The sequence below is a fragment of the Mesonia sediminis genome (genome assembly GCF_042684705.1).
GTDB classification, from domain to species: Bacteria; Bacteroidota; Bacteroidia; order Flavobacteriales; family Flavobacteriaceae; genus Mesonia; species Mesonia sediminis.
In genome coordinates, this window is the sequence record NZ_JBHULZ010000026.1 from 59380 (window position 1) to 117050 (window position 57671).

Below are 57671 nucleotides of genomic sequence, written 5' to 3' on the forward strand. Positions count from 1 at the left end.
AAAAAAACTAGGAAACCAAAAGGCTATATTTTTTGATTTGGGATGCCATTGATTGAGAATAGGGCGCACCTTACCGAATTTATTCACTTGAGTATAAAATTTAGACCAACTTATTCGTCTTTTATGGTAAACAAAAGCCTTCTCTATAAAGCCAATGCTAAAACCTTGTTTTTTTAATCGCAGTACCAAATCTGGGTCTTCTCCTGGGTGTATACGGCCAAAGCCTCCTGTACTTTCAAAAGCTGCTTGAGATAACCCCATATTAAAACTGCGCGGCTCATAAGCCTTTACGGATTTATTTTTACCCCGAATACCTCCAGTAGTTAACATAGAAGTCATAGTATAGTTTATGGCCTTTTGCAATGGAGTAAAAGTGGCTAGTGCGGCATCTGGCCCCCCAAAACAATCAAGTGGATGAGACGTCAATTGCTTATCAACCGTTTGCAAATAATGAGAAGGCAGTATCACATCACTGTCTAAGATAATGAAATAAGGCGATCTAGCTCGTGCCATGCCGTAATTCCTACTGTCTCCAGGCCCCGAGTTTTCTTTTTTAAAGTATTGTATGCTAAGTTGGTTTTTGTACTTTGAAACCACATCTTCACTACTTATGGTAGAGCCATCCTCTACGATAATAATCTCGTAGCCAACTGTTTTTTTCATTGCAAGGAAGGATTGCAAGAGTTCTTCTATTTCTTGGGGACGGTTATACACCGGTATAACAAATGAATACTTTATTTCCATAAAAATCAATTTCAAGTAAAAACCCTACCAATAAAAGTTTAAAGGTAGGGTTTTTAGCGCTTATTGCTAAGTATTATTTTGAGTTATCTTATCTAAAGCCTTATTGTATAACCAATTTTTTAATTTGGGCGGTTCCGTTTATCTCGATTTGAAACATATACACTCCCGCTTTTAAATGTCCTAAATTTACCTTTGCCTTTAAAGCTTGGATTGGCCTCTCCCAAATAAGTTGACCTCTTAAATTATATAACTTCACCTTATCTATGGTATAAGTAGATTTCATAAAAACTATATCTTTCACAGGATTAGGATATATTTCTAAATTGACTAGTGTTTCTTCTTTGGCACTTAAGACTTGTGTAGTAAAACTAGTAGGGCCAAATAAATCGCTCAAATCGTTGCTGCATACCGCAAAGACATATACATCATAAGTTGTATTGGGTTGCAAACCTTGAACACTTAAACCTTTTGCACCGTCGTTATCGAAGATTGAAATTCCATCTTGGGTTGGATCGAAGCCTTGAACACCATAAACAACTTGCCAAGCCGTGGCCGAACCGTTTTCTTGCCAATCTATGGCGGCAGAATTTTTAGTTACATTAGTTATTATAATATTTGAGGGAGCAGAACAAGAACTGTCGGTGGTTTGAAAGCTAACTGGACCAATCCATACGCTTTCATCGTTTGTTCCACAAAGGGCACGCACATATACATCATAACTAGTGTTAGCTGTTAAACCTGTTATCATTTCGTTAGGAGTAGCATCGTTATCTGTTAGTATAGACCCACTGCCCAATGTGAAGCCAGCTGGGCCGTATTGAATTTCCCAACTGGTAGCCGATCCATTTTCAACCCAATTAATTTGGCTAGCGTTGTCTGTAATAGCCGAAATGCTGAGATTAGAAGGTGCAGGGCAAGAAGGTTCTGAGGTAATGCTCAGGTCAAAAACTCCTTCTGGCAAATCATTGGTTCCTGAATTGCCTCCAATATTGATATAATAAGTTGTGCCAGCAACACTGCTGAATACGATTTGTTCTGTACTACCCACATCCGAAAAGTCGATACAGTTCAGATTTGTACAATTACCGGTATACAACCCAAGTGCACCTGACCAATTTCCCGATTCCTCAACATCGATTGTTATTTGATTTCCATCACCTACAAAGGTATACCACACCCCATCATTCATACCTGGTGCACAAGCCGAAATAAAACCATTGTTATTTGTTGCTTGTGAAGCATCTTGTGTTATGTTATAAGGAAAACTATTTACCACAAAAGCTCCCGAACAAGGGTCGTTTAATGGTGGACCATCAGTAGTAAACTGAAATTCATTACAGGTTTGCATGCCAATTTCATTAATTGGATTGATTCGAACGTAGTAGGTAGTACTCTGAGCTAGGGTGCCCAAATTATAGGTGTTTACTCCATTTGGTATAAGTGTTGGGGCTAGCACATCACTTGCGCCAGGTGCGGTACCTACGCTTAATTCATTAGAATGCGAACCTGTGGCATTATCCCATACTAAAATACCGTTATTTGATGCATTAACAGAACCATGGGCAGGCGATATCAAATTCACATCACAAGCTGGAAGACTGTTGTAATTTTGAACAGCCGAAATATTATCTAAATAAACGAAAAAGTCTCCTGATAACCAATTGGAAGTGAACCGCAGTTGAAAATCTGCTCCGTGTGGTAATTCGTTCGCAGGTATGGTTTGGTTAATTGTTGTGCAAGAAACGCTGGTCACGTGATTGGTATCGTCGATAGTAATAACGGGATTCCAAGTTTGTCCTTGATCGGTTGTGAATTCAACTTTTAAATTTCCCCAACCGGGAGGTGTAGCCGTATTGGGCGCTCCATTAGCTCTATAATTTACAATTTTGTAATCAAAACTAACTTGCATAGGCGTACCGCTGGAAATACCTATTACCACGGGAGAGTATAATTTACCTTGGACACTACCGGTTGAAGATGGCGTGTCGTACCATAAATTATCTCTGACGCTATTTCCTGAACAAGCCCCTGTACTGGATATAATGAAGGATCCATCATCATACCAACCGTTGGTATAATTAGAGCTTGAATCAAAATTTTGGCTCACATTAATCTGACTGAATAAGGGTGTGAGCAACCCGAAAAACAAGAAGGTTAAATAGAGGTTCTTCATATTAGTGGTGTTTCTTCAAAATATAATTCTATAAAAACAAAATAGAATTAAAAACAAAGCTACTTATAATTTTAGATCTAGTAGATATTTACCAAATTTTCAGTTTAAAAGTTTCTTTGTTCGTTAAATATACAAAAAAACCCCCTAAGGTTTTCACCTTAAGGGGTTTATATGATAAAAATCAGGTTCTTACTCTTTAATTATTCTAAAAGTTTTTAGACTTTCGTTAATTTTCACTTGCATTAAGTAGGCACCTGTTGGTAAATCACCTAAGTTAATTTCTGTACTCAGTTGATTCGGATTCACCTCAATTACACGCTGACCAATCAAATTAAAGATTGTAGCATTTTGAATAGAATTGGCTGCTTTTAAGTTCAACACAGATTGAGTTGGGTTTGGATAATACTCAAATGTCTGGAAAACATTATCATAAACACCCAAATTATCTGTTTTGAAGCTTACTGGCCCTACTTGGCTACTTGTATTTCCAGCGCATAACGCGGTAACATAAACATCATAATTCGTGTCTTTTGTTAATCCTGTTATGGTTTCACCTAAAGTGCCATCATTATCTAAGACAATTGTACCTGTACCTGGAGTGAAACCGCTAGTACCGTACTCAATCTCCCAAGTAGTCGCACTACCATTTTCTGTCCAAGTTACATCAGCTGTAGTATTAGTAATATTAGCTACGCTTATGTTTGAAGGATCTGAACAGGGAGGAGCTAAAGTAGTAAAGTTTACTGGTCCTACCCAAGCGCTCTCATTTCCTACGCTACAAATGGCACGTACATATACGTCATAAGCTGTACTTGCGGTTAATCCTGTTAAGGTTTCACCTAAAGTACCGTCGTTATCATTTACAATGGTTCCACTACCTTGAGTGAATCCGGCTGCACCGTACTCGATTTCCCATTCGGTTTCTGTACCACCTGCTGTCCAAGAAACATCAGCAGTAGTGTCGCTCAAGTTGCTTACCATTAGCGCAGAAGGATCTGCACACGGAGGTGCTGTTACATTTATAGCAATATCATCTATAGCGATATCACTTTCAAAATCAACACCGCGAATAGCTCTAAACCTTACTTTGATGGCTCCTGAATAAGCTGATAAATCTACAGTTTTAAGTGCCCACGGGTCGGTTTCCGCAGTTTGTTGCTGGCCGATTATTGAGTCTACCCCATTTACCCACGCAGTTCCATCAAAAACATCAATATAAAGATCTCCCATATCGGCACCATACATAAAGTAATAGAATTCTAAACTGGCTATGTTATTTCCAATGTCTACTAAAGGAGTAATCAGCTCAGTTACATCTCCCTGGCTACCACTTGTTGCCTCGGTATAGAAATAATTACTTCCACTAAAAGCCCCTGCAGGACCTGTGTCTGAAGATGGGGTACTATTTAATCCGTCAATGTTCCAATCCCAAGAACTCGTGCTAGTCGTTTGCCAGCATAAGTCACCATTAAAACTAGTGGTAGGGGTAAATGCTTCAACATCATCTAACCAAGGAGCGGTAACAGCAGTACAGTTAGTTGTAAAATTAAATGGACCTATCCAAACACTGGTACCATCTGTACCACAATCGGCCTGAACATAGATATCATAGGCAGTATCATCCATTAGGTTGGTTGCCGAGTAGTTAGTAGAAACACTCGTTCCGGTTGGCACACCCGTTGGTGCAGTGCCAGCCGTTACTACTTCTACATTATAACCACTAGCTGTTCCTGCTGGCTGTGACCAACTTAAATCAGCCACAGAATCGGTAACATAATTTAATACAATATCAACAGGTGCTATACAAGAAGGATTAACTTCAATTGTAATATCATCTAAATAGTAACTGTCAGAACTGCCATTTTGCCCATGTTTAAAGGCTAAATACGAATCGGTTCCTGCAGGTATATAAACAGTATAAACGTTATAATTACCATCAGGATCTGTAACCGTTTGTATTGGAGTAAAGGTGGTTGCATCAGATGCATCAGACATTGTTCCTACAATTAAATCTTGTCCTAATGATGAATCCATACCAAATACAACACGGTTGTTACCTGTACCTAAGCCCGTGATTTCTGGACTTACTAAAATATAATCTCCTGTTGTGTCGCTAGAATTAAATATACGGAATGAATGCGGTGCAGAATTGTCACTTACTGTACTCACATAACCATAACCTAATCCTGATGCAATAAAAGACCAGCAATCTGCATTAGTAGGGTTAGAAGATGAACCTGAAGAGGCCGCATCAAAATTCTCAACTACTGGAAGCGTAAAAGCATCACATGCTGTAGTGAAAGTAAATGGACCTACCCAACTACTATTTCCGTCTGTACCACAATTGGCTTGCACGTAATAATCATAAGTTGTATTTGATGTAAGGTTAGTAGCCGTATACGGATTTGAAACTGCAGTTGCCGTTGGTGTTCCTGTTGGTGTTGTACCAGTAGTAACTATTTCTACATTCCACGCTGTTTCGGTTCCTCCAGCAACCCAAGAAAGATCTGCCGTACTATTCGTTATGTTACTAGCATCTAAAGTTGAAGGATATAAACAAGCTGGCGCTTCTTCAACACTCACATCATCTAAGGCTAAATCACCATAGTAATCCAACGTTGAGCCTCCAGATTCTGCACGGAAACGTAAAGTAACCAAGTTACCTACTACCGCAGAACCTAATCCAATGATTTGCTCTTCCCAAGCAGCACTGCCGGTATTAATTAAACCGATTTGATTCCAATTGGTACCGTCAAATGCTTCTACATATAATTCATTTACGGGACTATAATCTGTAGTACATAAAAAAGTATAAAATTTTAATGCTGGAACCGTCAAACCACTTACATCTATCACAGGCATTTCTAATACCACTTCAGTATCTGTTGAAGAGAAGTCAATAGAAGCATAGCTACCACTAGCACCTGAATGATCTGTTGGAGTGGCTGAACATCCAGTAGTATTCCACGTAAAACTAGAATCAAAATACCATCCGTCTCCTGCAATTGCGCTTTGGCTCCAACAAGCTGGTATACTTGTCGATGCAAATGACTCTGTATAAGGAGCCATTAAAGCTGCGCATTGAGTGGTGAAATTTTGTGGTCCTACCCAAGTACTCAAAGCTCCTGAGCCGCAATCTGCTTGCACGTATACATGATAACCTGTATTTGGCGTCAAGTTGGTAGCGGTATAAGGGTTGGTAACACCTGTAGCGGTTGGCGTTCCTGTAGGCGCAGTACCTGCCGGTACAATTTCTATATTCCAAGCGGTTTCACTACCACCAGCAGTCCAAGAAAGCTCTGCTGAATTAGCTGTAATATTAGCAACACTTAAAGCATTAGGTGCAAAACAGTTAGGTGTTACAACCACTTCTACATTATCTATATGAAAATCATAATCGGCTGTATCATCGATCGTACCTTCACTTGCCCAGAAAGCAAATTGAACCACACCGGTATAGGCCGCCAAATCAATATATTCTTTTATTCCTGCGTTAGGTGCAGTATTGTTGGCATCGTAAGTCTTTAGGTTCGTCCAAGTAGCTCCATTATCTGTAGTTATTAGAACTTGAACCTCATCATCGGTAGTGGCCATTCCTCCATCTTCATTTAGCCCTGAGTTAGCATAGTCAGTTTCGGCAACATCATAAGTTAAAGAGTAACCGCCGGTTGGCCCTAAATCAATTAATGGAGAGATTAACCACTCTTCTTTATTATCTGAGAAAAGATTAATCTGAGCTGCGGTTGAAGCAGCGGTATCATTTCTGTATTCATCTGATTGCCAAGAGCTTGAACCCAAGCCACTAGGACCCGTTGTAGGGTCTCCAGAACCTGCTTCTGACCAACAGTCTGGAGCAAAGGAAGTTCCGTTAAAATCTTCTAAATAAGGCACACTAGCAGTCACACAAGATGTGCTAAATGCAAACGGACCTTCCCATGAACTTGTATCTGAACCACAAACCGCTTGAACATAATATTCATAATCGGTACCAGAATTTAAGTTGGTCGCCGTATACGGATTGCTTACTCCTGTTGCGGTAGGTGTACCAGTAGGTGTTGTACCTGCGGTAACCAGCTCAATATTCCAAGCTGTTTCGCTACCTACAGCTGTCCAAGTTAGATCTGCCGAAGTAGTTGTAATATTATTTGCTGCTAAAGCAGTTGGTGCTACACAAGATTGAACAGTAAAACTGGTAACATCAAAATCTAAATCATTAGGTGTTCCCCATTGCCCCACAGCAATATATACGGTAGAATTAGCGGCAACTGCTGCTGTTACCGTATTACTAACATTGCCTGAGCTAGTTGTAGCTTTATCCAATTCACCCGAAAGGGTTGTACCATTACAGGTATCATAAATGGTTATACCATTCCAAGCATTACGTGTAAATATCGTCATAGTGATTTGCTCTGCCGTGGCCCCTGTGGTATATTCAAATAGGTAGACATCATCATTTAAATAGTTATTAGAGGGCGTTGAGCCGGTAACCCAAGCTTCTGGGCCTCCCGTACCGGGAGTTGTAATGTTAGATGCGGTATAGCCAGCTGAAATGACCACACCAGATCCACATCCGAATTGTGCATAGCCATGCCAACTAAACAAGATAGTTAGTAAAGCTAATAAGGTAATTTTTTTCATAAAAGTTATAATTTTGATTAAACCAAGTCTAAATATACTTACAATTTAGTTAAAGAAACAAAGAAATTCCATTAATTCTTAGATGAACCGATTAAATGAAAAATTATAGGATAAAAAAAACCGCCTCAATGGGCGGTTCTTAATTTGAGACAATTAAATTTTTATTTTTCTAAGCCCTTTTCAAAAGCTTCCATCACTTCTTGGCTTACACCCATGTTAGAAAAACCTCCATCATGAAATAAATTCTGTAGTGTAACCTTTCGGGTAAGATCTGAAAATAAGGTTAAGGTATAATCTGCACACTCATCTGCAGTAGCATTACCCAGTGGCGACATTTTATCCGCGTAAGCGATAAAACCATCAAAACCTTTTACCCCTTGTCCCGCAGTAGTAGGTGTTGGTGATTGTGAAATGGTGTTAACACGTACCTTGGCATTTACCCCAAAGAAATAACCAAAACTTCTTGCGATAGATTCTAAATAGGCCTTATTGTCTGCCATATCGTTGTAATCTGGAAATACTCGCTGAGCCGCCATATAGGTAAGCGCCACAATACTTCCCCAATCGTTCATAGCCTCTTTTTTGTATAGTACCTGCATTGTTTTATGAAATGAAACTGCAGATACATCCCAGCCTTTGGTGGTAAAATCATAGTTCATATCTGTATAATGCTTTCCTTTTCTTACGTTTACAGACATCCCTATAGAGTGCAATACAAAATCTAGCTTACCTCCTAAAATCTCGGTGGCTTTTTCAACTAGGTTTTCTAAATCTTCAACCTTGGTGGCGTCGGCAGGAATAATTTCAGCACCTGTTTTTGCAGCTAAATCTTTAATTTTCCCCATACGCATTGCTATGGGTGCGTTGGTTAAGACAAATTTACCGCCTTCCTCAAAAACTCGTTCTGCAGTTTTCCAGGCTATAGAGTTTTCATCTAAAGCGCCAAAAATAATTCCTCTTTTTCCTTTAAGTAAGTTATAAGCCATGTTTGTTTATTTTATTGCTGTAAATATATTAAATCTTATGTCAAATTAGTTATTCGTTTTGCTTATTGTTGAGCAGAATCTACGAGTAAGGCTTCTGCGTGTGCCATAGCCGATTTAGACTCCCGATTTCCGCCAAGCATTTCGGCCAATTCCTCAATGCGTTCTGGATGTCCCAAATGCTTGATTAATGTTTGGGTTTTTCCTGCTTGTGTTTCTTTTTGCACTTTTAAATGGTTACTCCCTTTGGCGGCCACTTGAGGTAGATGGGTAATGGCCACAACTTGTAGCTTTTGACTCATCTGGCGCATGACCTCTCCCATTTTTTTAGCAATATCTCCTGATATTCCGGTATCTATTTCATCAAAAATAAGGGTGGGTAATTGTTTGTATTTTGCTAATATGCTTTTAACCGCCAAGGTAATCCGCGAAAGCTCACCCCCAGAAGCTGCCTTACTAATTTCATTTAAAGACATACCTGCGTTGGCACTAAACAACCATTGCATTTGGTCTTGACCCCAAGTATTAAAATCAGCGGTAGGCTTAAGTTGAATCTCAAGCCTTGTGTCTGGCATACCTAAATTGGCCAAGGTAATTTTTACTGCTTGAATAAATTTAGGTATTACCTTGAGTCGGTTTTTGTAGAGTTTTTGGGCTTTTTCTGCACATTTTTTTTGCTGTTGCTCAATCGCAAGTTTTAATTTTGCTACAGCTTCTTGTGCATTGGTGGTAAGTTGTACTTTATCCTCTAGTTCTCGCTGAATTTGCAATAGCTCATCTAAACTATCGGTTTGATGCTTGCGTTGCAGCGCATAAATTTTATCTAATTGATCGTTCACTAAAGCCAGCGCCTCTGGGTTATGCTCAATGCTCTCTTGCTGATCTTCAACTTCACTACTTAAATCTTCTAACTCGACCAAACAGCTTTTTAAGCGCTCGTTCAATTCTGCGTATTTAGATCCAAAATCATTGAGTGCCCCCAATTTTTGTTTTATTTGCCTTAAAAGCGCCAACACTCCCGTATCTTCTTGATTGAATTGATGACTAGCAAAGCCTAAATTTTCTTGCAGCATCTCTATATTGCTTAGTGCGTTCTGCTGTTCTTCTAGCTCAACTTGAATTTGGGGGGTTATTTTTGCTTCCTGTAGCTCTTCTAACAAGAATAAATTATACTCATAGGTTTTTTGAGCTTCGGCTTGTTTTTCTTTTAATTGTGCATATTCTATTTGCCGATTTTTTAGTTCAGCTACAGCTGATTTATAATCGTTTAGAGTAGAATAATTATCGGCTATCGCATCTAAAATAGCATATTGATAATTGGTGTTGCCAATGGCCAAGGTTTGGTGCTGCGAATGTATATCTATTAATTGTTCTCCTAAACCAGCTAATTGTTGCAAACGCACTGGAGTGTCATTGATAAAGGCTCTAGATTTACCCGATGGTAATATCTCTCTGCGTATAATGGTTTGCGGCTCATAGTCAAGCTCTTCTGATTCAAAAAAAGAATTTAAGTCATAGTTTTGGATATTGAATATACCTTCTATTACGCACTTCTTTGTTGCATCGCGCATAGAAGACAAATCGGCTCGTTTACCTATTAACAAAGCTAAAGCACCAAGAATAATAGATTTTCCTGCGCCCGTCTCTCCTGTTATAATATTAAAATGCTCGTCTAATGTTAATTGAACATCTTCAATTAATGCAAAATTCTTAATGGTAATACTGCTTAGCAAATTGAATTGGCTTTAAGATTTTATCGCAATGTAAAGATAAAAGAGTTTAATTAATGCTACCAATTTTAGGCAACAGAAATTACAATTTTAATTGCGCCCATTTTTTATTGTACAAAGGAGCAATTTTCTTGAGGTTATCGATTAAATTATTCATCGGAATACTTGGACCGCCACTATAAATAGAAGTAATCTCATCGGCTTTAGCATCAAAAAACATTCGTAAGGGTGCCGAGTTGGGCCTTGTTCCACTCACTTGACGCAAGAGCTGTATGGCTTCTGCCACTTTTGTTTTACCTTTTTCTGCATCTTGATACATACTATCTAAGCCTTCTATATGATAAACATAAAGCGCCTTACGATAGTCTTGAAAAGCATTAGAAAGCAAGTCATCGTTAAGTCTGTACTTAGACATAGCCCCATCTCCTGGAGACCAACCAGTAGTTCTTCCTTGTTGAGCTATGTTTACAACTTGCTTGGCTTGTTGATGGTATTCATCTCCTGCATTTAATTTAAATGTATCGGCATCTAATCCAATTATGGTAAAAGCAAAGAAATTGAGGTTTGCCGTTAAATTACCTGAATAATTGTTGGGCTCAAACCTTAACGGATCAAATTCTGTATATTGAAAATTAAAATCATCATCTTTATAATTCAACACTGGAGTAGTAAAAGTACTGCCATAAACTGGTCTTGAAGATTGCACTTGAATGGTCGCTCTAAATTGATCGGCTTCAAACTCTTTTACCGTAATAAATATAGCACAATTTATACGTTTATCTTTCTTAAGATTTAGATTAGTAAATTGCGTTTTATTCATATAATCTTCTATCGAAGATTGCAAGGTTTTAAAGATGCTTAATTGCGTCTTTCCTGTTTGCTCTGCGTTTAAAGTAACACTGCAATTTAATTCCTGAGCCTGTAAGCTCACGCTAAACCCTATGATGAGCAATAAAATAAAACGCTTTAAATAAGCCATAATATAAAAGTTAGATGCTAGTTATTTAAACGTGATTGAATATAATTAAGTATATCTTTAGCTACCAAATCTTTGGTCTTTAACTCATAATCTAAAACTTGTTGGGTATCGATAATCCTAATTTTATTGGTGGGTTGCTTAAACCCTGCCCCCTTGTCGTTTAATGAGTTTAATACAATTGCGTCTAAGTGCTTACGTTGTAATTTCCCACGGGCATTCATCAATTCATTTTCTGTCTCAAGTGCAAAACCCACTAGAAATTGTCGGGTTTTGGCTTCGCCCATCGCTTTTAAGATATCTTCTGTCTTTTCTAGCTGGATTTCTAGAAATTGATCGGCTTTTTTAATTTTTTGATCGGCTTTTTTTACAGGCCTATAGTCTGATACTGCCGCTGCAGCTATAGCCAAATCTACTTGCTCATAGTGCTTAAAAACAGCATCATACATTTCTTTGGTGCTTGTTACCGGGATAAGGCTAACATTAGGCAAGTCAATTTTTTGATTGGTAGGGCCGCTAACCAAAACCACTTGTGCGCCGAGCTTGGCCGCCTCTTTAGCAAGAGCGAAACCCATTTTTCCGCTTGAGTGATTCCCAATAAACCGAACCGGGTCAATTGCTTCATAAGTAGGCCCTGCGGTTATCAACACCTTTTTTCCTGTCCAAGGGTTTTGCTTTCGCTGATAGTCAAGAATATAATTAATAATATCCTCTGGTTCTGCCATTCTGCCTTCACCGCTTAAACCGCTTGCTAGTTCTCCACTGCCTACAGGAATAATTAAATTCCCGAAAGCGCTTAATTTATCTAAAGCATTTTGAGTACCCGGGTGTTTGTACATATCCAAATCCATTGCAGGAGCAATAAACACGGGACATTTTGCAGAGAGATAAGTAGCTAATAAAAAATTATCGGATTGAGCATGGGCCATTTTGGCCAAAGTATTAGCCGTAGCCGGTGCCACCAGCATAAAATCGGCCCAAAGGCCTAGATCAACATGGTTATTCCAAACCTCATCTTCCTCATCGGTAAAAGAGGTAATCACATCATGTTTTGAAAGCGTTGACAAGGTTAAGGGTGTAACAAATTCTTTTGCTTTTGGCGTCATAATCACCTTAACCGATGCGCCTTCTTTAATGAGCAAACGAACCAAAAAGGGTATTTTGTATGCGGCGATTCCTGCCGTAATACCTAATACCACTTTTTGGTTCTGTAAAAAGCCTGCCATATCTTATCGATTAGGCTTGTTGGTCTTCTTTTGTATTTCTGAAGTAGATCTTATCTTCTAACCACTCTTCCACTGCTAAAGCGTGTGGTTTAGGTAAACGCTCATAAAATTTAGAAACCTCTATTTGCTCTTTGTTCTCAAAGATTTCATCTAAACTATCGTTATAAGTGGCAAACTCATCTAACTTCTCAATCAATTCCTTTTTTATCTCAGAATTGATTTGTGTAGCACGCTTGGCCACAATTGAAATAGCCTCATAAATGTTATCTGTAGGAGCATCTACTAAGTTTTTATCAATAGTAGTAGTACTTACTGGCGCTTTAGAATTTTTAATATCCATAGGTTTATCCTAAATTATTTTCTGAATTGTTATTTAATCTCTCTTTTATCTCTTTTGCAATAGTATTTGCTTGCTCTACATATCCCCCCTGAGGGAAGTATTTCAAGTAATCTTCATAATAAGTTTGTGCCGCGATTAAACGCTCTTCTACCAACTGGGCGTAACTGTTGATTGCTAATATGTAGGCAGCATCTAATTTATAAAAATAAGCTTCATCCCTAAATTTAGAACCTGGATTATTTTCTATAAAATTATCAAAGGCTTCAATAGCCGCTTTATAGTCCTCGCGGTGATGATAAGATTTAGCGATTTCGTAAGCTTTTTTCTCTAACTTTTCACGTAGAGCTGCGTATTTCTCATTAGCATCTCCAATATGCTCTCCATCGGGAAATTTACTAATGTATTCTTGAAATTTATTCATCGCCTTTAAGGTTTCGGTCTGATCAAGCGAATACCTTGGCGATTCGTTATAATAACTCAATGCACTTTTGTAAAAAGCCTCCTCGTATTTTTGACTATTGGGATAAGACTTAGTAAAACGCTCAAATTGATATGCCGAGTCAAAGTAAGCACCTAAAATATAATAGCTATTGGCGTGCACAAAAGATATATGTTCTCCCTGGGGTTTCCCTCTATATTGAGGCAATACCTGTTCAATAAGTCGTAAGGCTTTTTTATGTTTTGATTTTTTATTTTCAGCAAGTCCTTCTTCATAAAGTTGCATGGCCACCTCATACTTCTGTTTTACCTCATCGCTCTTTAACGCCTTTTGGTATTCACTACAAGAAGTATGGCCAGCCATAAGACTTACTAGTAAAAATAAATAATAAATATTATGTTTTAAAATTTGTTGCATCCTGCAAAAGTACTGTTTTTTAGAATAGTAAAAAAATAATTGTTTCATTTCAGCTTTAAGCATTGGCTAGGCTATCCATAAATTCGTGAATACGATATTTTAAATTAGCCGAAGCTTCAACCAGAGGTAACCTTACCACCGCCGTAGATAAGCCTAATTTTTGAAACACAACCTTAATCCCTGCAGGATTTCCTTCTTCAAAAATCATATCTATAGCTGGAGCTAATTTATAATGCAATTCATAGGCTTCATCGACCTTACGATCAAGACCCAGGGCTACCATTCGTGAGAAATCTTCGGGAAAACCTTCACCAATTACCGAAATAACTCCCGCACCTCCCGCTAGAACCATAGGCAGTGTTATCATATCATCGCCCGAGATTACTAAAAAATCTTTAGGACAATTATCTATAAGTTGCATTGCTTGCACTAGATCGCCCGCCGCTTCTTTAATTCCGATTATATTTTCAAAATCAGAAGCCAGTCGTGCTACTGTGTGCGGCAACATATTACTGGCGGTTCTACCCGGCACATTATATAGTATTATCGGCATTTTAGTAGCTTGTGCAACTTGTTTGAAATGCTGATAAATACCTTCTTGGGTAGGCTTATTATAAAAAGGAGAAACCGACAACAAGGCATCAAAACCTGTAAGATTATCATTCTGCAATTGATCTACCACTTGTTGGGTACTGTTACCTCCTACCCCTAAGACCAAGGGTAGTTCTCCGTTATTTTCATCGATTACAATTTGCTTGACCCGTTCTTTTTCTTCTGAGGTTAAGGTTGCGCTTTCTGCCGTAGTACCTAAAACCACCAAGTAGTCAATTCCATTTTCTATTTGGAATCTCACAATTTTGCGCAGGGCGATTTCATCGACTTCGCTTTCGGGTGTAAATGGTGTTACCAAAGCCACTCCTGTACCTACAAATTTTTGCATAATTGTTATTTTATAATTTTTAAATATTTAACTAACTCCTGTGTAAACAACTCGTGTTCATCTAATGGAACCAAAACTTCTAAATCATTCAAACGTTTTTCATTTAACCGAAAACCAATCCGTAAAGTGGTTTTCACTCGACTACTGACAAACAATAACTCTTGCCTATCTTGATTAAAGTAATTGATTAACAAATCATACTTTTTTTCTAAAAAAGGCTGTGCTGCAGATTGCTTCTGAAGCTTCCCTAACAAAGAAAACGACTTTTTAGTAAAAACGCCCTCATTCTCGGTTTTGATTTGTTCTGCGAAGGACAAACAATTTATAGCGTCATTGTTAAGCTTAAACTGTTTTGTCAAGTTTTGCCTTAAGTTTGCAATATTTACTTGATCTTTTTCATACAAAATCCCAATGCTATTTATAGCTGATGGTTTTTGCACCCTTTTTTGACTCAGGTTTTTATTGACCTCTTTTTGTATTGCTCTTTGTTTTAAACTCAATTGTTTTTGTCTTATTGACCGTAAAGCCAAGCATTTCTTAATTCAACACGTGGGTCTTCTAGTGGCAGATCCATGTTTTTTAACTCTTTTTTTATCAAGACAGGCGCTATCACTTTTGTTTTTAAATTAAGTAAGGCCCCATCGCGCTCCACCAGCATTTCAATTTTATCACCCTCCTTCCAGTTTCGACTAGTTAATATGAGGTTCATAATATTATCTAGATTATAATTTTGTCTATTTATAGATTTGATGATATCACCGCCTTGCAAGCCAGCATTTTTCAGGAAAGAGTTTAATGCAATACCTTCACGTACAAATATCTCTTTACTATCTGGTTTTGCATCTATAAACGGATCTGCTTGATTTAAGAAAAAATCGGTTTTAATAGTATCTACCGATTGCTCTACCCCTACTTTGGCTAGAAGTTTTTTGTAAGGTATAGGTGTATTACCCGCCACGTAAGTATTTAGAAAACCCCCAATTTCTGGATAGGTTAATTCGGTAATAACTTGAAATAATTTTTCATCTTCAAAGGGTTTGTCTTTACCATACTTGGCACTCAATGCTTTCATTAAATCTAAAACGCCCATTTTACCATCGCTTAATTCGCGCAAACGTATGTCTAAGCTCATCCCAATTAGTGCTCCTTTTAAGTACACATTATAGTAATTAGAAGCATGTGGGTCTTCAAGTATATGCCGACTCATATGTGTAAAAGCTATCTCGTCATCGTAATTGGTTGCAGCTTCTATTTTCTCGGCAATTCTTTCATAAAAAGCAGACTCATCAATTAATTTTTGATCGATTTGAAAAAGATTGGCAAAATATTCGGTAACCCCTTCATACATCCATAGATGCTGTGACATTTTAGGCTTAGCGTAATCAAAATAATGCACTTCTTTAGAGTGAATATTTAGAGGAGTTATGATATGAAAGAATTCATGTGCCACTACATCGGTCATACTTTTGTTCAAAAAATCTAGTGGCATAGCCTCTGGCATTACTACCATGGTAGAAGTATGATGTTCTAGCGCTCCAAAACCTTGCGCATCTGTTTTCTCAAGATCAGACAAATAGAGAAGTATCACGTATTCGCCAGTATTGTCAATTTCACCTAAAAAGTTTTTTTGCGCCCTTAAAATTTTCTCAAGATTCGGCTTTAGGTCTTTTGCATCATATTTTTTATTAGGTGAGTACACATACAGACGTACTTGCATTTCTCCCTCAAGATTAAACTCAGCCGCGCTAACATCGGTGTACATAATAGGATTATCCATCACTTCAAAATATCGTGAAGCTTGATAAATGTCTTTCATTTGCATTTCGCCAACTGCCTGACTAGAAAGCTTTTTAAGTGAAGTACCTCCGTTCAAATGTGCATCGCGTAAAATTGAAATCGTATAAGGAGTTTCTTTCAAATCCGTAAAGTAACCTACAAATCCGTGTAAGTTTAGCACGAAGTTTTCATTATCAGCAATATTCGTTCCCGATGGAGAAAACACTCCTAGTTCATCCTCGGCATCATAAGTATCATCTACAGTATAAGTAATATAATCTAGTTGTTGCGCGTTTTGAATTTCATAAGAGTTCATTCCAATCGGTTTAACCGGAAGTAAATTTCCTTTATAATCATAAGCTTTAAATCCAGATAATAATCGGCCGTAATTATCTACAGAATAGGTACCTGGTACCGTTTGCGGAATATTATAACTAACGATGTTTTGATTAAAAGCTTGGGGATCTATTTTTACTTCAACGCGGTCGTTTTCAACATTAACCAAATCTATATGAACCTCTGTAAAAAAAGGCTGGCCTTTAGTGTTTTTTTGAACCCCGCACGACCAAATAAAAAATGAAAGGCTTAAAAGAAAGATTATTTTTTTCATAGTAATTGTATTCATACTATATAGACCGACTATTTTAGTAGTTGTTACATAGCGCTCAAAAATAATTATTTTTGTGACGAAAAAAACAAATAAGCCAAGCTTATATTTACCTTTGTAAAAAATCATTTTATGCATTACTTAAAATCAGGTCTTGTCTTACTCGCAGGACTATGCCTAGTGAGTTGTAAAGAAAAAACTTCTTTGGCGGTAAGCCATATAAAGGCTAAACAAATTGCGGTCGCAGCCGATATAGAAGAAGACCCTAAAATTACTGCCTTTATCCAACCTTATAAAGAGCATATTGACAAAGAAATGAACAGCGTTTTGTCTTTTACGCCTAAAACTTTATCTAAAAATGATGGCGAATTGAATACAGCTATAGGAAATATGGAAGCTGATGCAGTTTTAGAGATGGCCACCCCTATTTTTCAAGAAAGAGAACAAAAATCGATTGATGCAGTTCTATTAAACCACGGTGGAATTCGTTCTATCATCAGTAAAGGCGATATTACTACAAAAACCGCTTTTAATATAATGCCCTTTGAGAATGAGTTGGTAATTGTAGGAATCAAAGGTAAGCACTTGCATGCTATGTTTGAATACTTAGCTCAAAATCAAACCGCGCACCCCTTAGCGGGAATGCAGCTCATTTTAGATAAAAACGGATCTATAAAAAGTAAAAAGATTCAGGGTAAAAATTTAGAAGATGATCGCTTGTATTATATAGCCACCAACGATTATTTGATGGAAGGCGGTGATCGCATGGATTTCTTTAAAAAGAAAGAAACCGCCACTTATATTGATTACAAATTAAGAAACCTTTTCTTAGATTACTTTAAAAAACACGATACCATTAATCCGTTACGCGACCAACGTTTTATACAAGAATAAGTCATGAAAAGAAGAACATTCATTCAAAAAACGGCTGCGGCAGGATTTCTTACAAGTATCGCCGGTGCAGGCGTTTTAAGCACAGGATTCAAACCCTCTTTTAAGAAGCATATCACCATCTTGCATACCAATGATGTGCATAGCCATATAGAACCCTTTAGCCCACAAAACGCTAGAAATCCAAATGCTGGTGGAGTTGCTAAACGCTATACTTTAATTCAAAAAATTAGAAAAGAAAATCCTAATGTACTTTTATTAGATGCGGGCGATATGTTTCAAGGCACGCCTTATTTTAATTTTTATGGAGGAGAGCTTGAATTTAAGCTTATGAGCAAAATGGGTTATGATGCTGCTACATTGGGAAATCACGACTTTGACAATGGTCTAGACGGCCTGTTGGCGCAAATACCAAATGCTAAATTTAGTTTTATAAATAGTAACTATGATTTCTCCAATACTATTCTTGACGGTGGCTACATAAAACCTTATGAAATTTTTATAAAAGATGGAGTGAAAATTGGTGTTTTTGGCGTAGGTATTGAATTGGAAGGATTAGTAAATAAAAAAATGTATAGAGAAACTCAGTACAATGATCCTATTATGGTGGCTCAAGACCTTAGCCACCAATTAAAAAATGAAGAGCAATGTGATTTAGTAATTTGCCTTTCGCATTTGGGTTACCGATATAAATCGGGTAAGATTGATGATTTAAAGCTTGCCAAACGAACCGAAAATATTGATTTGATTATTGGTGGGCATAGTCATACTTTTTTAGATAAACCTACTGTGGTCCGTAATGCCAAAGATAAAAATGTGCTTGTAAATCAAGTAGGTTGGGCAGGAATCAATTTAGGCAGAATAGATTTTTATTTAGACGACCAAAAAAACATCAGTAGCGAAGGGGCAAGCATACTGGTTTAAATTATACCGCCAGCGCTTTGTTTCGCACTGGCGGTTTATAAATCAGATCATATTTAGAAAAGTTGATTCATCAATAATTTGAGTGTTCAGTTTTTCGGCTTTAGCCAATTTACTAGGTCCCATATTTTCACCAGCTACTAAGAAATCTGTATTTCCAGAGATTGACCCCGTTACTTTTCCTCCATTATCTTCGATTAACTTTTTAAGTTCGTTCCTCGAAACCTGTGTAAAAACACCAGATATCACAAAGTTTTTACCCGATAAAACCGAAGAAGTTGGTGATAGGTCAGTTTCTTCAATTGCAAGTTGTAAACCATAATCTTTTAAGCGTTTAATAAGTTCGCGATTTTGCTCTATAGCAAAAAAATCGGTTACACTTTCGGCTATTCGAATTCCTATTTCATTTACCGCCTGTAAATCCTCAAGGCTTGCTTCTTGCAAGGCATCTATATTAGGGAAAGCTTTGCAAAGCGTTTTGGCTACTGTCTCCCCTACAAACCGAATTCCTAATCCGAATAACACCCTAGGATAAGGAACCGCTTTCGATTTTTGGATTCCTTGAATTAAATTTTCGGCAGATTTGTCTGCCATTCGCTCTAATGGAAGTATTTGCTCTTTTTGAAGGGTGTATAAATCGGCATAATTTTTTATTATACCTTCTCGAACCAAAAGTGCTACCGTTTCTCCGCCTAAACCTTCGATATCCATGGCTTTACGAGAAATAAAATGCTGGATTCGACCCACGATTTGAGGTGGACATCCTGCTGCATTCACACAATAATGCAGTGCCTCTCCCTCTTCTCTTTTTAAAACAGTATCGCATTCAGGACAATTCGTAATATATTTTGTAGGCTGAGAATCAGTTTCTCTTTTAGAGAAATTTACCCCTACAATTTTCGGTATTATTTCTCCACCTTTTTCTACATAAACATAATCTTGTTCGCGAACATCTAATTTCTCAATTTGATCGGCATTGTGTAAGGAAGCTCGCTTGACCACCGTGCCGGCCAATTGTACAGGCTCTAAATTTGCCACTGGTGTAATGGCTCCCGTACGTCCTACTTGATATGTAATTTGATTTAATTTAGTTTCGACTTGTTCTGCCTTGAATTTGTAAGCTATAGCCCACCGGGGTGCTTTGGCTGTAAAGCCTAATTCGTCTTGATGTTGCAAATTATTTACCTTGATTACTACCCCATCTGTTTCATATGGTAAGTCATGCCGGTGCTCATCCCAGTAATTTATAAAATGTAAAACCTCATCGATACTATTCATTTGTTGTGCTTCTTCTGGCACCTTAAAACCCCACTCTCTAGCACTTTTTAAAGATTCAAATTGTGTAGTAAGGTTTAAATCTTGTCCCACAACAGCATAAGCCAAACAGTCTAACGGCCTTTTTGCCACTTCGGTGCTATCTTGCAATTTTAAACTACCCGATGCTGTATTACGCGGATTAGCATATGGTTCTTCACCTGCAGCAACACGTTCTGCATTCAACCTAGCAAAGCCTTCATACGGAAGCACAATTTCGGCACGAACATCAAATCGAGCCGGAAAATCGCCTTGTAATTGCAGGGGAACCGATCGTATAGTTTTAACATTTGCCGTAACTTCATCTCCCTGTTCTCCATCGCCACGGGTCACTGCCCGCAGCAACTGGCCGTTTTGATAGGTTAGGTTTATCGATGCGCCATCATATTTGAGTTCACAGGTATAACTAATTTCTCCTGGAATAAGTTTTTTAACGCGCTTCTCCCAGTCTAGTAATTCTTCTTTGGAGTAAGAATTAGCCAGCGAATACATACGCGAATCATGTTTAACGGTTTTAAAATTTTTGGTAACTTGACCTCCTACGCGTTGGGTTGGCGAGTTGTCAAGAGCCCATTCTGGGTGTTTTCGCTCGAGCTCTTCTAGCTCTTTAAGCTTCATATCAAAGTCATAATCGCTAATACTCGGTTTATCTAAAACGTAATAGCGGTAATTGTGTTGGTGTAACTCTTTAGTGAGTAGTTTTATTTTTTCTTTTGGTTCCATAAAGACTTATTGCTCTCTAAAAGCGAATTTAATAAATATACAGCAGTAAACTAGTTTTAACTTTAATAGTAAATGCCATTTATAAAATAAAAGAGTCTTTAGCTGCAGCTAAAGACTCTTTTATTATACTAGGCTATTCCGTATCTATAACTATTATTCAGATACGGTCTCTTCCTCTTTTTCTGTGGTAAAATCGGTTTTACCGGCTTTTATTAAAATATTGTACCATTGAATTACCTTTTTAATATCGCTAGTGTAAACACGATCTTCGTCAAATTCTGGTAATATTTCTTGAAAGTATGCCTCAAGTTTCGCTTTGGATTCTTTATGACTAACACTGCTTTCTTTATGATCTTCTTTTTCGGCTATTTTTTGAAAAACTTCACCTAAAGGTACTTCTTCGGTATAGGTATAAATAGCAATTTCACTCAACATACTCACATTGTGGCGTACGCTTACAGAAAGTTTTTTTCCTGTATCTAAAGACTCCGCTACAAAACCACCACGCGTTTGCGCTTTTAATTCATATAAACCGGGTTTTCCCGAAATAGACAGCACTTTATCTAAACTCATATTCTATTTTTAGTTAATTAAAAAAACAAATATCTAATCTCTACCTTTATTTCACAAGTTTAACGCGCAATTTTTTGCTTAGGAAAGCGCATACGGTAGTCTATTTTAATTTTTCCTTTACTGATGTTAGCAAGTTTACCCTTTATCAATCTCTTTTTCAAACTAGACAATTTATCGGTAAACAAAATCCCTTCAATATGATCGTATTCATGTTGAATTACTCGTGCAGCTAATCCTGTAAAAGTATCTTGATGTTTCACCCAGTTTTCATCGTAATAAGAGATGGTAATCTCTGGCTTTCTAAACACATCTTCACGCACATCTGGTATGCTTAAGCAGCCTTCATTAAAAGCCCATTCATCTCCCGTTTCAGATTCAATTTGAGCATTGATAAAAACTTTTTTTAAATCGCGTAATTGATCTCTATCTTCTTTGCTTAAATCTTCATCTTCTGCAAAGGGTGTAGGATCAATCACAAATAAACGAATAGGCAAACCAACTTGAGGTGCGGCCAGCCCCACACCATAGGCGTTATACATGGTTTCCCACATATTGTCTATTAGCTCTTTTAACTTGGGATAATCCTTATTAATAGCTTTAGCTTTTTTCTTTAATACGGGATCTCCGTAGGCTACGATTGGTAAAATCATAAATTTTGTATTTCTTGAGGATGCAAAGGTAAGTAAAGCACCTTAAACTTTGTAGCAATTTACTATAATCCACAAATGAAATTAAAAAAAGCTACAACTTACTTACCTTTTGAATATAAATAGTTTTGCAAAATAATGGTTGCGCTAATCTCATCGATAAGCGCTTTATTTTGCCTTTTTTTCTTTTTCATTCCACCTTGAATCATGCTTTGAACGGCCATTTTACTTGTAAATCGTTCATCTTCACGCTGCACCTTAAGTTCTGGACATTCTTTTTGCAAAACTTTTAAGAAAGCCTGGATAGGCGCTTCACTCTGGCTAGGAGAGCCATCTCTTTGTTTAGGTTCGCCCACCACCAGCAACTCCACCTTTTCTTTAGCAATATATTCTTTGATAAAAGTTAATAAGTGTTTAGTTTCTACAGTGGTAAGTCCAGAAGCAATGAGTTGCATCTCATCGGTAACAGCTATTCCTGTTCTCTTGGTACCAAAATCAATGGCTAAAATTCGAGGCATAAAAGGTTTGATTTTTTGCAAATTTAATACTTCTTTAAAAATAGATTTCTATTTTGGCCAGATACTGTATATTTACACCAAATTATTTTTATGGAAAGGCTACAAAAAAGCATTGAAGAGGCTTGGAACGATAGAAGTTTATTACAAAATACCGATACGGTACAAGCTATACGAAAAGTAATACAATTAATAGATGAAGGTTCTTTGCGTTGCGCAGAACCTACTACAGCTGGCTGGCAGGTAAACGAATGGGTAAAAAAGGCTGTTGTACTTTATTTCCCGATTCAAAAAATGGAAACCATGGAAGCTGGTATATTTGAATACCACGATAAAATGCCACTAAAAACGGGCTACAAGGAAAAAGGAATTCGTGTTGTACCCAATGCTGTGGCTAGGCACGGAGCTTTTATATCTAAAGGGGTCATTATGATGCCTAGTTATGTTAACATAGGCGCTTATGTTGATGAGGGCACTATGGTAGACACTTGGGCAACTGTAGGTAGCTGTGCGCAAATAGGAAAAAATGTTCACTTATCTGGAGGAGTTGGAATTGGTGGAGTTTTAGAACCTTTACAAGCTGCTCCTGTAATTATTGAAGATAATGCATTTTTAGGATCTAGAAGTATTGTTGTAGAGGGAGTACGCGTAGAGCAAGAAGCCGTTCTAGGTGCAAATGTGGTTTTAACAGCATCGACCAAAATTATAGATGTTACGGGCGACACACCAAAGGAAATGAAGGGAATTGTACCCGCTCGCTCTGTAGTCATACCCGGTAGTTATACCAAGACGTTTCCTGCGGGGGAATTTCAAGTACCTTGTGCTTTGATTATTGGAAAGAGAAAAGAGAGCACCAATAAGAAAACCTCGCTAAATGACGCATTACGAACGTATGACGTAGCCGTATAGTATGAAAATTTTAATAATTCAGCAGAAGATGATTGGAGACGTATTAACCTCGTCTATTTTATTCGAAACGATTAGAAAACAAAATCCTTCTGCTGAGTTACATTACCTTATAAATTCGCACACCTTACCGGTAGTGTTAAACAATCCGTACATCGATAAAATAATCGAATTTACACCTCAAGTTGAAAAGAGTAAAATAAAATTTTATAGTTTTTTAAAAGGAATCCGTAAAGAAAATTACGACGTAGTAATTGACGTTTATAGTAAAAACGCGAGTGCCCTAATCAGCTTCTTTTCACGAGCCAAAATAAGAATCGGTAAATCAAAGTCATACCTCAATTGGGCCTATACACACCCTATTGACTCTCAAAAGAATAGAAATAAAGGAATTCCGCTTGCTCAAGAAAACCGATTAAAAATGCTGGAACCTTTATTCAAAAATATCGATTATGATGTAGACCCTAAGATTTTCTTGAACGAAGAAGAAAGGAGCCAGCTAAAAATGCAATTAGCGCAAAAGAATATAAGTTTAGAAAATAAATTTCCTGTAATGGTAAATATCTTGGGCAGTTCTCCCGATAAAACTTACCCCCTGCCCTATTTGGCGCAGCTTTTAAATACGCTTAAAGCGGAATTTAATGAAATTACTTTCTTATTTAATTATATTCCACATCAAAGCAAATTTGTAGATGAATTAAAATCACATTGCCAGAAGCAAACCTTAGATTCCATAATAGATTTCTATGCTCCTAGTTTAAGAGAGTTTATTGTACTTACCTCTTTTTGTAAGGCTATGATTGGTAATGAAGGTGGCGCGATTCACATGGCTAAAGCAGTAAACATACCTAGTTTTGCTATCTTCTCTCCTTGGATTAGAAAAGAAACTTGGGGTAACAATGATTCAGATAAAAAACACACGAACGTTCATTTAAAAGATTTTAAGCCCGAATTGTTTAAGAATAAGGATAGAAAATTTTTGAAAAAGCATCAAAAAGAATATTATTCGCAATTCGAACCCAACTTATTGAAAAAAAACTTAGTTCAATTTATTCAAAAATCGATCAAAGCTTAATATGGGAGCAAAAAAATTACTCTATGGAATTTTAAAGAAAATGAAATTTCTCCCTCCAGAGATCTATATGCCCATTTACTATGAGTATTACTTAGGCAAGAAATTAGATTTGAAAAACCCAGTCGAGTTTAATCAGAAAATACAGTGGTTGAAGACCTACTATCACCCAGATATCCTCACCAAACTGGTTGATAAGTATGCGGTAAGAGAATATGTGAAAGAAAAGGTGGGCGAACACTTTTTAAATGATTTAATCGCTGTATACGACAAAGCTTCTAAAGTCAATTTTGATGAATTACCTAATCAATTTGTAATTAAAGGTGTGCACGGCTTTCACTTTAACCTCATCGTTAAAGACAAAACAAAGCTGAACCGAAATAAAGCAAGGTTTTTAATGAATAAATGGATGCATAAAAACCAATACTATCGTGGCGGACTTGAATGGGCTTATAAAAATGTACCTCCCAGATTAATTGCAGAAAAGTACTTAGAAGAAATGGACAAAGATGTAATCTTAGATTACAAGTTCTTTTGTTTCAACGGCGTGCCTAAATTTGTTCAAATAGACCTTGAACGCGGGGTAAACGATCAACGTGCTTTCTATGACTTAGATTGGAAAAAATTAGACTTGCATAAAAAGTCCGTCAAAATTTATGAAGGTGAGTTAGAAAAACCCGATAATTTTGATGAAATGATTCAGGTGGCGACTAAATTGGCAGATAAATTCCCTTTTGTAAGGGTTGATTTATACTCGATAAAAAACAAAACTATTTTTGGAGAAATGACATTTTATCCTGCCGATGGAAGAAGTGACTTTCACCCTGCTCATTACAATAAAATTCTGGGAGATATGATAAAACTACCCGCATTACCTGAAAATAAGAAAGAAATAAAAGAGGTTTAATTGGTGTTTTTTTGAATACCAAAGGCGGTCCACTTTGACTTTTTATTTTTAGTAGTCGCTCTGATGGCAAGATTTTTATTTATAGACTCGGGTGTTTTATAACCGCGCGGATGATCAAGATGCACACAAATGGCAGAATAACGAATTTGTTTAGATTTTATGCCGTAATTAAATAAGCGCTCACCCAACTCACGATCTTGCCCCCCGTATTGCATGCGTTCATCAAAACCATTTACCGCCAATATATCTGCTTTCCAACCACTGGCATTATGGCCATTCCAACTGGCATTGGTTGGTGTAATAAAATTTAGAATGGCATTTAGTTTATTGTTAGCCCGCAACTTAGTATTTTTAAAAGATGCTTTGAGTCCTCGAGCTTTTAACCACGCTACATCAAAACAGTGTTGTTTAAAAATATCCTCTTTAGTTATTAACTCAGATATAGTCAAGGGTAACATAAAATAACCGCCAGATAAAAAATATCCTTTTTCCCTGTAAGCTAAGTGCTGACTTACAAAATCTTGTCTTGGTATGCAATCACCATCAGACATTAAAATGTAATCGCTGTCACAAGCCAGAATCGCTTTGTTTAAAATTTTAGATTTTTGAAATCCTTCATCTTCTTGCCAAATGTGTTTTATTTCATAAGGTAACTGGCCTCGCATTTGCTCAATCAAGTCAAATGTTGGTTTTTTAGAGCCGTCATCGGCTAGTACCAGTTCAAAATTATTTAAATCTTGGCAAGCATAACCCCAAAGCACTTTTTCAAGCCACTTCTCGGAATTGTAAGTACTAATAATAACCGATATTTGAGGTTTTAATGACACGTATGCTAACTAAATCTTTTTTAAACGAGTCAAAAATAAACATTTCACTTAGAAAATTATAGCTATTTATAAAAAACCCTAAAAAAACGCAACCTTTTTTCGTTTACTTCATCTAGAGGTAGAGCCGATAGAATATTTTTTTGCTAAATGTTATCTTAGGCTTTAAATAAATTCTATTTTTGCCCCTTAGTATAAAAGTCAGTCACTTTTTTGGAAAAATTAACAGCCATAATACCTACTGGAAATGAACTTCACAACATTGATGAGGTTATTCAATCTGTTCATTTTGCCGATGAAATCTTGGTGGTTGATAGTTTTAGCACGGATGGAACTTACGAAAAAGCAAAAAAATTAGCCAGCCGTGTTATCCGAAGAGAATATAAATACTCTGCTTCACAGAAAAATTGGGCAATCCCTCAGGCAAAAAATCAGTGGATATTACTGGTAGACGCAGATGAGCGCGTAACCCCGGAATTAGAAAAAGAAATAAAGGCTATTCTCGCTAACCCACCACAAGACGGTACGGTTGGTTTTTGGATTGGCAGAAAAAATCACTTTATGGGTGAACCCGTAAACCATAGTGGTTGGAGAAACGATAAAGTAATTCGCCTATTTAAACGAGATTTTTGCCATTACGAGGACAAAAAAGTTCACGCCGAAATTATAGCCAATGGTAAATTAGGGAAGCTAAAAAATAAATTTTATCACAATACCTATATTTCTTTAGACCAATATTTAGAGAAGATGAATAGGTATGCTTGGTGGCAAGCTAAAGATTATGATAAAACAACTGGAAAACTTACCGCTTACCATTTTGTCATTAAACCCTTATGGAGCTTTTTCAAGCATTATTTTATACAATGTGGTTTTCGCGATGGCGTAGTAGGTTTTATCATTGCTTACATCAAAAGTTATACGGTAGTAATGCGATACGCTAAAGTATGGTTATTACGTAAAAACCGAAAGTGATTCTGAATTACTTCCAAAACTTAATTTTCTTTTTTATTCTTTTTTTTCGCTTGAATTTAGCTTGAAAATCTTGAGTTTCTGCCCACATCTTTTCAAAAACCACATCAAAAGGTAATTGCATACATTTTGAATATTCATCACTCATTAGCTCTACCATTTTTTTATGCGTGGTTAATCTAGCAAAATTTTTAATGCGTTCGTCAAGGCTTAAGGGTTTAAATAGCATCCGGTTAAGATCTACCAAATAAAAATTAGGTTCACCATCTTCAAGTTTAATCAGGGTGTTACCCGGCGAATGATCAAGAAAAAGTATATTATTCTCGTGTAGCTTAAAGGTAAATCGGGTAAAAGCTCTTAAAATTTCCTCATAATTAGGAATAGTAAAATCTTTTGTAAAATCGCGATAAGTATAGTCTGCCTCAATATGCTCACATACATAATAACTTTTGCCAAAACTAAGCAAGCTTTTGGCTTCTAAATAAGCTAATGGCTGCGGGGTTCCTAGGCCTTTTTCTTTTAAATGCTGTGCATATTCAAAAGACCTTTGCGCTTTACTTTTTCTAAAAAACCGGTAAACTACCTTGTTAATTAGATTTGGAATTTTAAAGGCTTTTACATTGAGAGTAATTCCATACTCGGTCTTAAAACACTTAATTTTATTTCGATCTTGGTTACCTAACTCAGTACCCTTTAAATCAAAATTCTCTATACAGGAGTAAATGATTTCTTCGGGTAAAGGCAAAGACGGTGTAAAATAAGCTTTCATTTATTTAACTTTGAATATAAAAAAAGATTTATGATTTAAAAGATAACGCCAAAAAAATCTAACTTTACCTAGACAAATAATTCTAAGTGTAAAATAATAAAATTCAAATAGGCTTTTCGCTTAAATTCATATTATTATTATCATACTAATTTAAAATAGTAAGTTTGCAACATAGTTTTTCTTTATGAACACCAAAACCATTTATGTTTTACATAAAAACGGAGCTGACAATCACTATATTGGCTTAAAACAACTTCTTCAAGAAAACGATATAGAAATTAAATTCAGAGAATTTTCTATTTTTGGGAAGTTATTTAAAAGCTTGATTAAAGGCAAACCTAAGCTTTTAAAAAAACAAATTATAAACCTAATCTTTGTCGCAAAATTACTGATTAGCAAAAATAAAAAAATAGTCCTTGGCATCGCGCCTTTTGATGATAAATTAAATCGATTATTACCTTTGCTTAAAAGACATAGCGTTTATTATCATACTTCTTGGACCTGTTGGGATAAATCTTTTAATCCCAAACAAACCAAAAACAAAAAAACCTATACTACGTGGCGCCGGTTTTTAGAACATAAGGCAAAACATATTTTTTGTGTAACCAAAACAGCAAAAAACAGTTTATTAGCTAACTACCAATTAAAACCTGAGAAAATAAGCGTTGTTTACCACGCGGTGGATAAGGCTTTCTTTACGGATTTTAAAACCGAAAAAAAACAGAATTCTTTTGTTTATGTGGGGCGACTGGTACAGGAGAAAGGACTAGTAGAAGTTTTAGACTTTTTTAAAGAAAACACAACCATACAATTAACCATAATCGGACGTGGCAAGCTGGGAAATTTAGCCGAAGACGCTGCAAAATCATCAGAAAATATTTATTATTTAGGAGGCATAAGCGATAAATCAAAATTAGCTGAAATTTTAAGCGATCAACAATATCTTTTGCTCAATTCTAAAAAAACTAAAAAATGGGAAGAGCTCTTTGGTATGGTGATTATTGAAGGCATGGCCCAAGGTCTAATACCTATAAGCAGTAATCATTCTGGCCCATCAGAAATTATCAAGAAAGAAATTGGTCTCGTCTTCCCCGAAGGGGAATTAAATTCGACCCTATCGAAAGTGATTAACGCAATCCCGAATCCGAAAAAATCAGCTTTAGCTAAAAAAGAAGCTCATTTATTTAATTTACAAAACATCTCAAAAAAATGGAAACCAATCTTAACCTAGAATCAATTGATGTTAGTTGTATTATAGTAAATTATAACACTACTACTTTCACCATAGATTGCGTAAAATCCATTTTAAATACGGAGCAATCTTCGCTTATTTATGAAATCATTATAGTTGATAATGCGTCCTCTTTAGAAGAATACAAACTGCTAAAAAAAGAAGTAGCTTCTATAGATAATGATAAAATAAAGTTATTTCGAAGTAAGAAAAATACTGGTTTTGGAGGTGGAAATATGCTTGGGGTGCAAATGGCTTCTCCATGCCAGTATTATGCTTTTATAAATAATGACACCTTGCACCTTTCTAAAAACACCTTGCAGGAATTAAAAGCCTTTATGGATGAAAACCCGAGTATTGGTATATGTTCGCCCCAAATGCTAGATCAAAATAAAAATTTTAGGGTTACAATAGATCACTTTTCATCATTAGGGAGAGAAATTTTAAGACGGCCCATATTAGAGACACTTTTTCCAAAACGTTATTTAAACCGAAAGATTTTTTACGATAAACCCACTCGTGTAGATTATGTACAAGGATCTTATATGTTTACTCGTGCAGAAGAATTTAATGCCATTGGAGGATTTGATGACAACATGTTTCTTTACTACGAAGAATCTGATATTTCTTTGCGACTTTTAAAGCAACACAACGCTAGTACTTTTCTTTATCCGAACCTATCTTACATTCACTACAAAAACGCCAGTACAAAAAAAGGTATTCATATAAAAATAGAGCAAAAAATTTCTTTGTTATACTATACGCGTAAACATCATGGCTATTGGCAACATAAAATATTACTCCTCTATTATATTCTGCGTTATTTTTTCACTAGTCTGGTGAAACCTAAGTATTGGAGATTATTCTTAACCCTCTTACAAGGGGCACCCTTAACTAAATCTTTAAAGCAAACACAAAAAATTATAAATCTTCAACAATAAACCTTGCGCTTTAAGGAATTGACACTTAATTTTTAACCGGTCTAATTTACGTATTTGAAAGCAGAGGTAATTTTAGCAGCTAGCAAACTAAATTTAGAAATATATTCTCTAAAATACCATCTCAAAACCGGGCCTAAAATTCTTTAAAAAAAAACTTAAAAACGCTAGGCTATTTATAGGTTTTGAATGTTTGTCGCAAAATAAATAGTAACTTTGCCAAAAGGGTTTTTGACTACTTAATATAAAAATATGATTGAAGAAATTAACAAGGTTTTAGGGGTTTTAAAAAAGGGCGGAATTATTTTATATCCCACCGATACAGTTTGGGGAATAGGTTGTGATGCCACCAATGCAGACGCAATAGATAAAATTTATGCCCTGAAACGCAGGCAAGAAAGCAAAGCTTTAATCTGCTTGGTTTCAGATTTCAAAATGCTAAATCAATATGTTGAAGAGGTACCAGAAGTAGCTTATGATATTTTGAAATATGCTGCCAAACCAACCACCATTGTTTACGATCAACCCATACGTGTAGCTGAAAACGTTGTAGCCGATGATAATACCTTAGGTATTCGCGTTTGCAAAGAAGCATTTTGCAATAAATTAATTCGAAAATTAAAAAGACCTTTGGTTTCCACTTCGGCTAATGTAAGTGGCCAGCCCAGCCCTAAATCTTTTCAGCAAATAAGTCCAGAAATTTTAGAGGGAGTCGACTATGTCGTAAATTTGCACCAACATAAAAAAAACAGTTCGCCTTCGGCTATTATTAAATTAAGCCAGGACGGAAAAGTGAAAATAATTAGAAAATAAGGCTTTATTTTCTCTACCTATGAATGCAAAACTACATACCGTGACAAAATACCCCGAAGCATTAATCCACCCTATTTTTTCTTATATCCAAGAAGCGGCAGAACGCCTAGAGTTAGAAACATTTGCTATTGGCGGATTTGTTAGGGATTTCTTTTTAGAACGCCATGAAGCTAAAGATATAGACATTGTATGTGTAGGCAGTGGTATAGACTTGGCACTAGAGGTCTCAAAGTTATTGCCTCATAATCCAAAAGTACAGGTTTTTAAAAATTATGGTACCGCCATGTTGCGTGCTTACGATTTAGAAATTGAATTTGTAGGAGCCCGTAAAGAATCTTATGCTCAAGATAGCAGAAACCCATCGGTTTCAAAAGGCAGTTTAGAAGACGACCAAAATAGACGTGATTTTACAATTAATGCTTTGGCGTTGCAATTAAACAAGAATAATTTTGGAGCGCTTTTAGATCCTTTTCAAGGTTTACAAGATTTAAAGAAAAAGATAATACGCACGCCCCTAAATCCAGACATTACCTATAGCGACGACCCGTTGCGTATGTTAAGAGCCATTCGTTTTGCTACGCAGTTAAATTTCAAGATTGAAGATTCTTCTTTACAAGCTATAACCAAAAATCACACTCGAATAAAAATTATAAGCAAAGAAAGAATTGTTGATGAACTTCATAAAATTTTGAGCGCAGAAAAACCTTCGATAGGTTTTACATTATTGCACCAAACTAAATTACTACAACTCATACTCCCAGAATTAACAGATTTACAGGGAATAGATGAAAAAGAAGGGCAGACTCATAAAGACAATTTTTGGCATACCCTTGAGGTGGTAGATAATATTGCCCCGCACACCCAAAATGTTTGGCTACGCTGGTCGGCTTTACTTCACGATATCGGCAAAGCCCCAACCAAGAAGTTTCATAAAAAAAACGGTTGGACATTTCACGGTCACGAATTTGTTGGAGCAAAAATGGTCTTTCAATTGTTCAAAAGGTTAAAAATGCCTTTAAACGACAAAATGAAATACGTACAAAAGCTTGTTCTTATGTCTTCGCGACCAATAGCTATTGTTGACCAAGCGGTAACCGACTCTGCAGTGAGAAGACTGGTATTTGATGCTGGTGAAGATTTAGAAGATTTAATGACCTTATGCGAGGCAGACATAACTACCAAAAACCCAAAACGATTTAAAAAGTATCATAACAATTTTAAAATTGTTCGGCAAAAAATCAAGGAAGTTGAAGAACGCGACCACGTGCGCAACTTTCAACCCCCGGTATCTGGAGAGGAAATCATGAGGACATTCGCTTTAAAGCCTTCCCGTGAAATTGGTATAATAAAAAGTGCTATTAAAGAAGCTATTCTTGACGGAGAAATACCTAATGAGTATGAGGCCGCTAGAGATTTTATGATAAAAAAAGGTGAAAAGTTAGGTTTAAAAAAAGTATCAAATCAAAACGAATAATCGGTAACTTTAAAAATGAGAAAGAAAGATAATAAAAGAGTAATTTACTGGCTTTTAACTGGGTGCTTATTATTATTTATAATGGTTATGGTAGGTGGAATTACTCGACTTACCGATTCTGGACTATCGATGTCTAATTACAAATTGATTGGAGGTACAATTCCACCAATCACCGATGCAGAATGGCAAGAAGCATTTGAATTTTACAAGCAATTCCCAGAATACAAAGCCTACAATACCCATTTTGAATTAGCCGATTTTAAGGCTATTTATTTTTGGGAATGGTTTCATCGCGTATTAGGTAGGCTAATAGGTTTAGTATTCATTATACCGTTTCTTTACTTTCTATTCACCAAACAACTCAGTAAAAAAACCATTCAAAAATGTATAGGCTTATTGGTTTTAGGTGCATTTCAAGGCTTTTTAGGCTGGTATATGGTAAAAAGCGGTTTGGTAGACCAACCCGATGTGAGCCATTTTAGACTGGCCGCACATTTAACCACTGCTTTTATAACCTTTGGTTTAACCCTTTGGGTTGCTTTAGACCTGATTTATCCGCAAAGAAGAGGTCCCAATAAACCCATCAAAAACTGGCTGATTATAGGAATCGTTATTTTACTCATTCAGATTATTTATGGTGGTTTTGTAGCTGGATTAAAAGCTGGACTGCTGCACAACCACTGGCCAATGATGAATGAGGGCCAATTTATGCACCATACCGTTTATCTTTTGGAGCCTTTCTATAAGAACTTTATTGAAAACCCAAGTGGAATACAATTTATACACAGAACACTAGCCTATGCCGTGGTATTGGTTATTCTAATTATTTGGTATAAAACCAGAAAAATGAATTTAGAAGCACAACAAAACATAGCCATTAACACCTTGCTTATTTTGGTTATTTTTCAATTTATCTTAGGGGTGCTTACTATAATTCATAAGGTGCCACTTGCTTTAGGTTTAGCTCACCAGCTGGGAGCCTTTTTACTCATTTCAAGTATGACTTTCGCCTTACATAGGTTTAGTAAATAAATAAAAAAGACTATCTTTGCAAGCCAAAAAATTCACCCTATGGTATATAAATTTAGAATAGTTCTTGACACGTTTGATGATGTTTTTAGAGATTTAGAAATAAAAGCCTCCGATAACTTGGAAGATTTACACAATACTATTGTGCAAGCCTTTGGATTTGATGGCACCGAGATGGCAAGCTTTTATTTAAGCGATGAAGACTGGACGCAGGGGGAAGAAATTGTGCTTTTTGATATGAGCGAAGGCACAAATGAAGTGAGAATGATGAATGAAACTCGCCTCGATAGCATCTTATCTCAAAAGCAAACCAAACTTATTTATGTATACGACTTTTTTAGTATGTGGACATTTTATGTTGAGTTAGCTGATATCACCCAAGAAGACGAAGAAATAGATTATCCTAATTTATTATTTGCCCAAGGGCAGCTACCAGACAGTCCACCCGAGAAGCAATTTGAAGCTGACCCAGATCCTAAACAAAGAGAAGAAGATACTGATTTATTTGATGAATTTGATGATTTTGATAATCTAGACAACCTAGATGATATTGACTATAACCAGTATTGGAACTAATTTTTTTTTTGCTTTAAGCGGAAAACCACTAAACTAAAATATAGTAAATGATAAACTTATATAGCGCTCAAATCGAAAGTCTATCGATACACCGAGTAGGAAATAAAAGCAGAAACGAAAGTCTATTTCTTTCCCAAAACCCTTTTCAGCTCAACGATGAACTCAATGCGTTGTTAAAAGAATATTTTCTTAAATCTTTTAGAGAAAAAGAAGAGACGTATTATCAATTTAACCATGATGTAGATTTAGAATATCACGATTTATTTAAAGCGGTGAGTCAAATTTTTGACAATCCTGGTAAGGCGCATGAGCAATCACAGAAAATAGCTCAGTTATTGTTTAATGAAGGTAAACATCCGCACATTAAAAGTGGTGAGTTATACGTAGTTCATTTTGAAAATTTGATGCTGGATAATGAAAAACTTGATGGCGTAGGTATTTTTAAATCTGAGTTGAAGCATGATTTTTTACAATTTGATGAGAATCAAGGAAACTTAGAAGCTATTTTACAACAGGGCGTTAATTTGAATAAATTAGATAAAGGCGCCCTAATTTTTAATAAGAACAAAGAGGAAGGTTATAAAATTTTAAGTATAGATTCAAATAGGTATGATACAAAGTATTGGTTAGAGCAATTTTTGTCGGTAGACGTATTTGCAGATGAAAACTTTAATACCAAAAGCTATTTAAAGTTTTGTCAAGATTTTGCTAAGGATGTAGTTTTACCGGCCGAAGACAAACAACAAGAAGTTTTGTTTATGAATCGAGCGGTAAATCATTTTGCCAAAAACGAAAACTTTAAAGAAGATCAATTTTTAAATGAGGTGCTTGAAAATCCAGAGTTAATACCTGAATTTCAACATTATAAAACCGAAAAAGCACCTAAATATAAAATCGAAGATTTAACCGAATTTCCTGTTTCAAACACAGCGGTAAGTGCGGCCAGAAAGAAAATAAAAAGTGTAATTAATCTAGACACTAATGTACAAATTAAGCTAGATTTTATAAACCCAGAAAGCGCCGAGAAGTTTATTGAAAAAGGCTGGGATGAAGAACGGCAGATGTACTACTACTTGGTTTACTTTAACAAAGAGGATAAAAAATAAGAACACAAAAAAACCAACTTTTCAGTTGGTTTTTTTATTCAAAATTCTTCGAATTCTTTACTACTTATATCTTGGTAGTTTCTTTTTACAAAGTTAAGTGCTGTTTTTAAGATGTGCCCCATAGATTTAGCCCGTTTAAAACTAATATCGTTTGAAAAATTCATCAACTCTCTTCTTAACTGCTTTACATTTTCTCGGGTAGAAATTTCATCGGCAATCATACAGCGTATCAATTGTTTGTACCTTTTTTGCGTAATTATTAATCTTTTGGCCACTTGGCTACGTTCTTCTTTTTGATACTGCTCTATAGATGATTCTTGTAAATAATCTGCTACGAGCTTAACCATTGCATAATTTTCTTTGAAGAATTGTGGCCGATAAACCTTTAATTTGCCTTCAAAACATTGCTGATCAAAATCTATGGCTCGAATTTGATAAGCTACATGGTCAAAATCATGGGTAGGAATTACTACATAATTATAAGAACGCATATCGCCCAAAAGTCTTATGGTACAGCGCTCATTAAATTTCACAAATTGTTTGGCTATGTACGTTTTATCACGATCATCGCAGGTAGGAAGCATATCATTAATGAATACATCTCCTGGTATTCCGCTTATATGCTCTTCGATTAGCGTATCTCTATACACTAAAAATCCAATACGGTGCGGAGATAACAAGTGTTCAAATTCTAAACCATAGATTCGAGACGCATCTGCTTTCTTCACGTAAAAGTAAGTAACACTATCGTTTAAAATATTACGCACCTTGACTCTAAAAGGTTTCGAATTACCAAAGGTGCAGTAATCAATGGCGTCTATATTTAGAAATTTAAACGAATCATCGCTACCGTCTGAATATAAGATAGTATAAATCCGCTTTAAGCTGGTATCAATATCACTACGCTCGTGGTCTGGGTAATAACAGCGCACCCAAAGGGTATCTTCGTCGTTCTCATCATACACCACTATACTACCCGAAAAACGCAACAAATCTTCATAAAATACCGGAATTTTTGTACTTCTATTATATTTTACCAAATAGGCCTTTAGCCTTTCATTAATGGGAAATGCTGGTTTTCTTTTAGACATTAAACGATCTGACATGCTTATTTTTTTACCAAAAATACTAATCTTCGCAGTATAAATACGGTAACATTTATGTAAGTTTATCGTTTTATAAAAAAACAAAATATTGAATACAATACTTACTCTTGAGAATATAACCAAAACTTATGGTAAAATTACAGCGGTAAATCAGCTTTCTTTTACCATTGAAAAAGGCCACGTTTACGGAATACTAGGACCCAACGGAAGCGGTAAATCAACCACTTTGGGTATTGTGCTCAATGTGGTAAACGCCACTAGTGGTTCGTTTAAATGGTTTAATGGTGAAGAAAACACACATCAGGCGCTTAAAAAGGTAGGTGCGATTATCGAAAGGCCAAATTTTTATCCATACATGACCGCATACCAAAACCTCGCTTTGGTTTGTAAAATAAAAAATGTATCCACATCGGCCATTGATGATAAGTTAAAACTGGTAGGCTTACTCGATAGAAAAAACACAAAGTTTAGTGCCTTTTCTTTAGGGATGAAACAAAGGCTGGCCATTGCTTCTGCACTGCTCAACGACCCTCAAATTTTGATTTTGGATGAACCCACTAACGGATTAGATCCTCAAGGGATTCATCAAATTAGAGAAATCATTAAGACCATCGCAAAAATGGGCACTACCATACTTTTAGCTTCTCACCTTTTAGATGAAGTAGAAAAGGTATGCGACCACGTGGTAATTTTACGAAAAGGCCAAAAACTATATGCCGGCCCTGTACACGAACTAACAGCCAATCACGGTTATGTAGAGCTTAATGCTCAAAACACCCAGCAACTAATGGAGGTTCTAAAAGCCAACAACCTATTTGAGCGTGTAATTAAACAAGATGAAGATGAATTTATTACCGCCTTTTTATCTGAGCCCGCTAAAGCTGAAGAAATAAATGAGCTATTAATTGAAAAGGGCATCATACTTTCTCACCTCGTTAAACGAAAAGAAAGCCTCGAACAACAGTTTTTACAACTTACCAGTCAAAAAAACACCTAAGCATGAAAAGACTTTTACAAATTGAATTTCAAAAATTAAAACACAGCCGTTCTGCACGTGTTTTAAGTATAATATATTTCGCTTTATTTACACTCATTGCTCTATTTGCATCGATCCGCTTTAAGTTTGGAGGTATAGATTTTCAGCTGGCCGACCAAGGAATTTTCAACTTCCCTTACATTTGGCATTTCAACACTTATTTTGCTGCTTTTTTAAAGATTTTTCTAGCCATTGTTATTGTATCAATGATGTCTAATGAGTACAGCAACCGCACCCTCAAACAAAACCTTATTGACGGTTTAAGCAAAAAGGAATTTATCCTTTCTAAATTCTATACCGTAGTAGTTTTTTCATTAGTTTCTACCCTATTCATTTTTATTGTTTCGCTTATTTTAGGAATTATATTTTCAGATTACGATGAGTTAAGCATCATTTTTTCTGATCTCGAGTACCTATTGGCTTATTTTATAAAGTTGATTGGTTTCTTTAGCTTTTGCATGTTTTTAGGTATTTTTGTTAAGAAATCGGCTTTTGCTCTAGGTTTTCTTTTTGTTTGGTGGATTTTTGAAAATCTACTTTACGGACTTATTCGTTGGGAGATAGGAAATGAAGAAGTAGCAAGAAATATTACCCAATTTTTCCCTCTAGAATCTATAAGCAATCTCGTTAAACAGCCCATTTCTAAATTAAATGTTATACAAAGTACTGCTAACCAATTGAACACTGATTTACAATTTGATTCGAATGTTTACTTTTATCAAATCCTAATCGTTTTAGTTTGGATTTTTATTTTTGTGTGGGGAAGCTATGCTTTATTAAAACGCCGAGACCTTTAAAAATACAGATTTAATGAATTTACGCCTTGCCCTAGTTGTATCAATTGCACTTATTTTTAACAACTTAAATATACAAGCCCAAGGGCAAGCCAACAATTGGTATTTTGGCTACAACGCAGGTATAAACTTTGATAGTGGCACTCCTACAGCCATAACCAATGGTCAAATCAATACCTCTGAAGGTTGCTCTAGTATTTCAGACGCTTCGGGAAATCTTCTGTTTTACTCAGACGGTAGAACAGTTTGGAACCGAAACCACCAAATTATGGGCAATGCCGATTATTATGGCAGTACTGGGCTACATGGCGATCCTAGTAGTACAAGCAGTGCACTTATTGTACCTCACCCTGGAGATAAAGATTTATATTTTATTTTCACGGTAGATGAACCACACCACCAAAATGCTTTTGCTTACCCTAATCAAGGTCCAGCGAATAGCAACGGGACACCACAAGCCAATTACAGCGACACTAATACTGCTGTACCTGTAGCCGATGACGGTTTCAATAATGGCTTTAACTACTCCATCGTCGATATGAAGTTAAACAACGGATTAGGAGATGTAGTACCTGGTCAAAAAAATATACATTTAATAACCTATGATCAAAATGATCCTGAAGAAATAAAATATAAATGTTCTGAGAAGATTACGGCGGTTAAAGGGGCAGATTGTAGCAGTATTTGGGTGATTACACATTTTGTTGATAGCTTTTATGCCTTTAAAATAGATCAAAATGGCATAAACACCACTCCGGTAATCTCAACTATAGGTCCTAATATACCATTAAACGCCTACAGAAGAGCCGCATTGGGTTATATTAAAGCCTCTCCCGATGGTTTAAAAATTTTAACTGCGCATCATACCAAAACTTTTGATCAAAATAGTGGTGATGATTTGCCAAATGGCGGAGTATATTTTTCAGATTTTAATCCTACCACTGGCCAAGTTACTAGTAGTACTGCGCTTGTTGAAAATGTAAATCCATACGGCGTAGAGTTTAGTGCAAATTCAACAAAAGCTTATGCTACCGCTAATGATAATCTGGCAAATAAGATTTTTCAATGGGATTTAACTGCTCCCAATATGGCTGCAAGTATAAATGAAATTCTCATCACCACCTCAGAGCAAGCCACTGCCCTGCAATTAGGTCCAGATGGCAGAATTTATAAACCCGTTATTGGAGAGCCAAAATTGGCTGTAATAAAAAACCCAAATGCCGATTTCAATTCGCTTGAGTATACCGAAAGTACTTTTGATGGTGCGGTCCCTTTAGCTCAAAAAAATGCGGTTTTTGGATTACCTCCTTTTATTCAGTCATTTTTTGTAGATCGCATCAACATTATCAATCAAGATGATGATGAATTAATTACTAATATTAGTTTGTGCGCGTCCGAAAATTATCAATTGGCTTATCCCAATTTACCCAACGCGAGCTACTCTTGGTCTAAAAACGATTCTCCCCTTCCTACTGTTACGGGCAACAGCTTATTGGTTACCCCAGATTTGGCATTAGGATTTCCACAAACCCAAGAATATATTTTAGAAATTACCTTTAACGACGGGAAATGTCCCTTGATAGGAATTGCCAATATCACGTTTGAAGCTTTACCCGATATTCAAGATTATACTTATTTTCAATGTACCCGAACCAACCAACAGCCCGAATTTAATCTAGTCGAAATCCGCGAAAAGCTAAGCGCCGATTTTTCCGATTCCAATTTGGTTTTTGAATTTTATGAATGGGATAAAGACAATAACAAAAAGCTCATTTCTAACCCACAAAACTATACCCCCGCTAACCTACCTACACAGCTTGAAGTGCAACTAGTCAACACCCAAACCAGTTGTAGTAATCAAGCTACGCTAACCCTTGATATTGGTAATTATAATCTTATACCTATTCAACAAAATGTTTGCAATATAGATCAAAAAGTAAGTAAAGAGTTTAGTTCAATAGTAGAAGAAACTGGTATTACCTTTAATAATCCTAAATTTTACCGTACCGAAGATGAGGCGGCAAAAAAAATTAATCCGTACACAGAAGATAAAGTTGAAATAGTTAAGAATAACCTACCCTTTAGTATTTATTTAACCGACGACGAGGCTGGTTGCTCTGACATTTATGAAGTTAAATTTGAATCTAATACCAGCTTTAGTTTAGATGCAGATGAAGAAATTTTTTATTGTTTAGAAAATAGTCCCAATCCTATTAATTTATCGGTAACAGTCGATGCAGCCTCAGATAAAAAATTCACCTACTTATGGGAGCCCTCTGGCGAAACTACTCCTAGTATTAATACTGCAGAACTGACCACTCATATCGTACGGGTGACCGACGAAAATGGGTGTACCGAGAGTAAGAAATTCACCTTAGTTCCTGTTGGAAAAGCAAAATTCACGACCAAAGAAACGCACTTCTCTCCAGATAGTAGTATTCAAGTGATTTTAGATCCAGGAAATTCAGGCAGCTATCAATATGCGATAGAAAATCCTGAAGGGCCTTATCAAGACTCTCCTTTTTTTAACAATTTAGTCCCAGGAGTATATACCGTGTATGTCAAAAGCGAGCAAGGCTGCGGGATAACTTCTAAGAAAGTAAGTATTTTGGGATTAATGCGCTTCTTTACACCCAATGCCGATGGCATTAATGATAAATGGAGAATTCTTGGTAAATACGAAGACAACTTGCGCGGCACCGAGGTGCTAATTTTTGATCGATTCGGAAAAATGCTCTATCAATTTAATGCAGAACGTCCAGGCTGGGATGGCAATTATAACGGAAAGCCCATGCCATCTAATGACTATTGGTATATAATCAGACTAAAGAACAATAAAGAAATAAAAGGACATTTCACTTTAAAACGCTAGTCTATCTACATTTTTAACTATTTTTATATAAAAGTAGTTTATTATGAAGTTTTTTATATTCGCTCTAGCTTTTATTTTAAGTGGTTTTCACGGATTTGCACAAACACCTATAACCAAATTCCAACAATTCAACGGGCAATATGATTATCTCGCTATAGGAAATACCCTAAATGTTGTCGAAAATGAAAATTCTTCCAATTGTACTATTTTAACTTCCTCTTCGGCAAACCTCAACCTTAGCGCCAATCAAAATATTATTGCCGCTTATTTATACTGGGCCGGATCAGGTGCGGGTGATTTTAATGTAAGTTTAAACAACCAAAGCCTAAATGCTGATCGTACCTTTAATTATAACATCAATAATCTTGATTTTTTTGCTGCCTTTAAAGATGTGACTACCCAAGTTCAAAATACAGGAACAGGAAGTTACACATTATCTAATTTAGATTTAACCAATTTTATCAATAATGGTCATTGTAATATCGGCATGAATTTTGGAGGTTGGAGTATTATTATTGTTTATGAAGACCTTAGTTTACCTCTAAATCAAGTTGATGTCTTCGATGGTTTTGTTACCCTTGCCGCTACCGGCACCCCTTTGAGTATTCAACTAAACAATCTAAACGTCATAGACAATCAAGGAGCAAAAATTGGTTTTCTTACTTGGGAAGGTGATTCAGCACTAGCTGTAAACGAAACCTTGAAACTGAATGGCAACACACTCTCCAATAGTCTTAATCCCTCTAACAATGCCTTCAATGGCACCAACTCTTTTACCGGTGCTACCAACCTTTACAATATGGATCTAGATGTGTACGATGTTCAAAATTACATCAACATAGGCGATACAATGGCAAGTATAGAGCTTAACTCTTCTGCCGATATTGTTTTTGTAAGTAATATTGTTACCGTATTCAATAGCACCCTACCCGATCCTACACCAAGTTTTCTTGATGTGACACCACTGTGTAACACCAATACCATTGATGTAAGTTATAGAATTGCCAATACCAACGGTACAGATGTATTACCCGCAAATACTTCGGTTAAATTTTTTGCGAATAATACTTTTCTTAAAGAAGAGTTTACACCTATTCCCATTGCTGTTGGCGCATTTCAAGATTACACTACTCAACTGAATATACCCAATAGTATTCCGCAAGATTTTAATTTAAAAATTGAAGTCAATTTAGATGCTAATAAACAGGTCATAATTCCAGAACTAAATAGAAATGATAATACCGCAGAACAACCTACTAGTTTGATAAACTTATTTATTGCTCAGCCTCCAAAAGATTTAAAAGTATGCCAAGAACAATTCACCACACCAAAGGCTATTTTTGACTTTTCAACCAACCTCGCTTTGGTAAAGGGCGATCAAACGCAGGTAAAAGTTTCATTCTTTACGGATTTTATTCAAGCGCAAAACAATCAAAATCCTATAACTGATATTACTGCTTTTGAAAACACGAACAATCCGCAAGAAATTTATATAAGGTTAACCAGCCTACAAGACCCAGATTGCTATATAATCACTTCATTTACCATACAAGTTTACACCTTACCACAATGGAATCAACCGGCTGATATCGTTGTTTGTAATAACACCACTCAAGAAGAAGTTGGTATAGTTGATTTAACACAACTTGAATCTGAAATTCTATCCAATCCTTCAGCATACAGATTTTTATATTTCACAAATTTAGATGAGGCAATATCAAATACCAACCCCATTCCCCACCCTGAAGTTTTTGAAAACAATCAAAACCCAATGCTTATTTATATCAGGATTCAACACCCTGATTTTGAAGATTGTTTTGTGATTTTAGATACTATATTAGGCATAAAGCCCATAGCCATTGAAAATTCAGTACCGGTTACGCGCTGCGATTTAGGGTATAACCAAAATATATTTGATTTATACGATTTAGCACTGAAATTAGATCTAAAAGATAATGAAGAAATAGTTGATTTTTACACCACATTAGCTTCCGCGCAAGCGCAGGAAAATCCAATTAAAAATCCGTATACGCATCAGAATACCCAAAATCCGCAGGAAATTTATTTGCGTACAACTTTTGACGATCCCAACGAATGCCATAAAATATACCGCCTATTGATTGGCACCAAGCATTGCCCCCCCTGGATTCCTGAAGGTTTCTCTCCAAATGATGATGGAATTAATGATGTTTTTAGAATCAAAGGACTCTATACCGTATTTGAACGCTTTGAATTAAAAATTTTTTCGCGCTACGGAAATTTGGTTTATCAAGGAAATAATCAAACCCCCAATTGGGACGGTACTAGCAATGTTGGCTTAAACAATGTAGGGAAACAGTTGCCAACAGGCACTTATTTCTATGTGCTTAATTTAAATGACCCCGACTTTAAACCCATTAAAGGCTGGGTGTACTTGAACCGATAATTTAATTGATTTTTTAACCCGTTTATAGATTAACAAAAGACTATTTAGTTGTATTTTTGTTCCCCATTTTTAAACTGGTATTTTGAAATTTTTTCAATTTTTATTAATTCTTATTTTTTACCCGGTTTTTGGACAGAACATTAGTGTTCAAACCAATTTTACGCCACAAGAACTTATAGAAGACATTTTAATGGATAGCGGTTGCATTAGCAATGTTAATGTAACCAACGCTGTTAGCGGTAATTTTAGTGGTGGCGATTTGAGCTACGGGTATTTTACTAATAACAATTCCTCTTTTCCTTTTGCTAATGGCGTGGTAATGTCTACGGGAAGACTTTCTAATGTCCCAGGACCAAATACTTCCTTAAGCGATGATGATGCGCCCAACTGGGGTGGAGACAATGATTTAGAACAAGTGCTGAATGTTCAAGGAACCGTAAACGCCAGCATCATTGAATTTGATTTTACGCCCAATGCTAATCAAATTCAGTTTAATTATATTTTCGCATCTGAAGAATACCAAGAAAATGACCCCAACACCTGCCGATATTCAGATGTTTTTGCTTTTTTAATTAAACCTCAAGGGGGAACCTATACCAATATTGCTGTAGTACCAGGAACCAATACTCCAGTACAAGTAACTACGGTTCACCCTGCAATTCCTGGAGGTTGCGAAGCAGAAAATGAAGCCTATTTTGATCGCTTTAACCCAGCTAATGCCCCTATAAATTTTAATGGCCAGACCAAAACGTTGACCGCTACGGCAGATGTTATTCCCAACACAAGTTATCACATCAAATTGATTATCGCCGATGAAAAAAATTACCGCTATGATTCGGCTGTATTTTTAGAAGGAGGTAGTTTTAATATTGGTGCCAATCTGGGTGAGGATTTGGTGGGCGAAAACGGTTTATGTCCCGGAGAGGTGTACAGCCTTAGCTCCCAAAATACTGCTAATACCCCGCAAACTTATAGTTGGTATGCGGTACAAGAAAACGCTCCAGATATTCTATTAGCCAGCGGTCCCAATGAAACAAACTACCCCGTAAATCAAGCAGGTAGGTATAAATTGGTTTTAGATTATGGAAATGCTTGCATTGCCGAAGATGAAATTGAAGTGGAGTATATTGACTTTAAAGAAATTAACAACCAAACGCTGCTGGCTTGTGATACCGATGATGATGGTTTAAGTATTTTTAATTTGGAGTCTAGTATTGGTTTCATAACCAATAATAATGCCCTGTATAAGGTGCAAGCTTTTTATACCAGTCGACTAAATGCCGAGAACAAAAGTAATCCTATTACCACTACTACTAATTTTGAAAACACCCTCAAAAACCAAGTTATATTTGCGCGGGTAGAAACGGCCAGAGGATGTTATCATATTTGTGAATTGCGCCTTGAAACCACAGAAAATCCTAAAACTAAAATCAACTTAATTAATTGTCCTGATACCGAGGGTTCTGTAAAATACAATTTAGTAGATGCCACTACCCAAATCGAAAGCATGTTTAATGCACCAGGAAAACGGATCAACTACTATCAAACTGCAGAAGATGCTTTAAAAGGAGAAAACTCCTTACCCATTAATATCCAATTTAATGCTGAAGAATTGCCTTTAATTCTATTTGCGAAAATTGAAAACGCAACAACTTGTATTGGCATTATTGAAGTTGAATTATTAGCGCCCCCCCAACCTAATATTAAATCATATGAAGAAAAGGTATTGTGCGATGCAGTAGGTGAAATTACACTAATGACAAGGCTACAACCGTCAAATGCTTATCAATTTTTATGGAGTACAGGAGAAACGACGCCACAAATAAAAATACAAGAAATTGGTGAATATTGGGTAGAGGTTTCTCAAACCACCAACATTCGAGGGGAAAATTATACTTGTAAAAAAATAAAGGAATTTAAGGTAAAACCATCAAGTTTACCTCAATTGAGTTATCAACTGTTGCCTCCATTTGGTAGCGGCAGAATAGCCATTAAAGCTTCTGGAACGGGCAGCTATGCGTTTGCTGTTGACCAAAATCAAGACTTCTCCTCTCAATCAGCCTATACGCTTAGCTTGGGAGAGCATACCATTTATGCTCGTGATCTTTACGGATGTGGTACAGCAAGCATAAAAGTTAATATCCCAGGCTTTATGGCATTTTTCACTCCCAATCAAGATGGGTTCAATGACGTCTGGCGCTTACAAGGTATAAGTCGGCAAGACCCAAACATCGAGTATGTTTTGATCTATGATCGTTATGGTAAGCTAATTCATCAAATGAATCCTTATCAATATTGGGACGGTAACTACAACGGAAAACCTATGCCCTCTAATGATTATTGGTTTGTAATACAATTTAAAAATTCACGTAGTTTTAAGGGGCATTTAACGCTAAAACGTTAGCGGTTTTAGTATGTTTGAAGTGAATGAGTTAAAAAAATCCGCTTGACGGAAAAACAAAAAAAGGGTGAAATTTAATATAAAATCAGATTTTAAACCGACTGGAGATCAGCCTCAGGCGATTAAACAATTAGTAGATGGCTTAGAAAATGACGAAAGATACCAAACCTTGCTAGGTGTGACTGGATCTGGAAAAACATTTACGATGGCCAACGTGGTTGAGCAGGTACAAAAGCCAACTTTAGTTTTGGCGCATAATAAAACCCTGGCGGCACAGCTTTACAACGAGTTTAAAACTTTTTTTCCGAATAATGCAGTTGAATATTTTGTATCGTATTACGATTATTATCAGCCAGAAGCATACATTCCAACCTCTGGTACCTATATAGAAAAAGATTTATCGATAAATGAAGAGATTGAAAAGTTGCGGTTAAGCACAACCTCTTCTTTGCTATCTGGTAGACGAGATGTACTCGTGGTGGCATCGGTAAGCTGCTTGTACGGTATTGGTAACCCAATTGAATTTCAAAAGAATGTTATCTCGCTAGAACGCGATCAAGAAATATCACGTACTAAATTGTTGCAGCGATTGGTTCAAAGTTTATACGCACGAACAGAAGCGGATTTTCAACATGGTAATTTTAGAATTAAAGGAGATACAGTTGATGTTTTTCCTGGTTATGCCGATAATGCCTTCCGGATTCATTTCTTTGGTGATGAAATTGAGGAAATTGAGGCCTTTAACCCTGTAAATAATGAGATAATAGAGAAATATGAGCGGCTTACTATTTACCCCGCCAATATGTTTGTTACCTCACCCGATGTCTTGCATAATGCGATAGACCAAATTGCTTTAGATTTAGGAAAACAAGTGAGCTATTTTCAAGAAATTGGAAAACCTTTGGAAGCAAAAAGATTAGAAGAGCGTACTAATTTTGATTTAGAAATGATAAAAGAATTGGGGTACTGCTCTGGAATTGAGAATTATTCGCGCTATTTAGATGGAAGACAGCCAGGGACGCGCCCTTTCTGCTTACTGGATTATTTTCCTGACGACTATTTAATGGTTATTGATGAAAGTCACGTAACGGTACCCCAAGTTGGTGCAATGTATGGTGGAGATCGCTCGAGGAAAGAAAATCTGGTTGAATATGGATTTCGTTTACCAGCAGCCATGGACAACCGCCCTTTAAAATTAGAAGAGTTTGAAGCCTTACAAAACCAAGTAGTATATGTTAGTGCTACTCCTGCAGATTATGAATTACAGAAATCTGACGGTGTCTATGTTGAACAGGTTATTCGACCTACTGGTTTACTTGATCCTGTAATCGAGGTGCGTCCCAGTTTAAATCAAATTGATGATTTGATAGAAGAAATTCAGGAGCGCGTAGAAAAAGATCAGCGTACTTTGGTTACCACTTTAACCAAACGAATGGCTGAAGAATTAACCAAATACTTAAGCCGAATTGATATACGCTGCCGCTATATTCATAGTGATATAGACACCCTAGAGCGAGTAGAAATTATGCAAGATTTACGAAAAGGTCTTTTTGATGTTTTAGTAGGCGTAAATCTTCTTAGAGAAGGACTAGATTTGCCCGAGGTTTCACTGGTAGCCATTCTTGATGCTGACAAAGAGGGGTTCTTAAGAAGTAATCGATCGCTTACTCAAACCATAGGACGCGCAGCTCGACACCTAGAAGGCAAGGCGATAATGTATGCCGACAAAATCACCCGAAGCATGCAGGAAACAATTGATCAAACCGAATACCGTCGCACCAAGCAAATCAATTATAACAAAAAGCACAATATAACTCCTCAAGCGCTGAATAAATCATTAGACAACACCTTAGCTGGTAAAAAGGTAGAGCCCTATAGCTTTAAACCAGCTGAAAATTTAAAAGCAGCTGAAGAAGAAGTTGTTTATTTTAGTGAAAACCAACTGGAAGACCGTATTAGAAAAGTAAGAAAAGAAATGGAAAATGCAGCTAAAGAACTAGACTTCATGGCCGCGGCACGATTTAGAGATGAACTTAAAATGTTGCAGCAAAAATTAAAGGATAAAAAACAATGACCCTCAAAATTTCATTTTTGAGGGCCATTATTAGTACGCGTTAAAATTACGCAACTTCTATTAATCTCTTGCGCGAAATTACTGATTCTTCTTTTTTAGGCAGGACCACACGTAAAATTCCTTGCTCGTATTTAGCTTTAATCTTACCAACGTCAATAGAATCTGGCAGGGTAAAAGACCGTTTAAACTGACTATAATTAAATTCCCTACGCGAATATTTTGGCTTTTCGGGTTTCTCGATGGTCTTTGTTTCCGTTTCAATGACCAATAAATCTTGTTTCAATTCTATTTTAAAATCTTCTTTAACTTTTCCTGGAGCAGCTAATTCAATTTCAAATTGATTTTCTTCATCGATAATATTTACTGCTGGAATTTGAACTCCCAAGCTCTTTGCCGCATCTGAACGTAACCAATCATCTTGAAATAAATCTTCAAATGCTGTCTTTAACCAAGGATTTGTATGCTTTACTAAACTCATAATGTATTTATTTTTCCAGTAAATAGTCAAATTAAATACCAATTGCAGTAAACTGTCATTTTGTCGTTAAAACTTTATGGTTTAATGTCATTTTGTCGCTACAATTAAAGGTTTATGTAAAAATTAAGAAGGCCACTAACAAACAAATTGTATATTTCTATTACAAACTTCACCTATGCGAAATCTTTATAATAAACTAGTTGCTTTCTTTCATCGTATTGAAGAGAATATAGCATTTTACCCCTCTATTATTAGTTTCTTAGGTTTCAATTTTGCCATGTTGATGCTTTATTTAGAGAAAAGGGGAGTTTCAAGCTTTGTGATCAACTATGTTCCAGAGTTGGTGATCAACAATGCAGATACCGCCAAGACTCTTTTAAGTTTTTTAACAGGAGGCATAATATCCATTATGGTTTTTAGCTTCTCTATGGTAATGGTATTATTAAATCAAGCATCTAGTAATTTTTCTCCTAGAGTTCTTCCTGGGTTAATTTCACAACGCAATCATCAATACGTTCTAGGTTTATATGTTGCCACTATTTTATACAATACTTTTACCCTTGTAGGTATAAATCCAAAGGAAGACAGTCAATATCAATTACCTGGCTTTTCGGTATTATTAGGAATCATATTTACAGTAATATGTTTTGCTGCATTTTTATATTTTATTCATTCTATCTCGCAATCAATTCAGGTAAACCGTATTTTAGAAAACATATATAACGACGCCAAAAATAGATTAAACCGATTAATCGAAGGAGAACAAAAGAATCATAAAAGCTGCTTTCCAAGCACCGACAATTGGCACAAATATTATAGTACAGAAACGGGCTACTTGCAAACCTTTGCCCTAAACAATTTAAAGTTGCTTTGCTTAAAAAATGAAATTAAAATTAAAATATTACCGCTTAAAGGCGCCTTTGTTTTGGCAGGCGTTCCTTTATTTCTGGTTAATAAATCAATAGACGATGAATTAAAAGAAAAAATATTAGAGAACTTCAACTTCGCTCGAGGCGAAATTGTTTTGGATAATTATGCACTGGGCTTTAAACAAATAACTGAAATTGGTGTCAAGGCCATGTCACCAGGCATCAATGACCCAGGAACAGCCCTAAACACTATAGATTATTTAACGGAGCTATTTGCTTTACGGATGAAGAAGCGAGATGAAACCATAATATACGAAAATGATCAAGCATTAGTATTTTTAACCACGGTAAATTTTGCTGAGTTATTGTACCAGGTATTGGCAAGCTATAGAACTTATTGTAATCATGATATTGCTTGCGTACAAAAGCTATTAATTATGCTTAAATACCTTCTTCTACAAAAAATTGAAGAAGATGGGTACAAAGAAGATTTGTTAAAGGAGGCTAAGAATATTTACCAAGACGCGCAGGAGGCTCTCACAAATGATACCGATAGAAACCGTATAGGAGAACTTTATCAAGATATCGTTAATATATCAAAAGAATAAAGTTATTTTTGCGATTCAAGAAACAAACCTATGGGACTAACAAATAATGACGTTTTTAAGAAACTAAGAGTAGCACATAAATTAAGAGATGATGATATTATTAATATTTTCAAGCTTGTAGATTTTAAAGTAACCAAAAGCGAATTAAACGCTATTTTTAGAAAAGAAGACCACCCTAAATATATGGAATGTGGCGACCAATTTTTACGGAATTTTTTAGACGGGCTTATTATTCACCTAAGAGGTCCGTTACCTCCAAAGCGTCCAAATAAATCAGAAAAAGGAAAGTAGAACTTTTCCTTTTTTATACATACCGATTTTTTTAGCAAATTTTAAACCTAAATTGAATTCGGTTTGTACAAATTTTAATAAAAAAACCTCAATGTTTCCATTGAGGTTTTTTAATACGTTTTATAAATAACCTTTAGCTTAGTACTTGTTGTACTTTATCTGCGGCTTCTTTAAATTGTACAGCACTCTGTACGTTTAATCCGCTACTATCAATTAATTCTTTAGCAATATCGGCATTAGTACCTTGCAATCTTACAATAATTGGCACGTTAATGGCGTCTCCCATATTTTTATAGGCATCTACAACTCCTTGGGCCACACGATCACAACGAACAATTCCACCAAAGATATTAATAAGTATAGCTTCAACTTTCTCGTCTTTCAAAATTAATCTAAAAGCCTCCTCTACTCTTTTAGCGTCTGCTGTCCCTCCTACATCAAGGAAATTAGCTGGTTCTCCACCTGCGTGCTTGATCAAGTCCATTGTTGCCATAGCAAGTCCAGCACCGTTAACCATGCACCCTACATTACCATCTAAATCAACATAACTTAATCCTGCCTTACGTGCCTCAACCTCTGTTGGGTTTTCTTCTCGCTCATCGCGCATAGCTGCGTAATCTTTGTGACGGTATAAAGCGTTGTCATCTAAGGTTACCTTAGCATCTACTGCCATAATTTTGTCGTCACTGGTTTTTAAAACCGGGTTGATTTCAAATAATGAAGAGTCTGATTTGTCATAAGCTGTATATAAAGCCGTAACAAATTTGGTCATTTCTTTAAAAGCAGCTCCAGACAAACCTAGGTTAAAGGCAATTTTTCTGGCTTGGAAAGGTAAAATTCCTGTGGCGGGATCAATTTCTTCAGTAAAAATTAGGTGCGGAGTTTCTTCTGCTACAGTTTCAATATCCATACCTCCCTCTGTAGAATACATAATCATGTTTCTGCCGTTAGCACGGTTTAGCAACACAGACATATAAAACTCATCTGGTTCATTATCCCCTGGATAGTAAACGTCTTCTGCAATTAATACCTGATTTACCAATTTACCTTCTGCAGAGGTTTGCGGAGTAACCAAGTGCATTCCTAAAATTTCATCAGCAATATTTTCAACTTCTTGAAGGTTTTTAGCTAATTTAACTCCACCTCCTTTTCCACGACCACCTGCGTGTACTTGAGCCTTAATGACGTGCCAGCCTGTTCCTGTTTCTTCGGTTAGCTTCTTAGCTGCGTCAACAGCCTCTTGAGGTGTATTGGCAACTATCCCACGCTGTATGCGTACACCAAAACTATTTAGTATTTCTTTTCCTTGATATTCGTGTAAATTCATAATCAGGTTTTTCTTATCGTTCGAATTTTGTTTAGCAAAAATAACAAAAACAAACAGCATGTAGAAATATTTTTTCACAAAGAAAAATAATATTCTTAACTGCTTAATTTTGCTTTCTCGTACTTTTGATTTATGAATGAGTTCAACACAAAAGAATTGCTTTTTCTAGCCTACGCTAAAATGCATTTTGGAAAATACAAAGGTTTCTTTTTGTCTGATATCCCTGAACCTTATTTCGTTTGGTTCGCACAGAAGGGATTTCCCAAAAGCAAATTAGGCCAACAAATGCAAGCCGTTTATGAGATAAAAATAAACGGATTAGAACATTTATTGAAAAACTTAAGAACCCGCTACCCCAATCCTTATAGATAAAAAAAGACTCGGTTTCCCGAGTCTTTTATTGAGTTTAATTATTTTTTCTTGGCTTGCTGTTGCTGTCTTTCAGCTTCCTCCATCATCTCTTGCATTTTCCTCGCAAATTTACCTTTCTTTTTGGCTGGCTTCTTTTTGTTTTCTTGAATTTTAGCGTGAATTTTATCTTCGTCGATTATGAAATTTTTAATTACAAGCATAATTCCTATTGTAATTAAGTTTGAGGTTAAATAATACAATGATAGCCCACTTGCGTAGTTGTTAAAGAAAAACAACATAAACAAAGGAGAGATATACATTATAAATTTCATATTAGGCATTCCTGGTTGAGAAGTTTGCATGGTTTGCCCAGTTGTCATCATCATATAAATGAAGATGGCAATAGATGCAAGTATAGGAAATAAGCTAATATGGTCTCCATAAAATGGAATATGGAAAGGCAATTCGGCTATTACATCATAACTCGATAGATCATCTGCCCACAAGAAACTTTCTTGACGAATACTAAAGGCACTCGGAAAGAAATTAAATAAAGCATAGAATACAGGAATTTGCAACAAACCAGGAATACAACCGCTCATTGGGCTAGCCCCTGCTTTATTATACAACTTCATGGTTTCCTGTTGCTTTTTCATAGCGTTGTCTTTATACTTCTCATTAAGCTCGTTGATTTCGGGTCGTAGCACTTTCATCTTTGCTTGAGAAACATACTGCTTATATTGTACTGGAGACAATAATATCTTAATCGCTATGGTTAAAACTATAATGGCAATACCTGCCGGTAAAAATCCGCTAAGGAGATTAAAAAAACGTATAATAAAATACTTGTTAATCCATCCGAAAATACCCCAACCTAAAGGCACAATTTCATCCAAGTTACGCTGATAATTGTCAAGTATTTTATAATCGGTAGGACCGAAATACATATTCATGGTCTCATTAAATTCTCCCCCTTTTAACGCAATAGGAAATTTAGCTTCAAATGCTTTGGTGTATACGGTATCTATTTCTTCATCTTCTACCAAATTTTTTGAAACAAAAGTCCCGTTTTGAAAAGGATCATCAGTAAGTAAGATAGAAGAGAAGAAATGCTGTTTAAAAGCTACCCATGAAATTTGTTTATCCTCTTCTTGCTCATCTTTTCCTTGCCCGGCATAATCTGTATTGCCATCTTCGAACTCCCATAAAATCTCGGTATACCTGTTCTCATAAGAAATGCTTTTTGCACGTCGGTAAGCGGTTAAAGACCAATCTAGTGCAATATCTTTATTTTGAACTACCTGATTTAAACCTTGTGAGCGAATAGCAAAATCTAACATATACTCTCCTGGTTTCAAAGCATAGTAATACTCTAAGTATTGATTTTCTGACACCTTTAACCTAAAAGATGCTTGTGCATCATTTTGGCTTTTTTGAGGCTCAAAAAACATATCTTTAGTATTGATGTTGCGATTGTCTTGTGTGGTAAATGAAAGGTTAAAAGCGCTATTACCATCTTTGATTAAGTGTACTGGAATAGAATCATAGGTTTTAAAATTTTTCAGTTTAGCTGATACAATTTGTCCACCTTTGTTACTTATGATTAATTTTAAAACATCATTCTCTATAGTGGTAGTTCCCTCTTTTGCCTGAGCCGCGGCATAACCAAAAGCACCTAATTTTTCTTTAGCTTGTGCGATAGCTAATGAATCTTGGCTTTTTGGTACAATTTCTTCAACGGCTTCTGATTTTTGATTTTCGTTCTGGGTTTGCTCCGTTACCTCTGGGGTGCCTTCTGTGGTAATAGTAGTTTGCTCATCACTATTGTAATAAAGCATCCATAGCAAGATACCTCCTATTAGAAAAAAACCGATAAGTGAGTTTAAATCAAATTTTTTATTTTCCATACATTACATTTAAATCTTGTTCAAACTTTGAACAGCATCTATATTTTTTAATTCTTTTTTGTTGCAAAATTCTTTGCCGCTTCTACAAAATGAACAAAAAGCGGGTGCGGATTAGCCACGGTACTTTTATACTCGGGATGGTATTGCACCCCAATGAACCAAGGGTGATCCTTTAGTTCGACAACCTCTACAAGACCTGTCTTAGGGTTTATCCCTGTGCTTAACAAACCGGCTTCTTCGAGCGCTGCTTTATATTGGTTGTTATATTCATAGCGATGTCTATGTCTTTCGCTAATCTCTTCTTGTTGGTAAACCTTATATATAAGTGAATCTGGAGTTAAAGCACAATCCCAAGCTCCTAAACGCATAGTACCTCCCATTTGCGAAATGTTCTTTTGATCTTCCATAATATCGATTACAGGAAATTTCACCCCAGGCTCCATTTCTGTGCTATTGGCTCCTTCTAGGTTTAACACATTGCGTGCATACTCGATTACCGCCATTTGCATACCTAAACAAATTCCTAAGAAAGGGATTTTATTTACTCGCGCATACTTTACCGCTTCAATTTTTCCGTCAATTCCTCGTTCTCCAAAGCCTGGGGCCACCAGAATACCATCTAATGAAATGTTTTTATCCTCATATTCTTTTGAGAAAAATTCGGCGTGAAGACTTATTACATTTACTTTTACCTCATTTTCGGCACCAGCGTGTATAAAAGCCTCGAGAATAGATTTATAAGAATCTTGTAATTCTACATATTTACCCACTAGACCAATGTTTACTTCACTTTTCGGATTTTTATGCCGTTGCAAAAAGGCATTCCATTGCGTTAAATCTGGTTCAGATTTTAAAGGAAGCGCCAATTTACTTAAACTGATTTTATCAAGACCTTCTTCTAGCATATGATTAGGAACATCATAAATAGTTGAAGCATCTATAGATTGGATAACAGCCTCTTCTTTTACATTGCAAAACAAAGCCAATTTTCGTTTAAGGTCATCTCCTATCTCGTGTTCTGTACGACAAACTAAAATATCTGCGTTTACACCACTCTCCATCAAAGTTTTCACACTGTGCTGTGTGGGTTTAGTCTTAAGTTCGCCTGCAGCAGATAGATAAGGGATTAAAGTTAAATGAATTACCAATGAATTGTTATCGCCTAATTCCCAGCGTAACTGGCGTACACTTTCTATATAAGGCAAAGACTCAATATCGCCTACGGTTCCTCCTATTTCTGTAATCACAATATCGTAATCTCCAGAGTTACCGAAAATTTTGATACGTTCTTTAATTTCATTAGTGATATGAGGAATTACTTGGACGGTTTTACCCAAAAACTCACCTCTTCTTTCTTTGTTAATTACGCTTTGGTAAACACGGCCGGTAGTAACATTATTGGCCTGTGAAGTATTGGTATTTAAAAATCGCTCATAATGCCCCAAATCAAGATCTGTTTCAGCTCCATCTTCAGTAACAAAACACTCCCCATGTTCATACGGATTCATTGTACCCGGATCTATATTTATATAGGGGTCTAATTTTTGGATAGTAACCCGATATCCTCGTGCTTGTAAAAGTTTTGCTAATGATGCTGCGATTATTCCTTTTCCTAATGACGAAGAAACACCCCCGGTGACAAAAATGTACTTGGTTTGTGCCATGATAAATTGATTAAATAATGTCTATACGGGGCGCAAAAATACAAATATTATTGACAATATGACTTTATATTTTATCAATAAAACAAAAAAGGAGACCCAGTGGGCCTCCTCTTAACTTTACAATCTTCTGTATACTTATGGTAAAGCAGGTAAGATTACTTTATCAATAGCGTGAATCACTCCATTACTCGCTTGAACATCGGTCACAATAATATTACTTACACGGCTATTAGGATCGGTTATCGTGGCATTACTTGCATCGATTGTAATCATCTCACCTCCAGCTGTAGTGACAGCTCCTGAAGTTAAGTCTGAAGCGGTTACATTGGCCCCAGTGATAACGTGCATATTTAAGGTAGCTTCAAGCGTAGCTGCATCTATATCGGCTAGACTACTAGCTCCCAATTCGGTTAATAAATCAGCAAAGGCATCGTTTGTAGGAGCAAAAACAGTGAAAGGAGCAGGACTCGTTCCGTTTTCAGTACTTAATAAATCCACGTAAGTAAAACTGGTTTCTCTGGTTAAAGCTGATACCAAAGATTCAAAAGTACTATCTGCAGTCGCAAAGGTTACTATAGTTGGTAACCCGACTACGGCATCAACGGCATGGATAATTCCGTTTACCCCTACAACATCAGCAACAATCACATTTGACTGTCCGTTTAAGGTTACTCCGTTTTCTGTGTTGATATACATACTTAACTTATTAGAAGTAGCATCAAAAGTAGCTTCTGTATTTACATACATAGTTGAAAGTTGTGTTGAGGCAACCGAACTTGCTACCACATGATTTCTTAAAAGATTATCTAGCACAGCGCCACTAACATCGGGAAGTGTTACCCCTAAATCATTTAAAAAGGTATCAAAAGCGTCATTAGTAGGTGCAAATACAGTGATATCTGCTGATGGGTCTGAAGCTAGTCCAAGAAAATCGGTTGTATTACCACCATTTCCTAGAGCCGTAACTAAGGTATTAAAGTTATCATTATAAATCGCTAAATCAGCAACCGTAGGTAAAGATAATACGGTTTCTATCCCATGAATTACACCGTTATCGGCTTCAATATTAGGGGTAATTACGGCAGTAGCTCCATTTAATTCTACACCGCTACTTGTATCGGCATACAAACTTAAATAGGCTTGAGAATCTTCTTCTAAACTTAAAGTTGAATAATATTGCGTTTGTAAATCTGCCGCTTGCAAATTTCCTGGTACAACATGATATAGTAACACTTGGGTTAGCACATCTGTAGGAACCTCATCTAAACTTGCAAAACCATTATCACTTAAAAAGTCTTGGAAAGCTTGATTGTTGGGAGCAAATACGGTATACTCTGAGCTACCTTGAAAGGTGCTCACTAAATCTGTTTTGATCAAAGCGGCTTCGAGTACCGAATAATTCTCATTGGCTATCACCACATCGGCAATAGTGTTGTTCATTACGGGCGGTAAATTTCCTGAGCCATCGTCGTCATCACTACACGAATAAAAGGAGAAATTAAGCGCCAACATTAAAATGGGGAGTAAACTGATTCTTTTCATAACATTTTTGATTTAAATTGATTGATAATTCAAATCTAAAGTATTTTAAAAAAGAATTGTGTTTAACTTTTGTTAATAAACATTAAACAAAGTTAATTGTTTAATAAAACACTGTCAATTGTATGAACAAATCCATTTTTACTATTTATATCTTGCTCAATAACAGAAGCTTCCATTCCATTTTCATCGGTTAGTTTACAAAATGATATGGACTTATTGATAGTGATTACTCCTTGATTGTTCGTAACAGAACTGGGTAAATCTTCAATTTTTAGTGCGGTATTCTCGAATAAGTGCGTCATTAAGAGGGCTTCTAAAGTACCAGCATCAATATTATCAATATTTAGCATACCAGTTGCATCTTGGTTACTGAAAAAAGTATTAAATGCCGCATTATTAGGTATAAAACACGTATAGTTAATATTGTTTGTGCCAGATAATAGTGATTTATAATCGCTTAAAGCGGAATCGGTTCTAGTTGCACCTATAACAAAAGTAGTTAGATTTGGATTAGACTCAATTAAGCTCCAAAGACTTGGTAAGGCTAAAATATCTGAGCAGATGTGCATTACACCATTTTTTCCTACAATATTTTGCGTGCTTACACTGGCTTTATTATTAATAAGTATTCCGTTGTTGGTATTAAAAAAATTACTGATTTTAGTATTGTCTCGGTTGGCTTCGCTATACCTATATCCCAATGTTATGGCGTCAGTATGTAAAAATCCCTGATAGAGAT

At 36.1% G+C, this 57671-nt stretch carries 47 protein-coding genes (2 of these 47 only partly in view); 22 read left to right on the top strand and 25 right to left on the bottom strand.

Going from position 1 to position 57671, the window contains the following annotated elements; genetic code table 11:
- From ACFSQ0_RS05940 to ACFSQ0_RS05995, 12 genes are all read right to left on the bottom strand, one after another.
- Positions 1-744, bottom strand: partial view of a glycosyltransferase gene (locus tag ACFSQ0_RS05940; RefSeq protein WP_379045555.1) — the 5' portion only. Its footprint begins 261 nt before the window's first position; only the first 744 of its 1005 coding nucleotides appear in the window; its start codon is at positions 742-744; the stop codon falls past the left edge of the window.
- A gap of 100 nt (positions 745-844) precedes the next feature.
- A complete protein-coding gene (locus tag ACFSQ0_RS05945; protein WP_379045558.1) occupies positions 845-2917 on the bottom strand; it encodes a T9SS type A sorting domain-containing protein in 2073 nt (690 codons plus the stop codon).
- A gap of 189 nt (positions 2918-3106) precedes the next feature.
- Complete coding sequence (locus ACFSQ0_RS05950; RefSeq protein ID WP_379045561.1) at positions 3107-7555, bottom strand: fibronectin type III domain-containing protein; 4449 nt, start codon at positions 7553-7555, stop codon at positions 3107-3109.
- A gap of 161 nt (positions 7556-7716) precedes the next feature.
- Positions 7717-8541 (bottom strand): enoyl-ACP reductase FabI, encoded by an 825-nt coding sequence (locus ACFSQ0_RS05955; RefSeq protein WP_379045564.1) that lies wholly within the window; start codon positions 8539-8541, stop codon positions 7717-7719.
- Between the two features lie 62 nt (positions 8542-8603).
- Positions 8604-10271, bottom strand: coding sequence for a DNA repair protein RecN (gene recN, locus ACFSQ0_RS05960; RefSeq protein ID WP_379045567.1), 1668 nt, complete (start codon positions 10269-10271; stop codon positions 8604-8606).
- 79 nt (positions 10272-10350) lie between these two features.
- A complete protein-coding gene (gene porD, locus ACFSQ0_RS05965; protein ID WP_379045569.1) occupies positions 10351-11247 on the bottom strand; it encodes a type IX secretion system protein PorD in 897 nt (298 codons plus the stop codon).
- 17 nt (positions 11248-11264) lie between these two features.
- On the bottom strand, positions 11265-12470 hold the full coding sequence (gene coaBC, locus ACFSQ0_RS05970) for a bifunctional phosphopantothenoylcysteine decarboxylase/phosphopantothenate--cysteine ligase CoaBC (RefSeq protein ID WP_379045572.1): 1206 nt from the start codon (positions 12468-12470) through the stop codon (positions 11265-11267).
- A 10-nt stretch (positions 12471-12480) separates the two neighbouring features.
- Positions 12481-12810, bottom strand: a complete 330-nt coding sequence (locus ACFSQ0_RS05975; RefSeq protein WP_379045575.1) for a DNA-directed RNA polymerase subunit omega — start codon at positions 12808-12810, stop codon at positions 12481-12483.
- A gap of 4 nt (positions 12811-12814) precedes the next feature.
- A complete protein-coding gene (locus tag ACFSQ0_RS05980) occupies positions 12815-13666 on the bottom strand; it encodes an outer membrane protein assembly factor BamD (protein WP_379045578.1) in 852 nt (283 codons plus the stop codon).
- A 55-nt stretch (positions 13667-13721) separates the two neighbouring features.
- Positions 13722-14606, bottom strand: a complete 885-nt coding sequence (dapA, locus tag ACFSQ0_RS05985; protein WP_379045581.1) for a 4-hydroxy-tetrahydrodipicolinate synthase — start codon at positions 14604-14606, stop codon at positions 13722-13724.
- Positions 14607-14611: 5 nt separating this feature from the next.
- The gene (locus tag ACFSQ0_RS05990; RefSeq protein WP_379045584.1) at positions 14612-15106 is read right to left on the bottom strand and encodes a DUF6913 domain-containing protein; all 495 of its coding nucleotides are present in this window, start codon (positions 15104-15106) and stop codon (positions 14612-14614) included.
- Between the two features lie 11 nt (positions 15107-15117).
- On the bottom strand, positions 15118-16992 hold the full coding sequence (locus ACFSQ0_RS05995) for a M61 family metallopeptidase (RefSeq protein ID WP_379045587.1): 1875 nt from the start codon (positions 16990-16992) through the stop codon (positions 15118-15120).
- A gap of 129 nt (positions 16993-17121) precedes the next feature.
- On the opposite strand from ACFSQ0_RS05995, the gene ACFSQ0_RS06000 reads away from it, so the two are divergent.
- Both ACFSQ0_RS06000 and ACFSQ0_RS06005 read left to right on the top strand, forming a co-directional pair.
- Positions 17122-17883 (top strand): 5'-nucleotidase C-terminal domain-containing protein, encoded by a 762-nt coding sequence (locus tag ACFSQ0_RS06000; protein WP_379045590.1) that lies wholly within the window; start codon positions 17122-17124, stop codon positions 17881-17883.
- 3 nt (positions 17884-17886) lie between these two features.
- Positions 17887-18804 carry a bifunctional metallophosphatase/5'-nucleotidase gene (locus ACFSQ0_RS06005; protein ID WP_379045593.1) on the top strand — a complete coding sequence of 306 codons (918 nt, stop codon included), beginning with the start codon at positions 17887-17889 and terminating at the stop codon, positions 18802-18804.
- A gap of 42 nt (positions 18805-18846) precedes the next feature.
- Here the strand turns inward: ACFSQ0_RS06005 and ligA are convergent, their stop codons facing one another.
- From ligA to ruvX, 4 genes are all read right to left on the bottom strand, one after another.
- Positions 18847-20838, bottom strand: a complete 1992-nt coding sequence (gene ligA / locus ACFSQ0_RS06010) for an NAD-dependent DNA ligase LigA (protein ID WP_379045596.1) — start codon at positions 20836-20838, stop codon at positions 18847-18849.
- Positions 20839-20991: 153 nt separating this feature from the next.
- Positions 20992-21411 (bottom strand): DUF5606 family protein, encoded by a 420-nt coding sequence (locus ACFSQ0_RS06015; protein WP_379045599.1) that lies wholly within the window; start codon positions 21409-21411, stop codon positions 20992-20994.
- A gap of 59 nt (positions 21412-21470) precedes the next feature.
- Positions 21471-22061: a peptide deformylase gene (gene def, locus ACFSQ0_RS06020; RefSeq protein ID WP_379045601.1), complete on the bottom strand. Its 591-nt coding sequence runs from the start codon at positions 22059-22061 to the stop codon at positions 21471-21473.
- A 98-nt stretch (positions 22062-22159) separates the two neighbouring features.
- On the bottom strand, positions 22160-22576 hold the full coding sequence (ruvX, locus tag ACFSQ0_RS06025; RefSeq protein ID WP_379045604.1) for a Holliday junction resolvase RuvX: 417 nt from the start codon (positions 22574-22576) through the stop codon (positions 22160-22162).
- 90 nt (positions 22577-22666) lie between these two features.
- On the opposite strand from ruvX, the gene ACFSQ0_RS06030 reads away from it, so the two are divergent.
- From ACFSQ0_RS06030 to ACFSQ0_RS06040, 3 genes are read left to right on the top strand one after another with little or no spacing between them, the layout of a single operon-like run.
- A complete protein-coding gene (locus ACFSQ0_RS06030) occupies positions 22667-23482 on the top strand; it encodes a 2,3,4,5-tetrahydropyridine-2,6-dicarboxylate N-succinyltransferase (protein WP_379045607.1) in 816 nt (271 codons plus the stop codon).
- 1 nt (position 23483) lies between these two features.
- A complete protein-coding gene (locus tag ACFSQ0_RS06035) occupies positions 23484-24554 on the top strand; it encodes a glycosyltransferase family 9 protein (protein WP_379045610.1) in 1071 nt (356 codons plus the stop codon).
- A 1-nt stretch (position 24555) separates the two neighbouring features.
- Positions 24556-25458 carry an ATP-grasp fold amidoligase family protein gene (locus ACFSQ0_RS06040; protein ID WP_379045613.1) on the top strand — a complete coding sequence of 301 codons (903 nt, stop codon included), beginning with the start codon at positions 24556-24558 and terminating at the stop codon, positions 25456-25458.
- Here the strand turns inward: ACFSQ0_RS06040 and ACFSQ0_RS06045 are convergent.
- Positions 25455-26285 carry a glycosyltransferase family 2 protein gene (locus ACFSQ0_RS06045; protein WP_379045616.1) on the bottom strand — a complete coding sequence of 277 codons (831 nt, stop codon included), beginning with the start codon at positions 26283-26285 and terminating at the stop codon, positions 25455-25457. The genes ACFSQ0_RS06040 and ACFSQ0_RS06045 overlap by 4 nt on opposite strands.
- 210 nt (positions 26286-26495) lie before the next feature.
- On the opposite strand from ACFSQ0_RS06045, the gene ACFSQ0_RS06050 reads away from it, so the two are divergent.
- Positions 26496-27254, top strand: a complete 759-nt coding sequence (locus ACFSQ0_RS06050; RefSeq protein ID WP_379045619.1) for a glycosyltransferase family 2 protein — start codon at positions 26496-26498, stop codon at positions 27252-27254.
- Positions 27255-27261: 7 nt separating this feature from the next.
- Here the strand turns inward: ACFSQ0_RS06050 and ACFSQ0_RS06055 are convergent, their stop codons facing one another.
- Positions 27262-28020 (bottom strand): lipopolysaccharide kinase InaA family protein, encoded by a 759-nt coding sequence (locus ACFSQ0_RS06055; protein ID WP_379045622.1) that lies wholly within the window; start codon positions 28018-28020, stop codon positions 27262-27264.
- 184 nt (positions 28021-28204) lie between these two features.
- On the opposite strand from ACFSQ0_RS06055, the gene ACFSQ0_RS06060 reads away from it, so the two are divergent.
- From ACFSQ0_RS06060 to ACFSQ0_RS06090, 7 genes are all read left to right on the top strand, one after another.
- On the top strand, positions 28205-29251 hold the full coding sequence (locus tag ACFSQ0_RS06060) for a glycosyltransferase family 4 protein (protein WP_379045625.1): 1047 nt from the start codon (positions 28205-28207) through the stop codon (positions 29249-29251).
- Positions 29230-30192 carry a glycosyltransferase family 2 protein gene (locus ACFSQ0_RS06065; RefSeq protein ID WP_379045628.1) on the top strand — a complete coding sequence of 321 codons (963 nt, stop codon included), beginning with the start codon at positions 29230-29232 and terminating at the stop codon, positions 30190-30192. Before ACFSQ0_RS06060 ends, ACFSQ0_RS06065 begins: the two co-directional genes overlap by 22 nt.
- Before the next feature lie 249 nt (positions 30193-30441).
- Entirely contained in the window at positions 30442-31002 is a 561-nt protein-coding gene (locus ACFSQ0_RS06070; protein WP_379045631.1) for an L-threonylcarbamoyladenylate synthase, read from the top strand.
- 19 nt (positions 31003-31021) lie between these two features.
- A complete protein-coding gene (locus tag ACFSQ0_RS06075; RefSeq protein ID WP_379045634.1) occupies positions 31022-32476 on the top strand; it encodes a CCA tRNA nucleotidyltransferase in 1455 nt (484 codons plus the stop codon).
- Positions 32477-32491: 15 nt separating this feature from the next.
- Positions 32492-33508 (top strand): COX15/CtaA family protein, encoded by a 1017-nt coding sequence (locus ACFSQ0_RS06080; protein WP_379045637.1) that lies wholly within the window; start codon positions 32492-32494, stop codon positions 33506-33508.
- Between the two features lie 39 nt (positions 33509-33547).
- Entirely contained in the window at positions 33548-34081 is a 534-nt protein-coding gene (locus ACFSQ0_RS06085; RefSeq protein ID WP_379045640.1) for an IS1096 element passenger TnpR family protein, read from the top strand.
- Between the two features lie 47 nt (positions 34082-34128).
- Complete coding sequence (locus ACFSQ0_RS06090) at positions 34129-35187, top strand: nucleoid-associated protein (protein WP_379045644.1); 1059 nt, start codon at positions 34129-34131, stop codon at positions 35185-35187.
- Between the two features lie 38 nt (positions 35188-35225).
- On the opposite strand, the gene ACFSQ0_RS06095 is transcribed toward ACFSQ0_RS06090, so the two are convergent.
- Positions 35226-36293: a hypothetical protein gene (locus ACFSQ0_RS06095; RefSeq protein WP_379045647.1), complete on the bottom strand. Its 1068-nt coding sequence runs from the start codon at positions 36291-36293 to the stop codon at positions 35226-35228.
- 88 nt (positions 36294-36381) lie between these two features.
- Here ACFSQ0_RS06095 and ACFSQ0_RS06100 point away from each other — a divergent pair, with 88 nt between their 5' ends.
- From ACFSQ0_RS06100 to uvrB, 6 genes are all read left to right on the top strand, one after another.
- Positions 36382-37290 carry an ABC transporter ATP-binding protein gene (locus ACFSQ0_RS06100; protein ID WP_379045650.1) on the top strand — a complete coding sequence of 303 codons (909 nt, stop codon included), beginning with the start codon at positions 36382-36384 and terminating at the stop codon, positions 37288-37290.
- 2 nt (positions 37291-37292) lie between these two features.
- Positions 37293-38126, top strand: coding sequence for an ABC transporter permease (locus tag ACFSQ0_RS06105; RefSeq protein ID WP_379045652.1), 834 nt, complete (start codon positions 37293-37295; stop codon positions 38124-38126).
- A 13-nt stretch (positions 38127-38139) separates the two neighbouring features.
- The gene (locus ACFSQ0_RS06110) at positions 38140-40995 is read left to right on the top strand and encodes a T9SS type B sorting domain-containing protein (RefSeq protein WP_379045655.1); all 2856 of its coding nucleotides are present in this window, start codon (positions 38140-38142) and stop codon (positions 40993-40995) included.
- 43 nt (positions 40996-41038) lie between these two features.
- Positions 41039-43420 carry a gliding motility-associated C-terminal domain-containing protein gene (locus ACFSQ0_RS06115; RefSeq protein ID WP_379045658.1) on the top strand — a complete coding sequence of 794 codons (2382 nt, stop codon included), beginning with the start codon at positions 41039-41041 and terminating at the stop codon, positions 43418-43420.
- An 82-nt stretch (positions 43421-43502) separates the two neighbouring features.
- Positions 43503-45824 carry a T9SS type B sorting domain-containing protein gene (locus tag ACFSQ0_RS06120; RefSeq protein ID WP_379045661.1) on the top strand — a complete coding sequence of 774 codons (2322 nt, stop codon included), beginning with the start codon at positions 43503-43505 and terminating at the stop codon, positions 45822-45824.
- 64 nt (positions 45825-45888) lie between these two features.
- A complete protein-coding gene (gene uvrB / locus ACFSQ0_RS06125) occupies positions 45889-47895 on the top strand; it encodes an excinuclease ABC subunit UvrB (protein ID WP_379045664.1) in 2007 nt (668 codons plus the stop codon).
- A 46-nt stretch (positions 47896-47941) separates the two neighbouring features.
- On the opposite strand, the gene ACFSQ0_RS06130 is transcribed toward uvrB, so the two are convergent.
- Entirely contained in the window at positions 47942-48373 is a 432-nt protein-coding gene (locus ACFSQ0_RS06130) for an Hsp20/alpha crystallin family protein (protein WP_379045667.1), read from the bottom strand.
- Positions 48374-48548: 175 nt separating this feature from the next.
- Between ACFSQ0_RS06130 and ACFSQ0_RS06135 the strand changes: the two genes are divergently transcribed.
- Both ACFSQ0_RS06135 and ACFSQ0_RS06140 read left to right on the top strand, forming a co-directional pair.
- Positions 48549-49850 carry a DUF2254 domain-containing protein gene (locus tag ACFSQ0_RS06135; RefSeq protein ID WP_379045670.1) on the top strand — a complete coding sequence of 434 codons (1302 nt, stop codon included), beginning with the start codon at positions 48549-48551 and terminating at the stop codon, positions 49848-49850.
- A gap of 30 nt (positions 49851-49880) precedes the next feature.
- Positions 49881-50141 (top strand): DUF1456 family protein, encoded by a 261-nt coding sequence (locus ACFSQ0_RS06140; protein ID WP_379045673.1) that lies wholly within the window; start codon positions 49881-49883, stop codon positions 50139-50141.
- Positions 50142-50274: 133 nt separating this feature from the next.
- Here ACFSQ0_RS06140 and sucC read toward each other — a convergent pair whose 3' ends face one another.
- Positions 50275-51468, bottom strand: coding sequence for an ADP-forming succinate--CoA ligase subunit beta (gene sucC / locus ACFSQ0_RS06145; protein WP_147860970.1), 1194 nt, complete (start codon positions 51466-51468; stop codon positions 50275-50277).
- A 132-nt stretch (positions 51469-51600) separates the two neighbouring features.
- On the opposite strand from sucC, the gene ACFSQ0_RS06150 reads away from it, so the two are divergent.
- A complete protein-coding gene (locus tag ACFSQ0_RS06150) occupies positions 51601-51840 on the top strand; it encodes a DUF3820 family protein (protein WP_379045676.1) in 240 nt (79 codons plus the stop codon).
- Positions 51841-51878: 38 nt separating this feature from the next.
- Here the strand turns inward: ACFSQ0_RS06150 and yidC are convergent, their stop codons facing one another.
- The 4 genes from yidC to ACFSQ0_RS06170 form a co-directional block, all read right to left on the bottom strand.
- Positions 51879-53726, bottom strand: coding sequence for a membrane protein insertase YidC (gene yidC / locus ACFSQ0_RS06155; protein ID WP_379045679.1), 1848 nt, complete (start codon positions 53724-53726; stop codon positions 51879-51881).
- Positions 53727-53773: 47 nt separating this feature from the next.
- Positions 53774-55390 carry a CTP synthase gene (locus ACFSQ0_RS06160; RefSeq protein WP_379045682.1) on the bottom strand — a complete coding sequence of 539 codons (1617 nt, stop codon included), beginning with the start codon at positions 55388-55390 and terminating at the stop codon, positions 53774-53776.
- A 135-nt stretch (positions 55391-55525) separates the two neighbouring features.
- Positions 55526-56932 carry a fasciclin domain-containing protein gene (locus ACFSQ0_RS06165; protein WP_379045685.1) on the bottom strand — a complete coding sequence of 469 codons (1407 nt, stop codon included), beginning with the start codon at positions 56930-56932 and terminating at the stop codon, positions 55526-55528.
- Positions 56933-57024: 92 nt separating this feature from the next.
- On the bottom strand, positions 57025-57671 hold the 3' portion of the coding sequence (locus ACFSQ0_RS06170; RefSeq protein ID WP_379045688.1) for a fasciclin domain-containing protein. It continues 742 nt past the right edge of the window; only the last 647 of its 1389 coding nucleotides appear in the window; its start codon lies beyond the right edge, outside the window; the stop codon is at positions 57025-57027.

Coding starts and splice junctions, on each gene's coding strand:
- dapA (WP_379045581.1), bottom strand. CDS start 14,606: ATGCAAAAATTTGTAGGTACAGGAGTGGCTTTGGTAACACCATTTACA.
- ACFSQ0_RS06070 (WP_379045631.1), top strand. CDS start 30,442: ATGATTGAAGAAATTAACAAGGTTTTAGGGGTTTTAAAAAAGGGCGGA.
- ligA (WP_379045596.1), bottom strand. CDS start 20,838: ATGGAACCAAAAGAAAAAATAAAACTACTCACTAAAGAGTTACACCAA.
- def (WP_379045601.1), bottom strand. CDS start 22,061: ATGATTTTACCAATCGTAGCCTACGGAGATCCCGTATTAAAGAAAAAA.
- ACFSQ0_RS06095 (WP_379045647.1), bottom strand. CDS start 36,293: ATGTCAGATCGTTTAATGTCTAAAAGAAAACCAGCATTTCCCATTAAT.
- porD (WP_379045569.1), bottom strand. CDS start 11,247: ATGGCTTATTTAAAGCGTTTTATTTTATTGCTCATCATAGGGTTTAGC.
- ACFSQ0_RS06085 (WP_379045640.1), top strand. CDS start 33,548: ATGGTATATAAATTTAGAATAGTTCTTGACACGTTTGATGATGTTTTT.
- coaBC (WP_379045572.1), bottom strand. CDS start 12,470: ATGGCAGGCTTTTTACAGAACCAAAAAGTGGTATTAGGTATTACGGCA.
- ACFSQ0_RS06135 (WP_379045670.1), top strand. CDS start 48,549: ATGCGAAATCTTTATAATAAACTAGTTGCTTTCTTTCATCGTATTGAA.
- ACFSQ0_RS06150 (WP_379045676.1), top strand. CDS start 51,601: ATGAATGAGTTCAACACAAAAGAATTGCTTTTTCTAGCCTACGCTAAA.
- ACFSQ0_RS05975 (WP_379045575.1), bottom strand. CDS start 12,810: ATGGATATTAAAAATTCTAAAGCGCCAGTAAGTACTACTACTATTGAT.
- ACFSQ0_RS06040 (WP_379045613.1), top strand. CDS start 24,556: ATGGGAGCAAAAAAATTACTCTATGGAATTTTAAAGAAAATGAAATTT.
- ACFSQ0_RS06005 (WP_379045593.1), top strand. CDS start 17,887: ATGAAAAGAAGAACATTCATTCAAAAAACGGCTGCGGCAGGATTTCTT.
- ACFSQ0_RS06080 (WP_379045637.1), top strand. CDS start 32,492: ATGAGAAAGAAAGATAATAAAAGAGTAATTTACTGGCTTTTAACTGGG.
- ACFSQ0_RS06160 (WP_379045682.1), bottom strand. CDS start 55,390: ATGGCACAAACCAAGTACATTTTTGTCACCGGGGGTGTTTCTTCGTCA.
- ACFSQ0_RS06035 (WP_379045610.1), top strand. CDS start 23,484: ATGAAAATTTTAATAATTCAGCAGAAGATGATTGGAGACGTATTAACC.
- ACFSQ0_RS06015 (WP_379045599.1), bottom strand. CDS start 21,411: ATGAGTTTAGATAAAGTGCTGTCTATTTCGGGAAAACCCGGTTTATAT.
- ACFSQ0_RS05955 (WP_379045564.1), bottom strand. CDS start 8,541: ATGGCTTATAACTTACTTAAAGGAAAAAGAGGAATTATTTTTGGCGCT.
- ACFSQ0_RS06165 (WP_379045685.1), bottom strand. CDS start 56,932: ATGAAAAGAATCAGTTTACTCCCCATTTTAATGTTGGCGCTTAATTTC.
- ACFSQ0_RS06105 (WP_379045652.1), top strand. CDS start 37,293: ATGAAAAGACTTTTACAAATTGAATTTCAAAAATTAAAACACAGCCGT.
- ACFSQ0_RS06130 (WP_379045667.1), bottom strand. CDS start 48,373: ATGAGTTTAGTAAAGCATACAAATCCTTGGTTAAAGACAGCATTTGAA.
- ACFSQ0_RS05980 (WP_379045578.1), bottom strand. CDS start 13,666: ATGCAACAAATTTTAAAACATAATATTTATTATTTATTTTTACTAGTA.
- ACFSQ0_RS06055 (WP_379045622.1), bottom strand. CDS start 28,020: ATGAAAGCTTATTTTACACCGTCTTTGCCTTTACCCGAAGAAATCATT.
- ACFSQ0_RS06115 (WP_379045658.1), top strand. CDS start 41,039: ATGAAGTTTTTTATATTCGCTCTAGCTTTTATTTTAAGTGGTTTTCAC.
- yidC (WP_379045679.1), bottom strand. CDS start 53,726: ATGGAAAATAAAAAATTTGATTTAAACTCACTTATCGGTTTTTTTCTA.
- ACFSQ0_RS06065 (WP_379045628.1), top strand. CDS start 29,230: ATGGAAACCAATCTTAACCTAGAATCAATTGATGTTAGTTGTATTATA.
- ruvX (WP_379045604.1), bottom strand. CDS start 22,576: ATGCCTCGAATTTTAGCCATTGATTTTGGTACCAAGAGAACAGGAATA.
- ACFSQ0_RS06110 (WP_379045655.1), top strand. CDS start 38,140: ATGAATTTACGCCTTGCCCTAGTTGTATCAATTGCACTTATTTTTAAC.
- ACFSQ0_RS06075 (WP_379045634.1), top strand. CDS start 31,022: ATGAATGCAAAACTACATACCGTGACAAAATACCCCGAAGCATTAATC.
- ACFSQ0_RS05945 (WP_379045558.1), bottom strand. CDS start 2,917: ATGAAGAACCTCTATTTAACCTTCTTGTTTTTCGGGTTGCTCACACCC.
- ACFSQ0_RS05950 (WP_379045561.1), bottom strand. CDS start 7,555: ATGAAAAAAATTACCTTATTAGCTTTACTAACTATCTTGTTTAGTTGG.
- ACFSQ0_RS06090 (WP_379045644.1), top strand. CDS start 34,129: ATGATAAACTTATATAGCGCTCAAATCGAAAGTCTATCGATACACCGA.
- ACFSQ0_RS06030 (WP_379045607.1), top strand. CDS start 22,667: ATGGAAAGGCTACAAAAAAGCATTGAAGAGGCTTGGAACGATAGAAGT.
- ACFSQ0_RS06000 (WP_379045590.1), top strand. CDS start 17,122: ATGCATTACTTAAAATCAGGTCTTGTCTTACTCGCAGGACTATGCCTA.
- sucC (WP_147860970.1), bottom strand. CDS start 51,468: ATGAATTTACACGAATATCAAGGAAAAGAAATACTAAATAGTTTTGGT.
- ACFSQ0_RS05995 (WP_379045587.1), bottom strand. CDS start 16,992: ATGAAAAAAATAATCTTTCTTTTAAGCCTTTCATTTTTTATTTGGTCG.
- ACFSQ0_RS06060 (WP_379045625.1), top strand. CDS start 28,205: ATGAACACCAAAACCATTTATGTTTTACATAAAAACGGAGCTGACAAT.
- ACFSQ0_RS06140 (WP_379045673.1), top strand. CDS start 49,881: ATGGGACTAACAAATAATGACGTTTTTAAGAAACTAAGAGTAGCACAT.